Genomic DNA, 54,889 nt, shown 5'->3' on the forward strand with positions numbered 1-54,889 from the left:
TACTCCAGCCGAGCGTTTACGTGATTTACTACTAACCACCTAACCAACAGGTGTTGCAACGACCCCTAGAATCCAAGAGCGACGTCGAGGGTCCCTTTCGTGGTGGCCATTCATAATGGCTGAGGTGACGCGGCCGGCGGCTACCCCTCGGGCGCGACCATGCGTTCGTCGTCGTCAATCTTCAGGGCACGCATCTTGCGGTAAAGCGTGGTGCGGCCAATACCCAGGATCTCTGCGGCGCGCGACTTGTTTCCGTCGGCTTCCGCCAGGGCGGCCACGATGGCACTGCGCTCGGACTGCTCGTAGCGGCTCAGCGAGGACCAGGACGTCTGGCGCATGGGGACCGGCAGGTCCTTGGTCTGGATCAGGCCGTTGCCGGCCGAACGCTGCAGATCAGCGAGGAGCCGCGACAGTTCGGCCACGTTGCCGGGCCAGCGCCATGCCAGCAGACATTGAAGGGCCGCGGGGGAGAACCGTGGAGCCGGAGTTCCCGGGAACAGCTCGGCGGAGACCTCGCGCACGATATCGGGCAGCTCACCCCGCTGTTCCGTGAGCGGTGGCAGGCCTACGGGCGAAGGAAGCCCATCGGTACCGAGGTCGCTCCTGGATGTACTGCTGGCGCGTTCGGTGAGGATGATGCGCGCACCAGGGTGGACGCCAGGGCGGTCAAGCTTTGCGAATTCGGTGAGGCGGCCGAGCACCTCACCGGCGGGATTGCTTCCTCCCACGACGACGATCCCGCTGCCTTCGCGCAACGCGTCCTCCATCCCCGCCCAGGCCGGGCCATCCGCGGTGAGGTCGCCGACAGCGAAGGTCCTGGGCTCATGCCCGGTGCGCTGCCGCAGCCATTTTGAAGCCTGGTACCGCTTGCCGGCGCCGGGGCCGCCTGTCACACGGATCAGTCCATCGGCGGCGGCCGCAGCGGTGAGCTGCTGTTGGACCGTGCTGTACGGGGTGGTCCGGGCATGCCGGGAGGACAGGCCATCCAACACGTCGCGGAGAGCAGGTGTGGCCGCCCGTGCCGTGCCGGGGTGCCGGTTATGGACGACGGCGACTCCACCCTCGGCAACCGGGCTGGCGGGCTCCATGAACTCCAGCGCGAAGATCGCTTCCTGGCCCGCACGGCCGAGGCGCCGCACCATCGCTTCGGTTCCCAGCACGGGGAGTTCTAGTTGCAGTTTGTCCTGATCCCAATGGTGCAGGCGCAGCATTTCCCACAGGTAGGCGTGAGACTCCGCGTCAAAGTGGGCGAGAGCGGGCAAGTCGGTCATAACGGTTTCGGAGTTCATGACCAGGACCGGGTGCTTGGAGGACCGGAACTGCCGGTAGGTTCGGGCGAGCTCCAGGTTCCGGGAATCGGCCATCAGCTCAAGCGCTTCGGCAATCTGATAGCCGGCCTGCCGGGCCATGGACACCATCAGGGGACTGGCGGCATCGACGTGGGACGCAATAGAGAGCGAACCCACGATCCGGCCCGTGATGGGGTGCTTGATGGGAGCACCGGCGCACGCCAGCCGGGACAGGGCGTCGTTGAAGTGTTCGTTGCCACGGACAAAGACGACGCCGCGGCCCTCGATGGGGGTGCCGAGTCCGTTCGTGCCCAAGGCTTGTTCCGAAAAGACGAAACCCTCCGCAGCATTGGCGCCGTCCAAGGTGCGCTCATCCTGGGCATCGATAATTCGCCGGGACACGATCCGGCCGTCCTCGTCGGCGAGGAAAAGGGCCATCCGCGTGTCCGTGAGGTTGTTTTGCCATTGGTCCAGGATCCTGCCGGCGGCGCGAAGGATGGTGCTGTCCGGATCGATCTCACCGAGAATGTGGGGACCGGTGGCGGGATTGACGTGGTGCGAGACCGAGCGCCGCCAGCTCTGCTCGATCTCCTCGGCCACCAGGGACGCGGGAACGGAAGCCCGGACAAGGCCCTCAGTGATCAGCCGCTCGCGGGCTTGCCGGACCGCGTCCTCGCGGTGTGACTTGTCTATCACTTTTCCATTCTCAAGCAGTCAGCACGATGCGTCCAGCGATGCCGCCTGCAGCCAGATCGTCCAGGGCGCGGGACACCCCGGCCGCCGACAGGGTCCGTTCGGCTACGGGGATGTGCGGCAGTTCCCCGGCTCGCGCGATTTTCACCAGATCCCGGAGTTGCGAGAGTGTCCCCACAAAGCTTCCTTCGATCCGGATCATGCGCAGGGCCAGCATCGCGGTGGGGATGGTGACTTCGCCGCCGAAGAGCCCTACCTGAATCATGGTTCCTGCCTTGGCAAGGACATCGAAGGCGGCTGTGGCCGTGACACCGTTGTTAACGAAGTCGACGACGGCGCTCGCAGGCCCGCCAGCGGCGCTGCGGATAGCGTCCGCGCCACTCTCCTTTCCGGAGAGGACTGTGCTCGTGGCGCCCATATCGCGGGCCAGGGCGAGGTTGCGTTCGGCGACGTCCACCGCGCAGATGTTCCGGTGGCCGCGCGCCCTGAGGATCGCGATGGCGGTGAGGCCCAGTCCGCCTGCACCAAAAATGACCACGGGCTCGTCCGGTTCGAGGGGGAGTACCTTGTCCACGGCGCTGTGGGCCGTGAGGCCGGAGCAAGCCAGGGTGGCCGCCCAGCTCGGGTCAATGCCGTCAATGTCCACGAGGTACTTCTCATCGGGGACAGCGATGTACTCGGCGTAGCCGCCATGGCGGGCCACCCCCAGGTTCTGGCCGGCGGCACAGCGGTTGTCCTGGCCTTCCCGGCATTGGCGGCATTCCCCGCAGCCGATCCAGGGGTAGATCAGCCGCAGGTCGCCTTCACGAACGGAGGTCACGTCCGCGCCCACTTCCTCGACGACACCGACCACCTCATGGCCGAGGACCATCGGGTACTGGATGCCCCGGTCCTTCATGCTCATATGCCCGCGGCTGCCGAGGTCGTATCCACCTTCACGCAGGTGCGTATCGGTGTGGCATACGCCGGCCCGCACAACTTTCAGGAGGACCTGGCGGCCCTCGGGGCTTGGCGTCGGAAGGTCCAGGTCATGGATCGTGGTGTCATCGGGGAGGACGGCGAAGGCATGCATGGAAGAGCACCTCGTTCAGTATGGATCATCAGAATATCCCTTCATCATGACCGACGATTTGAGAAGCTTCCAATACCAAATCCAGCGCAGATTGATGCTTCGATTGCATCAATCTGCCGCCTGGCCAGCCAGTGTTTCACATTGGAACACATGTGGGATGGAACACAGACCTACCTTTGGAGTAATCACCGTGGCGGCCATCACATGCGCCGAATACGGAGGAACAAGGACAAGTCAAAGGAGACTCCCATGAGCACCAATGTTGCCGAACAGCCCATCGTCAGTACTGCCGACGTCGAGAACCAGGACGTGCTGCGTGCCCTTTACGCCGACTGGGCGGAAATCATGGCCACCACGCCGGACCTGACCATGCGCCTGTTCCGGTCCATCTTCGACGAGTGGCACCAGCCGACGGTTGAGCCTGAGGGCGTAACGTACCGCGAGGACACCGTCGGAGGAGTCCCGGGCATCTGGTGCCTGCCCGAAGGTGCGGACAAGACCAAGGTCCTGCTCTACACGCACGGCGGCGGATTCGCCGTCGGCTCGGCTTCGAGCCACCGCAAGCTGGCCGGCCACGTCGCCAAGGAGCTTGGCTCCGTCAGCTTTGTCCTCGATTACCGCCGCGCCCCCGAGTTCCAGCACCCGGCCCAGGTCGAAGACGGCGTAGCCGCCTTCGACGCACTGGTGGCCGCCGGCATAGCCGCTCAGGACATCACCACCATCGGCGACTCGGCCGGCGGCAACCTTGCCATCGCCATTGCCCTCTCCCTCAAAGAGCAGGGCAAGCAGGCCCCGGGCCACGTCATCGCGTTCTCCCCGTGGCTCGACATGGAAAACAAGGGTCAAACCCTTGTCACCAACAATGACACTGACGCCCTCATTACCCCCGAACTGCTCGAAGGCATGATCGCCGGCGTCCTCGGCGGCACCGTTGACCCCACAACGCCTCTGGCCAACCCCCTGTACGGCGACTTCGCCGGCTTCCCGCGCCTCTACATAACAGCCGGCAGCGTGGAATCCCTCCTGGACAACGCCACCCGCCTGCAGGAGCGCGCCGCAGCAGCAGGCGTGGACGTCACGCTGTCGATTGGTGCGGGCCAGCAGCACGTCTACCCGTTCTTGGCCGGGCGCTCCGCCCTCGTCGCCGGGGAGTTCGCGAAGCTCGCCACCTGGTACCGGAAGTAGCCCTGGCAACACTGCGCAACGCTTCCATCACGTCCCCACTTACCTCTTAATCCCCTGCATCAGAACGACAAAGGAGTTCGCCATGACTGCACAGAACACTTTTCAGACCGTCGACGCCGTGGTGATCGGCGCCGGCTTCGGCGGCATCTACGCCGTCCACAAACTGCACAATGAGCAGGGCCTCACCGTCGTCGGCTTTGACAAGGCCGGCGGCCCCGGCGGCACCTGGTACTGGAATCGCTACCCGGGAGCCCTCTCGGACACGGAAAGCCACGTCTACCGTTTCTCCTTCGACAAGGACCTCCTCCGGGACGGCACCTGGAAGCACACCTACGTGACCCAGCCCGAGATCCTTGAATACCTCGAGGACGTCGTGGACCGCTTCGACCTGCGCCGCCACTTCCGCTTCGGCACCGAAGTGAAATCAGCGGTCTACCTCGAAGATGAAGCCCTGTGGGAAGTCACCACGGACACAGGTGAGGTGTACCGGGCTACCTACGTAGTGAACGCCGTCGGGCTCCTTTCCGCCATCAACCTCCCGAAACTGCCCGGCATGGACACTTTCGAGGGCGAGATCATCCACACCGCCGCATGGCCGGAGGGCAAGGACCTCGCAGGCCGCCGCGTCGGCGTCATCGGCACCGGATCCACCGGCCAGCAGGTCATTACGGCGCTGGCACCTGAGGTCGAACACCTGACCGTCTTCGTCCGCACCCCGCAGTACTCCGTTCCGGTGGGCAAACGCCCCGTGACCACGCAGCAGATCGACGAGGTCAAGGCCAAGTACGAGCAGATCTGGAAGCAGGTCAAGGGTTCCGGCGTGGCCTTCGGCTTCGAGGAAAGCACCGTTCCCGCGATGAGCGTCTCGGAAGAAGAGCGCCGTCGCGTTTATGAGAAGGCCTGGGAATACGGCGGAGGCTTCCGTTTTATGTTCGAAACCTTCGCCGACATCGCCACGGACGAGGAAGCCAACGAGACTGCAGCGTCCTTCATCCGTAACAAGATCGGCGAGATCATCGAGGACCCGGAGACGGCCCGCAAACTGACGCCGACCGGCCTGTTCGCCCGTCGCCCGCTGTGCGATGACGGCTACTTCCAGGTCTTCAACCGGTCAAACGTGGAAGCAGTGGCCATTAAGGAGAACCCCATCCGCGAAATCGCCCCAAAGGGTGTGGTGACTGAGGACGGCGTCCTGCACGAACTCGACGTGCTGGTCTTCGCCACGGGCTTCGACGCCGTGGACGGCAACTACCGGCGCATGGAAATCCTGGGACGCAATGGCCTGAACATCAATGACCATTGGGACGGCCAGCCCACCAGCTACCTCGGAGTCGCCACGGCGAACTTCCCCAACTGGTTCATGGTCCTCGGACCGAACGGCCCGTTCACGAACCTGCCGCCGAGCATTGAGACCCAGGTTGAGTGGATCAGCGACACGATCAAGTACGCCGAGCACAACGGCGTCCGCGCGATCGAACCCACCCCCGAGGCAGAACTCGAATGGACCGAACTCTGCACCACGATTGCCAACATGACGGTGTTCACCAAGGTGGAATCCTGGATCTTCGGCGCCAACATCCCCGGAAAGAAGCCGAGCGTATTGTTCTACCTCGGCGGCTTGGGCAACTACCGCGGCGTCTTGACCGACGTCACGGACAACGGATACCGCGGCTTCGAACTGAAGACGCCCGCCACAGTCCCTGCCTGACGCACCAATCACGCTGAGGCCCCGGGATGCCCATCGAACTGATGGGCATCCCGGCAACCCGTCTTCACATCAGAGCCTTCACCACAGAGGAGAACCACCCATGGGTGTGTACAAGACCATCGACCCGGCAACCGGCGAAGCGTCCGCACAGTACGCGGAGATTTCCGACGCTGAACTGGATGATCTCATCGCCCGCAGCGCTGCTGCCTACCGCTCCTGGCGCACCACGCCACTGGAGCAGCGCCGCGCCGTCCTTGCTCGGGCGGCCGAACTGCACCGCGAGCAGGCCGAAGAGCTGGCCAAGCTCCTCACCCTGGAAATGGGCAAGCCGATCGCGCAGGCCAGGGGAGAGGTGGAACTTGTCGCGTCGATCTACCAGCACTACGCCGACAACCTGGAGGAGTACCTGGCAGATGAATCCCTCCCATTCAAGGGGTCCGGTACGGCTGTTGTCCGCACCGAATCGATAGGACCACTCGTCGGGGTCATGCCATGGAACTACCCGTACTACCAGGTGGCGCGGTTCGCCGCCCCGAACATCGCCTTGGGCAACACGATCATCCTCAAGCATGCCCGGAACTGCCCGCAGTCCGCCCTCGCGATTGAGCGGATCCTGGACGAGGCCGGATTACCGGCCGGTGTATACCTCAACGCGTTCATCTCCTCCGCCCAGGTGGCAGCCGCTGTTGCTGACCGGCGCGTGCAGGGCGTGTCGCTCACCGGGTCCGAGAAGGCCGGTTCAGCCGTCGGCGAGGTCGCTGGCCGGAATCTGAAAAAGTGCGTCCTGGAACTCGGCGGATCCGACCCGTTCATTGTGCTCGACGATGCCGACATCGACGCCGCGGCAGCCGCCGCAGTCATCGGCCGGCTCTCCAACGGCGGCCAGGCCTGCACGGCATCAAAGCGATTCATCGTGGCGGACAGCGTGTGCGAGGAATTCCTTCAAAAGTTCCTCGACGCGATGGCTCCCTGGCAGGCCGGGGACCCCACCGATTCCGGGACCAAGCTCGGACCACTGGCATCTGCCGCAGGAGTCGAGGAACTGGACGAGCTTGTACAAGACGCAGTCTCCCGCGGCGCAGAACTCCTGCTCGGTGGCGAACGCCCTGACGGCCCCGGCGCCTATTATCCGGCCACAGTCCTCGCAGGCGTCACGCCCGAAATGCGCGCCTTCACCGAGGAACTGTTCGGCCCGGTCGCCGTCGTCTACCGCGTCGGCTCCGTACAGGAAGCAATCGATTTGGCCAACAACTCACCATTCGGCCTCTCCTCCAGCGTGTTCACATCCGACGCGACAAACGCGGACCGATTGGCCGAGGAGCTTGAGGTCGGCATGGTCTGGATCAACAGCACCAGCAAGAGCTCACCGGACCTGCCGTTCGGCGGCGTCAAGGGCTCGGGCTTCGGGCGGGAACTGGCCCGGTATGGCTTCAATGAGTTCGCCAACAAGAAGCTGGTCCGGAACCCGGGAGTTCGATGAGTTACGGATGCGTCATGCTGCCGTCTGCCTGCAGCATGACGCATTTGGTTAAGCAGGGTGAGGTTCCTTTGTGAATGCGGGGAAGAGGGCAGCGACAAGCCGTCCGCCGAACCCTTCGTCCATGGAGGAGCCGCTGAGGAACAAACGGTAGTAGATGGGGCCGAGCAAGAGGTCGGTGACCAATTCCGGGTCCAGTCCGTCCCTCAGCTCTCCTAAGGCAATACCGCGTTCCACGAGGGCAGTGACCTCCTCCACGCGTTGGCTCACCACCCTCTCCCGGTACGTTCGGGCAAGCTCAACGTCGGCGGCAACTTCTGAGACCAAGCCCTGCATGATCCGCCCCAGGAGCGTGTTGGACATGAGGTCCACCGTCCGGTCGACCAGCCGGGTCAGTTCAGTCTGCGTGTCCCGGGCGTACGGCCGGGTGCTCACATCACCCAGCATGTCCAGCAGAACAGCCAGGGCCAGATCATTCCGCGACCGGTACCGGCGGTAGATGGTGGTCTTCGCGACGCCGGACCGTTCTGCAACGCGTTCCATGGTCAGGCTGCCGAACCCCGACTGTGCCAGGAGTTCCCGGGTGGCCTCCAGGACCACCTTCTCCGTCCGGGCACGGCGCTTTTGGTGCCCTGATACCGCGTCCTCTGATAAACCGTGCTCAATACCGCGTGAGGGGCTCATTGGGATACCGCCTTCCATTTCTCTGCCGTTGAATGCTATTATTGCAACGCAACGTAGCGTTTTGCAAACCTCAACTTCGACCAACCAGAAGGGCACCACCATGGCCACAGATCGATACCAGCGCGGGCTTGACCGCATGATGGAACTCGTCTCCACGGAACACTCCAACACGTTCGACCACGCCAAGCTGGTGGAGTCCTACCATGCGCTGGACGCGGAGCTGGCGGACTACATTGTTTCCTTCGCCTTCGGGGACATCTACTCTCGCGACAGCCTGACCCAGCAGGAACAGACCATGGTGACCATTTCCACACTGGCCGCACTGGGCACCGAGGTCCAACTGAAGCTGCATATCAACGTTGGATTCAACGTAGGCCTCACGAAGGATAAGATCGTCGGTTCCCTGATCCAGTGCATCCCCTACATCGGATTCCCCCGCGTACTCAATGGCCTGACCCTCGTCAAAGAGGTTATGGCAGAACGCGGCATGACTCCCGAACCCACTACCGACTGAGGCCTGACCCCCGGTTCTCCTGCGCCTCGACGCCCAACCACCACGACAAAAGGACCTAATCATGAGCAAGAAAATCGGTTTCGTAGGACTCGGAACCATGGGACTTCCCATGGCAGTCAACCTGAATAAGGCCGGCTTCGAAGTGATCGGGTACGACGCCTTCGAGGGATCCCGCCAGAAGGCCATTGCAGCGGGAATCACCATCGCCGAAACCCTGAAGGACGTCGCCCAACAGGCGGACGACGCGATCGTGTCCATGGTCCGTGACTACGCCCAGAACGTCGACGTCATCTTGGGCGAAGACGGGCTCCTGTCCGCCAACTCCAAGAACCTGACTATCATCGTCATGAGCACCCTCGACCCCGACACGATGAACGAACTGGGCCAGCAAGTCGAGGAACACGGCGACGTGAGGCTCATCGCCGCCGCCGTCAGCGGGGGTTCGACCGGCGCCGAGGCCGGCACCCTGTCGATCATGACCTCCGGGGCCGAGGACCGCGTGACGGCCGCCCGCCCGTACTTCGACGCTGTAGGATCCAACGTCTTCTACTACGGCAGCAAGCCCGGGAATAGCCAGGCCGCGAAGCTGGTCAACAACCTCATCTTGGGCATCAACATGAACGCAATCGCCGAAGGACTCAAATTCGGCGCCCAATACAACCTGCCGCAGGACGAGCTGCTGAACCTGTTCCAGGTCAGCACCGGCGACAGCTGGGTCGCCCGGAACTGGGACTCAGTCTCGGAATGGACCGCGGACACCGCCCTGGCGGTGCTGCTTAAGGACCTCAAGGCCGCCCACCTCAAGGGCCTCGAGCACCACGTGGCCATGCCCTTCAATGCCCTGTCCTCCACCCAGCTGTTCGACTCCATGGGAAAGAACAAACCGTAGACCGACGACAGGGGCTACACGGCGCTGGCGAAAGTTGGCTTTGAGGGCATGCGACGGCCGTCTAATTCAGCTCCAGTCGAAGAAGCCCTTGCCGCTTTTGCGGCCCAGTTCGCCGCGGGCCACTTTGTCGCGCAGGATCTGCGGGGGAGCAAACCGCTCACCGAGAGTTTCATGGAGATATTCGGCAATGCTCAGGCGGACGTCCAGGCCCACGATGTCTGTGGTGCGCAGCGGGCCCGTGGGGTGCTTGTAACCGAGGACCATGGCATTGTCGATGTCCTCAGCCGAGGCGACGCCTTCCTCGACCATGCGCATTGCTTCCAACGCGATTGCTACGCCCAGCCGCGAGGACGCGAAGCCCGGGGCGTCATTGACCACCACGGCGGTCTTTCCGAGTCCCTGGACGCAGTTCCGCGCCTGCTCGATGAGTTCAGGGCGCGTCTGCTTGCCGATCACCACCTCGATCAAGGTCGAAGCAGGAACCGGGTTGAAGAAGTGCAGACCGATGAAGTCCTGGGGCCGCGCCAGTTCCTCGGCCAACCCGGAGACGGAGAGCGAGGAGGTGTTCGAGGCCAGCACGGTCCCCGGTGGGAGCTGCTCCTCGACCCGGCGGAGCGCAGCGACCTTCAGGGCCCAGTCCTCCGGTACGGCTTCCACCACGAGTTGGCGGTCGCCGAAGTCTGCGTAGTCTACGGAAACGGTCAGGCGGGAGAGCATCTCGTCGAGGTTGCCGCTTTGGGTGTCGCGCTCGATGGACTTCTCTGCGGAGGCCTCGACCCGCTCCCGTCCTGCCTGTGCGGAGGTTTCGTCGCGTTCGACCACCACCACGTCTGCTCCCTTGACGAGGAAGGCGTGGGCGATGCCCGCACCCATCCGGCCGCCGCCGAGGACGCCAACGCGCGCCGGGACTCCGGCTGGCATTACTGTGTTGCTCATTTACTTCTTCTTCCTGTCGAGGAACGCCTGCATGCGGTCGAACTTGGCCTGGGATTCGAAGAGCATCCCCTGGGCCAGGGTGTCGATGACGGGATGGACTTCCCGCGGGGCGTGAAACACGGATTTGGAGATGCGGACCGCCAGCGGATCCTGTGCCGCGATGGAGTCGGCCAAGGCGTGCGCCGCGTCCAACAGCGTTTGCGGATCCACGAGTTCGGTGATCAGCCCTACCGCGAGGCACTCTTCGCCCGTGAGGACTTTGCCGGCGAGCAGGATCTGCTTGGCAACCGGTTCCCCGACGAGTTCCTTCAGCCGCCAGGTGGCGCCGGCCGCGGCCAGGATGCCCAGGTTGGTTTCGGGATTGCCCATCCGCAGTGCGGGGGTGCCGATGCGTAAGTCAGCCGCATATGCCAGCTCTGCCCCGCCGCCGAGCGTAAAGCCGTCCAGCGCCGCGATGACGGGCATGGGCAGTTTCGCGATCCGGTCGAAGACCCTGGAGTTGATCCCGGCCAGGGCATCGTCGCGGCGCCGTTCGCGCAGCTGCGCGATGTCCGCTCCGGAGGCGAAGACGGCTTTGGTTCCGGCCTCCGGATCGTCGGGGGTGCCGGAGAGGATCAGGATCTTCGGTGTGCGCTCCAGGTGTGCGCAGACGGCGTGCAGCTCGTCCACCATTGCCTGGTCGATCGCGTTCCTGACCTCGGGTCGGTGCAGCCGGACCGCCAGCCGGTCCTCCCGCTCCTGAACCAGCAGCGTGACGAAACTTGAGGCGTCAAGGCGCGTGCCGGCGTCGTACATTACCGCTGTCATCAGATGCCTTCCAGCAGCAGTGCGGTGCCTTGTCCGACCCCGACGCACATGGTGGCGAGGCCGAGCTTGCGGCCTTGCGCGGCTTCGCGCTCGAGGCGGCCGAGCAGCGTGATGACGAGGCGGGACCCGGAGGAACCGAGCGGGTGGCCGAGGGCTATCGCTCCGCCGTCGTTGTTCACGATTTCGGGATCGAGCTTCAGCTCGCGCATGCACGCCAGGGCCTGCGACGCGAATGCCTCGTTAAGTTCGACGGCGGCGAGGTCGCCTACCCCGATGCCCGCGCGGGCGAGGACTTTGCGGGTGGCCGGGACAGGACCGATGCCCATGATCTCCTGGGCGACGCCGGCGGACGCGCCGTCGAGGATACGGGCGCGGGGAGCGAGGCCATACTTTTGAACGGCGGCCTCGGACGCGACAATGATCGCCGAGGCGCCGTCGTTGAGAGTGGAGGAGTTGCCGGCGGTGACCACGCCGCCGCCCTTGACCACCGGGCGCAGGCCGGCAAGCACGTCCACGGATGTTCCGGGGCGCGGGCCTTCGTCGGTGTCGACGACGGTTTCGACGCCCTTGCGGCCCCTGACGGTGACGGGGACGATCTCGCCGGCAAATCGACGGGCCCCGATCGCGGCGAGGGCGCGCTCGTGGGACCGGACAGCAAACTCGTCGCAGTCCTCACGGGAGATGTTGAAGAAGCGGGCCACTTCCTCCGCGGTTTCAGGCATGGAATAGGTGGCTTTGCCATCGCGCGAGAGTTCCCCGGACAGGAAGGCAGGGTTGGGGAAGCGCCAGCCGATCGAGGTGTCAAAGACGGCACCGGGCTTGGCGAAGGGCTTGTCCGGCTTTTCCATCATCCATGGGGCGCGGGACATGGACTCGACGCCGCCTGCGACCACGATGTCCGCGGCCCCGGCCTTGACCATGTGCGAGGCCATGATGATGGCGCTCAGTCCGGAGGCGCAGAGTCGGTTGACGGTGATGCCGGGAACGGTGTCCGGGAAACCGGCGAGCAACCACGCCATGCGGGCGACGTTGCGGTTCTCCTCGCCGGCGCCGTTGGCGTTGCCGAGGATCACCTCGTCCACGAGGGCAGGGTCGATTCCGGCGCGTTCGACGGCGGCCCGCACCGTGAGTGCGGCCAGATCGTCAGGCCGGACGGAGCTCAGGGCGCCGCCGTAGCGCCCGACGGGCGTACGTGCGCCGCCGATGAGGAATGCTTCGGGCATGGAAACTCCTTGGTGGTTTGGTGTGGGGGAGGCTGTGGAGACAGGTCAGCGGAAGGCCGAAATACCTGTGATGTCGCGGCCTACCAGCAATGCCTGGATGGAGTCCGTGCCTTCGTAGGTGGACACAACCTCCATGTCCGTCATATGGCGGGCCACGTGGTTTTCGAGCAGCAGGCCGTTACCGGCGAGGAGTTCACGTGCCTCGTTGCAGATCCATTTGCCCTTCTGCGACGTGGACATTTTGACCATGGATGCCATGGCGTTCGTCAACAGGCCCTGATCGGCCAGTTCCGCCATGCGGCTGCACATCAGCTGCATCGCCGTCAGCTCGCTGAGCATGTTGGCCAGGCGGTGTTGGACCAGTTGGTAGCCGGCAATAGGGTTGCCGAACTGCTCCCGTTTCGCGGCGTAGTCCACGGCGATCTCAAAGCAGGCCATCGCGTGGCCCACGGCTTCCCAGGCGGCGCCGCCTCGGGTTGCCTGGAGAACGCGGGAGACGTCGGCGAAGGACCTGCAGTTCTCCAGCCGGTTGCTCTCCGCGATCCGCATGTTCTCAATGACAATGTCGGCCTGCAAGATGGCGCGCTTGCCGATCTTGCCGGTGATAACGGTGGGGTTGTAGCCGTCCGGGTGGTTGCCTTCCGCGTCTTTTTCGACGACGAAGGCGTTGACTTTGCCGTCCTGAGTGTTGCGGGCAAACAGCACGATGACGTCGGCCGCGTGACCGTTGCCGATCCAGCGTTTGTGGCCGTTGATCAACCACGTGTCGCCGTCGCGGGTAGCGCTGGTTTCCAGGGCCACCGAGTCGGACCCGTGGTCTGGCTCGGTCAAGGCGAAAGCGCCGGTTTTCGTGAGCTTGGCCATATCGGGGAGCCAGCGCTGCCGCTGTTCGTCGTTCCCAAGCATGTTCAGCGCACCCATGCACAGGTTGGAGTGCACTCCGAGGAACGTGTTGATGCTTCCGTCGGCCCGAGCCATCTCCCGCGCAACCATGCCCGCGGCCTTCCGGCTCATTCCCGGACAGCCGTAGCCCTTGATGAACGTCCCGATGATGCCGAGTTCAGCCAGTGGAGGGAGCAGTTCTTCGGGGAACTCCGCCCTTTCCCAGTATTCGTTGATGATGGGCAGGACCCGCTGTTCGGCGAATTCGCGGACCTTGTCGCGGATTGCCGTCTCCTCGGCGGTGAGCTGATCGTCAAGGCGGAAGTAGTCAGAGGTCGCGGCGGCGCGGGGGGCTGCTGTGATGGTCATGATGAGTCCTTTGATGGTCCGTGGACGGATGTTGGTTGCTTGCGGGGTGGCTCCTGCGGGGAGGGCTAGCGCTATGGCGCCGGGTGCAGCCACTCGAGGATGTCACCGCGGTCGGCGTCGATGCCGGGCGGCACAAGGTCATAGCTGGCGGGCGTCGCCGAGAAGCTGATCGGGTTGCGGACTCCGGGGATGGATTCTTCCCCGGTTCCCACTTTCACTACCGGTTCGAGGCCGAGGCGCCGCGCGAAGTCGATTCCGCCGCGGACGTCGTTGATCGGCGCACATGGCAGCCGTGCCTCGGTGAAGATGTCGAACCATTCGGTAGCGGTCCGGGTGGCCAGCAGGTCCTGCAGGATGGGGCGCAGCACAGCACGGTTGACGCTTCGGTCCGGGGGAGTGGCGAATCTGGGGTCGTTGGCCAGTTCCGGTGCACTAACCACTTCGCAGAGGGTCCGGAACTGCCGGTCGTTGCCGATGGCCAGCACGATCTCGCCATCTGCGGTGGGGAGCGGCTCGTAGGGATAGATGCTGGGGTGTTCATTGCCCATGCGGGTGGGAACGTTCCCGCTGAGCAGGAAGCCGGCCGTCTGATTAACCATGCCGGACAGGGCCGAGGACATAAGGTTCACCTCAACGCGCTGCCCCCGGCCACTCTGGCTGCGTTCGTGCAGCGCGGAGAGCACGCCGACTGCGGCATGGAGTCCGGTTATGACATCGAACACCGCGACACCGGAGCGGTATCCGGGGAACTCCGGGTCACCGGTGAGGCTCATCAGGCCGGACATCGCCTGGACGAGCAGATCGTAGCCGGGCAGCGCAGCGCCTCCGGCGGAGCCGAATCCCGTAATGGACGCGTAGACCACGCCGGGATTGTGTTCCACGATGGACGTGTAGTCCAAGCCGAAGCGGTCAAGCCCACCGGGTTTGAAGTTCTCGATGACGACATCGGCGCTCGCGGCAATGGTGCGAGCGGTTTCAATATCGCCGGCGTCGCCGAAGTCCAACGCGATGGACCGCTTGTTGCGGTTGATCGAGAGGTAGTACGTGGATTGGCCTTCGAAGACCGGTGGTTTCCATGCGCGGGTTTCATCCCCTGACGGGCTCTCGACCTTGATGACGGTGGCGCCCATGTCCGCCAAAAGCATGGTGCAGTAGGGTCCGGCCAGCACGCGGCTGAAGTCGGCAATGACGATCCCCGCCAGAGGCCCGCTGGCATCGCGACCGAAGGCGTCCCGGCGCGCGCCTGCCGGTTGGCGGTCTTGGGCAGCCCCCGGCGCGAGGGGAGCTACGTTGCTCTGCAGTTTCATGGGTCCTTTTCCATAGGGGGATCTTTTTCACTATCCCACCGGCCATTACACGGAGTCCAATACTTATTGGGTGTCGCATTATTGCGATTTCTGAAATAATGTCGTTCATGGAGATTCAACAATTGCGGGTGTTCCTCGCCGTGGCGGAGGAACTGCACTTTGGGCGGGCGGCCGAGCGGCTGCACCTGGCGCAGCCGCCGGTGAGCCGGATCGTGCGACAGCTGGAGCGCGACCTCGGTACCGATCTCTTCATCCGGAGCACACGGAGTGTCCAGTTGACCGCGGCCGGAGCGGCACTGGTGGCGCCGGCCCAGGAGATCCTCGCTGCAACGGACCGTGCCAAGGCCAGTGCGCTGGCCGCCGGTCGCGGGGAAGTGGGGACAGTCAAGCTCGCCTATGCCGGTGCATCAACCCACGTATTGGTGGGAGTGCTCGCCAGGGAGGTCCGGAGGGCGTACCCGGGGATTGAAGTCCGCCTTTACAGCCAGGACTTCGCGCTCCCCGCGCTTGCCCGGGTTCTGCGTGGCGAAGTGGACGTCAGCCTCGGCCGATGGGACTTTGTTCCTGCGGGTATCCAGTCCCGCATCATCGTGGAGGAGCACCTCGTCATGGCGGTGCCGGCATCCCACCGGCTCGCCTCGCAAGAGGAGGTGCACGTGGCGGATCTTGCGGGAGAGCCGTTCGTGGCATTGCCCCCACACGAAGGTTCGGTACTAGGTGATCGGCTGCGCAGGCTCAGCCTGGGCGCCGGGTTCGATCCCGACATTGTGCAGCGGGCACCGGATTCGTGGACCGCGATGGCGTTGGTCGGGGCCGAAGTGGGATGCTCGCTGACGGTCTCCTCCGTCGCGGCGAATGTGACGGATCCGCATGTGCATTTCCTAAGGGTGCTCGACGAGACCCTGCCGGTGTATCTCCGGATGGCATGGCGCGGGGACTCGGACAACCCGGCCCTCCCGCCGGTTCTCTCGCTCGCCGAACGCGTCTGGCCTGACCATGCCCAGGAAGCAGTCTCGCTGGCATGAAACAGCAGCTGGAACGGATGCACACGGAAGGTCGCCGGCGCCGCGCTGCCCAGCCCGGACCTTGATGGAGCGGAACAACTTGAATATCCACAGAACTCGTTGAATCCGGAGTGGGCCTGCGGAGAGTGGTGCGTCAGTGTTGGACACCTGTGTGCCGGAGCTCGCGTACCCGGGGTTTGATTTCGACATAGTAGATCGAACCCGCACCTGGGGCGAGGTACCGGTGGGTCTGGTGGCGGACTGGCCGATATTCACGGCCGAAAGGGTCCCGCACCGTGGCCTGTTCAAGGTGGTCCAGCCCCGCGAGGAGCCCATTGACGTCCCTCAGCGGTCGCCGGGTGCGTTTCTTCTCAGGGCCTCGCGGGTTGCCTGGCGGAGCCAGCTGAATTCCATCGGCCCGAACGGTGGGCCAAGGCAAAGGTTCCTGTCCTTATCCAGGGTGAGGCGGGGTGCCCGAGCGGCCCTTACAGCTGCGTCGTGCCGGGGCCAAACAAGACTGGCCAATCCAGTCGGCGGCGAGGGCCCTGTTGCGTTGACTCCGCTTCATCAGCGCCGACGGTGAACGGATGCAAGGGTGTCTTTCTAGGGGACCTCCCGGGCGCGTCTGGGGAGCTACTGTCCATGCAGGCTCAGCTGCTTCGCGTGGAAGTCGAAATGTTGTGTGGCGTAGACGTAGACCTCCGCCAGCGTCATCTCTTCTGTGAAGAAGGGATCCCATCGGGTGGGGAAGGGCATGGATCGGGCCAAGGACTTTGGGGTTTCGCGTTCGAGTCGGCGGGCCAGGGCTGTGACCGTCTTTTGGAGTTTCCGGCTCATCCGGTGCCGGTTGTAGACCGTGGCGGCCGCCCGCGATCCCCAGTAGTTCACGACGTCGAACGGGCCCGTCGCGGCGTTCAGCACGGCGGCGAAGCCCTTGCCCCAGGATCTGGGCAGGCGGCTGATGAGCCGGACCAATGGCAGGAGTGCGCGGACGATCATGTATCCGAAGACCATGTGGAAAAGCAGTTCCTCGTTGGTCCAGCGGGTTCCGTCGCTCTTGCGCCGCAGTTCCGAGGTGGTCGCGTTCTCCAGCCAACCCTTCAGTTCCCGCAGCGCACGGGCGTAGTCGGCAACGGTCTGCTCCCGGAACGGGTCGACGATCTCTCCTGCGCTCATTGATACCGGTCGCCCGGCGATCCCTTCACTGCCTGTGGCTCAAGTGTCCCGCAATCGATGCCCGAAGAAACGCCGGCGGTCTTCTTCTCGAGCGCGACGGCTGCGATCTGCAGCGCCAGCCCAACCCGGCAGGGCCGGAAGTCCTGCCGGCGACCCGCGCCTGCGGGGGTGGTCCGAAGCGGGGCTTTGTGCCCTGTTCTGACAGGCCGGACTGCGTCTAGCATGCCAGTGTCGAATAGTCTGCATGGAAGGGCTTGAATGATGTCCAGCTATCCGCCTCAGAATCTTCCCCCGGGTGGAGTCCCGCTCGAGCTGCCTTACTATGGAGCTCCGCCGGTCGAAGCCGTCAAACGATTCTGGAAGAAGTACGCCGTCTTCCACGGGCGGGCTAGCCGCAGTGAGTATTGGTGGTGGGTCCTCGCCTCAGCCATCGTCTCCGGGGTCATCAACGCGGCCGGTGCGACAGGGAACGGCAGCACCGGCACCTCGACGGCCCTTGGCGGCCTGTGGTTCCTGGCGACGGTTGTACCTTCGCTCGCCTTGGCTGCGCGCCGCCTGCACGACGCGAATCTCAGTGCGGTCTTCTTGCTGCTCGCCTTGATCCCGGTACTCGGATGGATAGCGCTGCTCGTGTTTGTGCTCCTGCCGGCCAATACCAGGGGCCAGCGCTTCGACCGACTGGTGCAGGCATATCCGCCTTACCCGCCGCAGCCGTATCCGCCTCAGGCCTGAGGCTCGGGCTATGTCAAAGGATCGATCATGAAAAGGATCTTCATCACCTACGGCACGTCCGAAGGCCAGTCTGCGAAGATCGCAAACTTCATTGCCGACGTGCTGCGCGAACGCGGCCACGATGTCACTGTGCTTGACGTGAAGGAAGCGGGGAACAGGATTCCCGGTGGGTGCGACGGCGTCATCGTCGGTTCGTCCGTCCACGTGGGCAAGCACGACAGTCATGTCGTGGACTTCGTGCGCAAGAACAAGGATGTTCTCTCACGGATGCCGTCTGCGTTTTTCTCGGTCAGCCTCGCCGCCCATGGCGATCTGGCGGAGGCGGGCCAGTACATCCAACAGTTCGAAGACGAGTCGGCGTGGCAGCCGGGCAAGGTCGCACTGTTCGGGGGAGCGCTTGCCTACACGCAGTACGGCTTCATCAAACGGCACCTGATGAAGAGGATCGCGGGCAGCAAGCCCGGCAACCTCGGCACGGACATGTCTCGTGACTATGTCTATACCGAGTGGGACGGTGTAAAGCGATTCGCGGAAGACTTCGCAGCCGTATTTCCTGAAGCGGGGCAGTTGCCCTGAATCGGGGTCTCATTCATCACGGCCACGCGTGTGCTCCCACTCATCCAGGAGCCCCGGCAGCCGGGTCATGAGGAACCGATAGAAGGCGCCCATCTCCTTGACCCTGGCCCTTGGCGCTGATCCTTCCGGGAGGCTTGAAGCGGTGGAGTCGGCGAGGTCTGCGAGGCGCTTGTACACGGGGTTCTGCCGCAGGGAGGCGACGTACCACGCGTTGTCGGGGAGCGCGTAGCGGTCGCGCCGGCTGCTGGCTTGCGAGACCCGGTGCACGAAGCCGACGGTCTGCAGGTACCGCACGGCGCCGGAGACGGCGGCCGCGCTCGCGCCCAGTATCTCGGAGAGCTCGGCGGCGGTCAGCGAGCCGTCGTCGGAGACCACAAGGGCCATGAGGGCTCGGGCCGGCATCTTGGGAAAGCCCGCAGCCGTGAGGACGGCCGCGGATGTCTCGGCGGAGTCGGGCATACGATTGCGCCCGGGATCTGTCACGCCGTGCCCACCTCCCGGCGGCGCACGGCCACGAGTGAGAATGCCGTGATGACCGCGGCAATGCCGAGCATCCAGAAGCCGCCGCTCCAGTCGGTCCCGATACTGGTGGTGACGGGGCTGTGGGTAAACGGCGAGAGGTCCCTGAGCTTCTGGTCAAGGCCGAGCATGCCGCCGTAGATTCCGAGGACGACGCCGACGCCCAGGAGCGCCCACCCGGCAGGGATCGTGGCACGGGGCCAGACGACGAACACTGCGGCGGGCAGTGCAAGGTAGATGAGTGCTGCGGGAAGCTGGTCGACGGCGGTTTGCCAGACGTCGCCGACTGCGCTTGAGGTGTCTCCGGAGGCGGTCAGGGAGACCCAAGCCCCGAGGGCGGTGAATGCCATGACGAGCACCACCGAGACGGCACCGAGTCCGAGGAAGCTGCCCAGCCAGCGCATGCGGCCCACCGACTCGGACACCACGGGCTCGGCGGTTCCGGCCACCTCCTCCTGTCGGAGGCGAAGGACGGCCTGGAGACCGCACGCTGCGGCAAGTATTCCGGCTACTTCGAAAAGTGCCGCGACGAGGAGCTGGGTCATTGATGTGCCCTGTGCCTCGATCATGCCGCGGAGCACGGCCGTGATTTGGGGGTTGGAGGTGATCGAGGACTGGATCGCAGACCCGAGTGAGCCCGTGAGGAGGCCCGTCGCGAAACCTCCGATGCACCAGCCGATGATCGCTCCCTGCTGCAGGCGCAGCGCGAGCGAGAAGCTCCCGCGCAGCCAAGGCCTGGCGTCGGCGCGTCCGGATCGCCCGGCGAGCACGCTCGCGCCGACGTCCCGGCGCGCCATGATGGCTACGACGACGGCGGCGCACACCGCCCAGAGTGCAAGGGGAAGGAGCAACGGCCACCACCGGTTGCCCGTGTAGGCGAAAGTCTGCTGGCCCCAGCCGATGGGGGAGATCCAGCTCGGCCATGCGGCCGTCATGGTCGTCCCATCGGAACTCACCTGTCCGGTCGCGTCCCCGAAGCCGCGCAACAGGTACGCGATCATCACGAGCGCCGACGAGATACCGTTGGCACCTCGCGACGTGCTCAAGAACTCGGAGGCCAACAGGCCCACGCCGAGGAAGGCGAAACCCACGGCACCCGTCGCGAATCCGGCCACGAGCGAACCGGCCGGATCAAGCCCTCCGGCCATGAAGCCGAGCGCCGTCGCGACGGACACGAGCACGTTGGCCACGGCGCCGTGAAGGACGGTTGCGCCGAGCGGGGCCCATCGCCCGGCGGCCGTCGCGGAGATGATCTCGGCCCGTCCTGACTCCTCTTCGGCCCGGGTGTGCCGGACGGCCATGAACGTATTCATGAGTCCGGCAAGGACGCCCAGGAATGCGAAGATCTCGAAGAACGTGAACGAATCGAGTGCCGGACCGCGTGGGAGGCCGCGCAGGACGAGGATCGCGGGCGCCGCGGTGGCGAGCTGAAGCACCTGCGCGCGCGTTGCGTCGTCGCCGAAGGTCTTCGCTATGGCAGCGACGGCGAACAGAGCGAGCATTCCGATCGAGAGGACCCAGACAATCACCTGCCAGCGGTCTCGGCGCAACCGCTGCCGGTACAGGGTCCACAGCGCGTCCATCTTAGGCTCCCGCTGCCGCGGCGCGATGGCGCCGGTGATGGGTGCCGCCGTCGTCCGCTGCCTGCGGGGCAGGCGGGGCGACTGTGTCACCATAGTGGCGCAGGAACAGCTCTTCGAGCGACGGCGGCGCGACGAGCAGGCCTTTGACCCCGAGGGTGCCCAGAAGTGGCAGGACCTCGTGGACGCGATCGGATTCGGCGCCAAACTTGACGCGCCCGTCGGCCACGGTGAGGTCGTGGACCAGCGGCAGCGTGTCCAGCGCGTGGGTGTCCACACTGTCCTGCGCGAACGAGATCTCCGTGCGGGTGAGGTGGCGCAGTGCGTCGAGCGTGCCGCCGTCAACGATCCGGCCGGCGCGGATGATGCTCACGCGGTCGGCGAGTTGTTCTACTTCGGAGAGGATGTGGCTCGAGAGCAGGACTGTGGCGCCGTTCTCGTGCACGATCCGCCGGATCTCGCGAGTGAAGACGGCCTCCATGAGCGGGTCAAGGCCGCTCGTGGGCTCGTCCAGGAGATACAGCTCGGCGTCCATGACGAGGGCGGCGATGAGCGCGACCTTCTGGCGGTTTCCTTTCGAATAGGCACGGCCCTTCTTGCTCGGGTCGAAGTCGAATAGCTCGCAGAGGTGATGCTTGCGCTTCTTGTAGGTGGCTTGGTCTACGGAGCCGTCGCGGAGGCGGGAGAGGAGGTCGATGGCCTCGCCGCCAGAGAGGTTGGGCCAGAGGCTCACGTCTCCCGGGATGCTCGCGACGCGCCGGTGGAGTTCGACGGCGTCCGCCCACGGATGCCTGCCCAGGACCGTCGCGCTGCCCGACGACGCCCGGGCCAGCCCGAGAAGGATGCGCAGCGTGGTGGTCTTCCCCGCGCCGTTCGGCCCGAGGAAACCGTGGATCTCGCCCGCGTTGACCTCGAGATCGAGGCCGTCGAGCGCTTTGACGCGCCCGAAGTTCTTGTGCAAATCGATAGTCTGGATGACGGCGTCCATGATCACAAACATACGTAGTTTTCACAAATTTTTGAATGATCGAAAGACTCTTGTTTTCCAGTGCGGTTTGTGCGATGCGCAAATGACGCTGTTGGCCCCAGCTCTGACGCCTATACTCCGACTATGAATGAGATGAAGCCGCGCATTCTTTTGGTCGAGGATGACGTGCAGCTTCGGGCGATGCTGGAAGAGTTGCTAGTTGGCGAGGGCTACGAGGTATCCGGCGCTTCAGATGGACAGAAAGGCCTCCACCTCGCCCTGACCGGGGAATTCGACGTCCTGGTCTTGGACCGGGGCCTTCCGGTAATGGACGGGTTGAGTCTGTTGACGAAGCTGCGCAGGGAGGGCGTCGAGACAGCCGCGCTCATACTCTCCGCATTGGGCAATCCTGCAGACAGGGTTGAGGGACTCGACGCGGGGGCGGAGGACTACCTGTCGAAGCCTTTCGACGTGAACGAACTTCTGGCCCGGCTGCGTGCCTTACGACGGCGGCATATCGCCACCGCGACGACCCTGCGGATCACCGGTGGTCATTTTGACCTCGAATCGCGCAGCGTGACCCGTTCCGATGGTTCCGTCGTCGTATTGTCCGAACGGGAGAGCGCCTTGCTGGAGGAGCTGGCACGCTGGCCGAACCGGGTGTTCGGACGTGGCGAGATTCTTGAGTATGTCTTTCCGAACGCCGAAGAGGCAGGGGTGGTGGATACGTATGTCCATTACCTCCGGCGGAAGCTGGGACGGGGGAGCGTGCGGACGGTTCATGGCGTCGGCTACAGGATCGGCACGCTCGCATGAAGGGTCAAGCCGAGCACGAGCTGCAACGGTCCTCCTGGCGGCTGGCCCTGCAGACCGGCGCTTTGCTGGTGCTGCTCTTGGTGGCGATTGCCGGATCGGTGCTGTTGATTGTCAGCACGAGCCAGGCCACCGCAGCCCAACGCCTCCTGGCCACCGCCACCGAGCACGTCGATTCGATCGTGGACGCCCCCGCCGGAACCTGGCTGGCGATCTCCAACCAGGGCTTGTTGACCGCGTCCCCCGGGATGCCGTCCGGGCTGCCGGATCTGAAGGCTATCGAGGCTGTCGCCGCCAGCGGAGTCGCCGCCCAGAAGGACGTTTCGATAGGGGGCCGCTCGTACACGGTCCGTACCGCCGATTCCGGAGGCCGGGTAGTTCAAGCGGTGTTCGATCGTCACGAGAATCTGGAGGAGCTGAACCGGCTGGGCCTTGCCCTGCTGCTGACCTGCGGGGGAGCCGTGGTGTTGACGAGCCTTCTGGCGGTGTGGTTGGCCCGGCGTACCATGCGGCCCATGGCCGAGGCTCTCGACCGGCAACGGCGATTCGTCGCGGATGCAAGCCATGAACTGCGCACGCCGCTGACCCTGCTGAGTATGCGTGCGCAAATGCTTCGGCGCCGCTTGGCTACTTCTTCGCCGCAAGAGTCACCAGCAAAGATCGAGGCGGACGTGGACGCCATGATCGAGGACTCGCGCTCGCTGACTCGCCTACTTGAAGATTTACTCGTCTCGGCGGATTCGCGGCGCGTCGAGCACATGGACGTCGACGTCGTGAGGTTGGCGGACGACGTCGTCGAGTCGTTTTCGGCCTCCGCCGCGCGCCGCAGCGTCGTGGTTGAACGAAGCGGAATGGCGGACCCGATGGTGATCACTGGCGTGCCGACGGCGCTGCGCCGGCTTTTCGTGGCGTTGCTGGACAACGCCGTCCGTTTCGCACGGACACAGGTGGACGTGGGCGTATCCATAGCCTCGAGGACGCTGGTCATCACGGTGTGCGATGACGGCCCCGGATTTGCGGATAATGTCAAGCCGCGGGCCTTCGAACGATTCGCAACCGCGCCGCCTTCCGACGCCGCACCGGAGGACGGCGCCGCGCCGCGCCACTACGGGCTCGGACTCGCCCTCGTCGCTGAAGTGGCCGCGCAACACCGCGGCCGGGTGGAAATCGGCACGCAACCATCCGGAGCGGTCATCGTGGTGCATCTACCGATCCGACGAAACCCCGGGAACACTCCTGCGACCGGTTCCTGGGTCCGCACCGTGGTTTCCAGGCTTCGAAGAATGTTCTAAGAACCCGAACCTAGCATTGCGGCATGAGCAGACCATGGGCCACCGCGGGAGGAACTGGATGACGGCCCGGGCTGGAGCAACGGGCCGGACGGCCAGTCAGCGGCGGGCGCCACAACGGGCGCGTTACCTGCGGCGGGCTCGTTTGGCCGACTCGTTGGAAACGATCGTCTGGTTGTCGGTGGCGCTCGTACTGGCACTGTTTCTGGCAGACAGCGGACTGGTGGAATTCAAAACCCTCGCAGGCGCCCTTACCGCCGTCGGCATCATCGCAGGACTCGTGGGGACCGACCTGATGCTGATCCAGCTCCTCCTGGCAGCGCGGCTCCCGGTCATTGACCGGGCATTTGGCCACGACCGGGCCCTGTTGGTCCACCAGCGGTTGGGCAAGCCCGTCTTTTACCTCATTTCCTTACATGTGCTGCTGCTTTGGATCGGCTACGCGCTGACGGCGCGATTGAACGTGTTTGCAGAAATATGGGACATGTTCAGCTCGCTGCCGGACATGAAAGTCGCATACCTGGGATATGGATTGCTGGCGGTGGTGGTGGTGACCTCGCTGGTTCTTGTCCGGCGGAAGCTTTCCTACGAGGCGTGGCATGTTGTCCACTTCCTGGCATACGCTGCCGTGCTCGCTGCCCTGCCACACCAGTTCAGCACCGGGCAACTGTTCGCTGATGGAACTTGGGCGCGCTACTACTGGTTGACGCTCTATTCCGGGGTCGCCGCCGCACTGCTCATCTATCGGTTCATCTTTCCTGTGTTGCGGACTCTGCGCCATGATCTTCGGGTCAGCAGTATCGTCACGGAAGCGTCCGGCGTGTACTCAATCGAGATGACCGGACGTTCCCTGGCGGATCTGAAAGTCCGTGGCGGCCAATTCTTCATCTGGCGGTTCTGGTCGCGCGGACTATGGTGGCACGCACACCCCTTCTCGCTCTCGGCGGCTCCGGGGATCCTTCGCCTGAAAGTGACTGTTCGTGAGCTGGGAGGCGGAACTGCCGAATTGAACGCACTCCCGATCGGCACCAGGGTAAGCATCGAGGGACCCTACGGACTCTTTACGGACCGGGCCCGCACCACCCGGCGTGCGGTCGCCGTCGCAGCCGGCATCGGAATTACGCCCATCATCTCTTTGCTTGAGCAGGGCGACTTTGGGCCCGGCGAGATGACGGTGATCGTTCGAGCCCCGGACGAGAAGGGTCTCTACCTTTACCGCGAGCTCCAGAAACTGTGTACCAGGAAATCGGCAACGCTCTACGTCCTGCTGGGGCGCCGTCCGAAGAGGGGCCATGACAGCTGGCTGCCGGCACGGGAGGCCAGCCACCGCATGAGCCTGTCCACGATCGTTCCCCATGTCCGGGACGCCGACGTGTTCGTGTGCGGGCCGCGCGACTGGACAGACCTGGTAGTCGAGGACGCAAGACGGGCGGGCGTACCCCGGTTCCGGATCCACTACGAAAGGTTCAGCTGGTGAGAGCGCGCAGCGCCATACTGGCCGGCCTCGCTTCCGCCGCCGTCCTCGTCATCGGATGGCAGGCCGGAAATCAAGCAGATTCCACACCCGGCGGCACTGCCGCCAAGGCGGCTAACCCGCCGTCGGGCGCTGGATCACCGGGCGGCACCAGCGCCGGTCCTGCGGGCCCGTCCGCTGCCCGTGCGAAAGACGGAACCTTCGACGGCAGCCAGATCCGGACCCGGTACGGCACGGTGCAGGTCCAGGCCGTGATATCCGGCGGCAAGATCACCGACGTCGTACCGCTGCAGCTGACCGACGTCGGGTCCCTGTCAGGCGAAATCGACCAGCAGGCCGTGCCGATGCTCAAATCCGAGGTGCTATCGAGCCAATCAGCCAACGTGGACACGGTGGGAGGGGCAACCTACACGAGCGAGGGGTACCTTAGCTCGTTGCAGGCCGCACTCGACGCTGCAAACTTCAAGGGATAGCAGGAGAGGCTAGCGGCGCTTGTAGTAGTCCCGCCAGATCAGCCGGTGCACGGGTATGCGGCGGGGCAGTGACCTGAGTCCGGGGATGAACGGCACCAAGGTCAGGAGGAGCGTCAGGATCACCATGGACAACACGACGAGGACATCCGCGTTTGGTGATGACTTGAACGGTTCCACTTGGTACAGGGCGGAGAAGAGCCACAGCCAGGACTGGCCGGGGTAGTTCCCGGTTTCGTTCATCATTCCCCACTGGTCTCCCGTCAGATGCTGGGCGTCGGCGAGGCCGTGGAAGTAGCCGCCGTCGCCGAGGAACAGGATGCTGGCTTTGTAGTCGGTGTTGTAAAACGAACCTCTTGCGCTCAGCACCGGATCAAGGGTGCCTTGCTGCGCCATCGCCAGAAGGGCTCCGGCGAGGGCCGGTACCGGACCGTAGTCGCCGGGCGGAACCTTCGCAGGGTCATTGTCCGGGGCTTTGCTGAGTGCGTCGCCGTACGCCATGGTCCAGGAAGCACGTTGAGTGTCGCTTGCCTTCGTCCATTCGTCGATTGCCCCCGGGGGTGTCGGAAGGGTTTGGAGCGGGCCGATGACGAAGTCGTTGGCCGTGTCGATCGGAAGCCTTACGCCGGAAAGACTCTGCAGGTCGATCGGGCCGAGCTTTTGGGTAGCGTCGGGCGTCGAATTGTAGGGTGGCCCATACCCTGCCGTGCCGCTGGTGCCACCGAGTTCCGTGGTGGCCGTTGCGACGAAGTCCGCGGGGTCCGTCAGTGCCCAGGACTTCAGGGTCACCGTCGGCTCGTCCGGGGAGCTGAAAACCGCTGAGAGTCCCAGGACAAGCAGAGCAACGACCACCAGCCCAACAGCGAGTTCCTTGAACAGGTCGTATTCGCGCGTCGTGCCGGGCCATGGCCTGCTGGCGATGTCGTTTCTTGCGCGCCACGAGACTGATACTGGGGCCTTTGTCATTTCATGTCCTCGCCGTCGACGGCCGGAATTGGTGCCGCTGAGCGTAGCTGGGCGTCAGATGTCGCAGCCTCCAACGGGGGTACCACCCCGTGCATCCGCACGAGAACAACGTGGAGGGCGACGACGACGGCGACGGCCAAGGGGAGGAGTGTGATGTGCCACATGAGTATCTGCCCCAGGTCCGCTACGTTGAACCATGCCCCCACACCGACGGCGTTGAGGGCGTCTTTGGCTTGGAAGGCGATCCACTGCGAGTCGAAATTTGTTTGAAGCAGGTATCCGGTAAAGGCGGTGACGATTGAGACGACGAACGCGAGCATCCCGGTGATCCAGGTCAGCGCGCGCCCGCCCCGCCACGCAGCCATCCAAAATTTGCCCCAGAGGTGGATCACCATGAACATGAAGAACAGTTCAACGCTCCACAAATGGGTGCTGTTGATGAAACGGCCGAGTCCGGAGACGTGGAACCAAGTGGGTCCGTTCAATGCCAGTACGGCGCCGGAACCAAGGATGTAGACGAACGCGGCAACGGCGCCCATGCCAAAGACGTAAATCCAGGACGACACGTAACTCGGCTGGCCTTCGGGAAGCAGCTTGTCCGGCGGCAGCCGGCGCAAGGCCCAGCCCCGGGTCTTTCCTGTCCAAGTGGAGAATCTTGCTTCACCGTCCTCGGCAGCCGAAACCGGACCGCGGTCGGCGGTCATTTCCGTGTCTTTCCGTGTGGAAACGGAATCACCAAGGCGAGAATGAATAGCACGACCATCGTGGCAATAACTACTAGATTGCCGAACTGGATCAGGAAATCACCCCACTGGAAATAGATTCCGGTATCCGGCATTCCGGCATCCGCCTGTTTTATTCCGAGCATCACGGCCTCTTTCGGTGAAAGGCGAACCTTGGGTGGGAAGCCTTCCTATGAATGACGCTACAAGCTTGCTGGCCAACAGACACGGGTCAAAGGGCCCTATTGGATGATGCCGGCCGCGTGCATGCTGGAATGGCTTGGAATTCCGACCATCGAAAGGACCGACCATGTCACCGGATACCGCAGACCCCGTGGAAGTCCTGAACGAGGAAGAATGCTGGAATATCCTTTTGGGTGCGACGTTGGGGCGGTTGGCATTGAGCATCGCCAACGAACCCGAGATCTATCCGATCAACTTCGTCGCCCACGACGGAAAAATCCTCCTCCGCACGAATCCCGGGGAGAAGCTGTTCGCGCTCACGATCAATGACAAAGTTGCGTTGGAGACCGACGGGGTCGGTAACCAATCCGTCTGGAGCGTCGTGGTCAAAGGCACGGCACGGCAACTGGAGTCCGGTGCCGAGATCGAAGCGGCCGAAAGGATTCCGCGCCAACAATTGACGTCGACCAAGAAGCGGGTTTTCGTGGAGATCGTCCCGACATCCATCACCGGGAGGCGCATTCACCGCGGACCGGAAAACGATGAGCTGGCCCCTGGCGACTTGTACTGAACAACATCTGCTTCACCGGAGTTCCGGGTTGGGCCGACGCACCACCAGGACGGGGCAGCTGGCGTGATGAAGCACGGCGTGGGCGGCCGAACCGATGGTGCCCCGAACGAGTCCGCGTCCTTTGGTCCCGACGACGATGATGGAGGCATCTTGGGCCTCCGCCAAAATTGAGCCAGGGATAGACGTGCCGATCGGCGATCTTATTTGGAGGTCGAGGTCCGGAATTGTTTCGTGGGCGCTCCGAGCCGCGGTGTCGAGAAGCGCCTGGACCCGGGGTTCTGCTTGGTCTTGAGTCGAAACGGCTGCGTCAGGGTTGGGGCGTGGAATCCAGTGTTTCTTCCGGACGTGCACCACGCGAAGGGCTGCCCCGGCCAACGCGGCCAGGTTGCAGGCATGCCGAAGCGGTAGCTCCCAATCGTCGACGTCGACGCCGACGACAACAGGACCGCCCAGGTTTTCTCCGCCGCGGATGACAGCGACCGGGCAATCGGCTGTTGCCGCGAGTTCCAAGCTGACGGAGCCGATCAGCAGTCCCATGAAACCCCCTGCGCCCCTGGTTCCGAGGACCAGCAATGCGGCGCCCGAAGAGAGTGTCCTGAGGTGTTCGGCCGGCCACCCATAGGACAGCGTCGTTTTGACAGCCAATCCAGGAACCGCATCGTGGACCCGTGCAACGCCCTCGGTCAGAATGTCCTCGGCCGCGCGTCGCAACCCGCTGCCTTCGACGCCCGGCACGGGACCGAGATCGTGGGTGATTGCCGGCCACAGGGTGCTGTGAACCAGGTGCAGTCGGCAGTTGCGTTGAGCCGCCTGGCGGGCAGCCCAACGGACAGCTGGGACAGCTGCTGCGGATCCGTCGTATCCAACGATGATTTCTTCCGCGGTGTCCATGATCTCCTTACTCGTGAGGATGTTTGAAGGTGGAATGGCTTCAGGGCTCACTCCAGATGGGGCTCACTCCAGATGCACGTGGCGTCCGGTGACCCTGTTTGCCTGGATCCGGATAAAGAGATTCCGTGCTCCGCCGGCCCACGGCTCTGCCATGCTCTTTCCCCATAGCCTGGTCAGCAGATCCTGGTCATCAACACGGGACGAGGCCCCGCTGACCAGCACCGACCAACCCTCGCTCCGATCGGCACGCGAATCGTCGATTTCAAAAGACGACTCAAGCGACGGGACTGCCCCGGCGATGGATCCATCCCCGGCCGTGCGGAAGTAGATGGACTGGCCGTCGACCAGATAATTCACGGGCAGAATCATGACTCTGCCTTGTTCAACGAAGCCGAAGCGGCCCGTGGCGTTTGAGCGCAGGAGATCCCAGCACTGTTCCTGACTGAGTTCTTCCGCGACGTGCAGTCCGCCGTCAACGCGGCCTGCGTCCATGCTGGGGAGTGACATGTCTGCTCCTATGGTTGTCTAGCTCTGTTCCGTCGTTCGGGCACACGATCGCGGGTACGAAAGATGTGCAACTCCCTGCAGCCTATTGAGCGCCCTTCTCCTGCTGTAGGGCCGAAAGGCCCGACGATGTGACTAAATGCCCTGTGGGAAGGACCGGAAACGAGCGACACTGGACGCAGGCACGCAATCCAAACCAAAAGGAAAATTGGCCATGATGTACGGATGGGCTGGAAACATCGGCATCGGCGGCTGGATCGCCATGGGGCTGATGATGTTGCTGTTCTGGGGAGGAATTGCCACCCTGGTGATCCTCCTGCTGCGTGGGAACCACGCGGGCGGACGGGGTCCCTATGGGCCACCGAATGATGATTCCGAGCGTATCCTCAATGAGCGCTTTGCCCGAGGCGAGATCGACGAAACGGAGCTCACCGCGCGCCGCGCCGCCCTAAGGCGCCGGCCGTGATCAGGCCTCCCGCGGAGTCCATTGCTACTTCCGCGTGTTACGCCGTCTCTGGAACCGGTGAAGGGCTTCGATAGCGGGGATTCCTCCGAGCGCGCTGCCAAGCGCCGCCAGGAAAAGATCGTTCGGGGGCCATTCCAAGCCGAAGAAGTCTTGGAGCAGAGGCACGCTCAGCACAAGGACCAGGCCGAGGTACATCGCCCCGATGATGCCCGCGCGTCGCAGGTTGAGCGGGCGCGAAATGGCTACCAGTATCCATAGGCCCGTGAGTGAGAGCGTGAGAACCGAGGCTGTGCGGGTGGCATTGCTTGTGTGACCGCCGGCAGCCGTGGCGTAAGCGTTGAGGGAAAAGACGGCGGCAGCAACGACGAACCCCGCAGGCACGGCGAAGGAGAGGGAGCGTTTGAGGAACCCCGGGACGTAGCGGCGGCTATTGGGCATGAGGGCAAGGAAAAATGCCGGGATTCCTATGGTGAGGCCGTCTGTGGCGGACAGCTGGCGCGGCAGGAACGGGAATTCCCACAGAAGCGACCCGAAGATGACGGAGAGGGCGATGGCGTATGCGGTCTTGCTGAGGAACAGGACCGAAACCCGTTCAATATTCGCGATGACGCGCCTGCCCTCCGCGACCACGCCGGGGAGCCTGTCGAAGCGCCCGTCCAGGAGAACGAGGCGGGACACTGCCTTGGTGGCGGCCGCGGCCGAGTCCATGGCGATACCGATGTCAGCTTCCTTGAGCGCCAGTGCGTCGTTGACCCCGTCCCCGGTCATCGCGACAGTATGGCCGCCCCGCTGCAGCGCAAGGACCATGTCCCTCTTCTGTTCCGGGGTGACCCGTCCGAACACCACGTTGTTCTCCAGCGCTTCCAGCATCAGCTCCGGATCCTTCGGTAGTTCCCGTGCGTCGTACCCGTTTTCGGCGTCCAGTCCGAGCTCGCGGGCCACAGCGGCGACGGTGCGGGGATCGTCGCCGGAGATGATCCGCACGTCCACGCCCTGCTCCCGGAAATAGCCGAGGATTCTTGAAGCGTCCGGGCGCACCTTCTCCCGGAAGGTCAGCAGGCAGATCGGGGCGCAGCCGGCCGGCGGTTGATCCTCCGCGGCATCCTGTGCGGGCAACGGCCCGGGAGCGTTGGCAAGGACCAAGGTGCGCAGCCCGGAGGAGGCCAGACGGGCGGAGGCTTCAAGGACGCGCGCTGTGCCTGAGGTGTCCTCGCGCAGCACAATCTCCGGAGCGCCCAGCACCCACGTGCCGGAGACGAATTGGTCCGCGCCGAAGCTGACGGCGCTCCATTTCCGCGCAGAAGAGAATGGCGCCGTCGCGACTGGGCGCAGGCCGTCGCCGGATGGAAAGCCCTCGGCGAGGCATCGGGCAGTGGCATTGGCCTGAGGGTCGGCTCCGAACCAGCCCAGAACCTGCTTCCAGCCAGGGTTCAGTGACGGCACTGCTTCGTGTACGGCGTCGAACACGAGCTGGCCTTCGGTGAGGGTGCCGGTCTTGTCCAGACAGAGCATGTCCACCCGCGCGAGGCCTTCCACAGCTGCCAACTCCTGGATCAGGACTTTCTCACGGGCCAGCCGGATCCCGCCCACAGCGAAAGCGACGCTGCTCAGGAGCACCAGGCCCAGCGGGATCATGGCGATGACGCTGGCGACCGCGCCCACGGCGCCGGTTCTCCAACTGCCCGTTGCGATGGCCTGCTCCCAACCGCCGCTGGCCTGCATCTGTCCGTTGATGACGAGGACCATCACGGGGAGCAATAGCCACGTGATCCAACGCAGGATCCTCTTGAGACTGTTGCGAATCTCGGAGTTGACCATGGAGAACCGTTTGGCCTCGGCGGTCAGCTTGCTGGCGAAGGAACCGGCGCCGACGCGGACCACCCGGGCCCTGCCGTGGCCGCCCAAGACGCTGGAGCCGGAGAGCACCTCGGATCCCGGTCCCTTGCTCACGGGATTCGATTCGCCAGTGAGCAGCGATTCGTCAATTTCCAGGCCGTCGCCGTCGATCATGACCGCGTCTGCGGGCACTTGGTCGCCGATGCCCAGCAGGAGGACGTCGTCGCGGACGACGTCCCGAACGTCAATGTCCTGCGGAACGCCATCGCGGACAACCCGGGCGAGCGGAGCGTCGAGGATCGCGAGCCGGTCCAACGATCTTTTGGCCCGGTACTCCTGAACGACGCCGATGAGGATATTGCCGACTGCAGCCAGCCCGAAGAGTGCATCCTTCCACTGGCCCAGCAGAAGCAGCAGACCAAAGCTGCAACCCACGATCGCGTTGAAAAGCGTCAGAAGGTTTGCCCGGAGGATCTGCCACAGGGTTCTGCTTGGGCTACCGGATACTCTGTTGGTCAGTCCTGCTTCTGTGCGGGCCGTGACCTCGGCGCTGGACAACCCGAATTCGACGGGGGAGCTGGTCCCGTCAACGCACGGATGGTTCAGGGCTGGTTGTTGCGTCACAGTTTCTGCGCTTCTTGGGGGTAACTTCCTCTCAGCCGGCCGCTAGGGACGGTGCGGTGACCAGACCCAGTCCTGGATTTCCGGGAGGTCTTCGAAGTGCTCCCGGATATATCGCACATGTGCATCCAGTTGCCTGCGGCAGAAGTGGACGAGTTCATCCGCGCCCGCGACTTGCCGATGGACGCGACGCAGCGCTTCGAGGACCAGGTGATAGCGGCTCATCTTGTTCAGGACCACCATGTCAAAGGGGGTGGTGGTGGTTCCTTGTTCGTTGTAGCCGCGGACGTGGAACCGTTCCGGGCGGGGCCTTCCATGCAGGAGCTGGTGTAGGGCCCGGGCGTAGCCGTGCCAGGCCACGATGACTTCTCCGTCGGCTGTGAACAGTTCTTCGAATTTCTCGTCGGACAGGCCGTGGGGGTGGGCGTCGCGGGGCGGGAGGACCATGGCGTCCATGACGTTGACAACGCGGACCGCCAGTTCGGGCAGATGCTCTTGCAGCAACCAGGCTGCGGCCAGCGTCTCCTGGGTGGGGATGTCCCCCGCACACGCCATGACGACGTCGGGCACGGCCCGGGCGGCGCCCGGTTCCTCTTTGCCGGTCGGTTCCTCGTTCCCGGCCCACGACCAGATGGACGCTCCTGCCGCGGCGTGACGCCTTGCCTCCTCCAGGGTCAGGTACTGCGGGTGCGGTTGTTTGTCTACGACTACCAGATTTACGTAGTCCTTGCTGCGAAGGATGTGTTCGGCGGTGACGAGCAGGGTGTTCGCGTCCGGTGGCAGGTAGACGCGGGTGACCGTCCCCGACAGGGACAACACCGTGTCGATCAGTCCAGGCCCCTGGTGGCTGAATCCGTTGTGGTCGTTGCGCCAGCAGGTGGAGGTCAACAGGATGTTCAGGCTCGGCACGGGTGCGCGCCATTCAAGCTCGCGGGCGTGCTGGAGCCATTTGGCATGTTGGATGGTCATCGACGCGCTGACCATCGCGAAGGCCTCATAACTGGCGAAGAGGCCATGGCGGCCCGTGAGCAGGTATCCCTCCAGCCAGCCTTGACACAAGTGTTCGGAGAGGACTTCCATGACCCTGCCTCCTGCCGAGACCTGGTCTTCGGGGAGGGCATGATCGCCGTCCATGGCGGGTTCCAGAAGGCAGCGGTCGGTTGCCTGGAAGACAGCGCCGAGCCGGTTGCTGTTGGTTTCGTCGGGGCAGAAGAGCCGGAACCGAGGATTGTTGGCCGTAGCGATGTAGATGTCCCGGAGCAGTTCACCCAAGGGCCTGGTGGTCTCATGGATGACCGATCCTCGGGGCGCCGGCGGCACCGCGTACCGTTCCAAGTCGGGGATTTCCAGGGCAGTGCCGGCTCCGCCCCTGCTCGCGGGGGTTGCGCCCATGCGGAGGTTTCCTTCCGGGGCAAGCCCGGCCAGTTCGGGGACGAGCCGGCCCGCGCTGTCGAAGAGGGTTTCCGGCCGGTACGAGCGCATCCAGGCCTCAAGCTGCACCCGGTGTTCGGGATTCTCGCGAACGTTTGCCAGAGGCACCTGGTGGGAGCGAAAGGTTCCTTCGACGGGGAGCCCGTCAACCATGGCTGGCCCGGTCCACCCTTTAGGTGTTCGCAAGATGATGGCGGGCCACCGTGCCGGGCCGTGCACACCATGCCTGACCGCCTGGGATTGCAGTTCGCGGATGTTCGCATACGCCGCGTCCATCGCTGCGGCGAGCGAGCGGTGGACAAGCTGGGGATCGTCGCCGGAGACTGTCACCGGATCCCAGCCATGGGCCCTGAGCAGCGCCTCCACGTCCTCGTCGGATCTGCGGCCTAGAACGGTTGGGCCGGAGATCTTGTGCCCGTTCAGATGCAATATCGGCAGCACGGCACCGTCCCGCGCCGGGTTGAGAAAAGATGGCGCCTTCCATGATCCTTCCAACGGGCCCGTCTCGGCTTCGCCGTCGCCGATGACGCAGGCGACAATCAGCCCGGGGTTGTCCATGGCCGCACCAGTGGCGTGCATCAAGGAGTAGCCAAGCTCGCCTCCTTCGTGAATTGACCCAGGAGTGGCAGGGCCGACGTGGCTCGATACCCCGCCCGGTGTGGAAAACTGCCGGACAAGCCGCCGGAGCCCGGGGACATCCATCCCCACCTTCGGATAGACCTCCGAGTAGGTGCCCTCAAGGTAGACATTGGCGACGACGGCGGGACCACCATGGCCCGGACCCGCAACGAACAGGACCTCCGCTGAGGTCCGTCTGATCAGCCGGTTCAAGTGGGCATAGACCAGCGACAAGCCCGGGCTGGTTCCCCAATGCCCCAGAAGCCGGGGCTTAATGTGGCTTGGCAGCAACGGCTCCCGCAACAGGGGATTTTCCTGGAGGTAGATCTGGGCCACGGTGAGGTAGTTGGCCGCGGACCAATACCGGTCCAGAAGCTCAAAGTCCTCGGCCCCAGCCTCCGGGACGGCGGTTGTTGTTTCCATGTGTTGCCTCTTCCGGGGTCGACGGCGTGCCGAATGCGCGCGTTTCTGGCGCCTGGACTGTCTGGTCTTCACAGTGCTGGTCTTCACGGTGTCAGATGCATGGCCGGGCGGTTAGGGCCATAGGGCCCTAGGCTGCGCCGCAGCGGCACTTCAATCTCAACTCCACCTAGCGTCGTTGTTCTCGCCGAGCAGTGGTTCGTCAACCACCCCTCCCCAAGCCGTACCCTTATCCCTGGGGCAATTCCCCAAGGCGACGCATTCGAACGGATACGGCATGTCAGATCTCAACGTCCAGGAGCGGCACTCCACGCAGCTGCCGATCACCGAGGCCGCGTGCCTCCCGCCGGATCAAGTACTGGATCACCTGGGCTCCAGCCCGGCAGGACTGACAAACAAAGAAGCCTCCGAACGCCTGGAAGAACTCGGCCCGAACGCCGTCCGGACCCACCGGGCCAACGGATGGGCGGTGTTGGGCCGGCAGTTCGCCAGTCCCATCCTCATCCTGCTGATCATCACGGCCGGGCTGTCCCTCTTCCTGGGCGATGCCACGAATTCGATCGTGATCGGCGTGATCCTCTTGGTCAGCGTGGGCCTGGGCTTCACCAACGAATTCCGCGCCGAACGCGCCTCCGAAGCCTTGCATTCCAGGGTCACCCACCGCGCCGTCGTGCTGCGCGACGGGACCACACAGGATGTGAACGTCACCGCCTTGGTGCCGGGCGACGTCGTACACCTGAGCCTGGGCGCCATCATCCCCGCCGACATCCGCCTCCTGAGCACCAAGAACCTCCTCTGCGACGAAAGCATCCTGACGGGAGAGTCCCTTCCCGCCGGCAAGGATCCGGCCCCGGTGGCGTCCGGATCGGCCCTGGGCGACCTCGCATCCTGCGTCTTCATGGGAACCGTGATCCAGTCGGGCGGCTGCACCGGCGTGGTGGTGGCCACCGGCGGCCGCGCCGAATTCGGCCGGATCGCGCTGGGCCTGGGGGAACGGCAACCCCAAACCGAATTCCAGCTTGGGCTGAAGCGGTTCTCGTTCCTGCTTTTGCAGGTGGCCATCGGGCTCACCACGCTGATCTTTATTGCGAACCTGCTGCTGCAGCGCCCGCTGATCGAGTCGCTGCTGTTCTCCCTGGCAATCGCCGTCGGCATCACGCCGCAGCTGCTGCCCGCCGTCGTGAGCACCAGCCTCGCGACCGGCACCCGCCAGCTGGCCCGGCGGAAAGTCCTGGTCAAGCGACTGGTCTGCATCGAGGACCTGGGCGACATGGACATCCTGGTTACCGACAAGACCGGCACCCTCACCGAGGGGCGGATCAGTTTCACCCGCGCACTGCCCGCCTCCCCGGAAGTGTCCGACGTCGAACTCCTCACCTTGGGTTTGCTGGCCACCGAAACCGATTACGCCGAGGCCAAACTATCCACGGCGGGGCAGAACCCGCTGGACGCTGCGCTGTGGGAAAGCCCGGGGGCGTCCGCCTTCGATCCCGACCGCTTTGAGCGCCTCGACCTGATCGACTTCGACCACCAACGTCGCCGCACCAGCGTCCTCGTGCGGGAAGCCGGCGGCCCGGCACGCCTGGTCACCAAGGGTGCCCCAGAGGACGTGCTCGCCCTCTGCGGCCCGACCTCGCCCAGCGTGCAGGGCATGCTGGACGAACAGTTCGACGCCGGATCGCGCGTCGTGGCGGTGGCCACCCGCCCAGCCACGGGGCTGGGCAAGATCAGCCCTGACGACGAAGAGGACTTGGTCCTGGCTGGCTTCCTTGTTTTCCTCGACCGGCCCAAGGCAAACGCGAAAGCGTCCCTGGACCAGCTGGCCGCGCTGGGCATCGCCGTGAAAATCGCCACCGGGGACAACGCCAAAGTCGCCGAAAAAGTATGCTCCGAGCTCGGAGTGATTTCCGGCGGGACCCTCACCGGCGCGGACGTGGACGCACTGTCCGATGCCGAGTTGGCCGCTACCGCCCGGGAAGCCACGATCTTTGCCCGCGTCTCGCCCGAACAGAAGGCACGCATCATCACGTTGCTCCGCCAAAGCGGCGGGGCGGTGGGCTTCATGGGCGACGGCGTCAACGACGCACTGGCCCTTCACAAAGCGGACATCGGGATCTCCGTGGACAGCGCCACCGACGTCGCCAAGGACGCGGCCGACATAGTGCTTTTGGAAAAGGATCTTGGCGTCCTGGCCGAGGGCGTGATGGAGGGCCGGAGGATCTTCGCGAACACCATCAAGTACGTGCTGATGGGAACGTCCAGCAACTTCGGCAACATGTTCAGCGCCGCCACGGCGTCGGTGGTGCTGAGCTTCCTGCCCATGCTGCCGGGGCAGATCCTGCTCAACAACCTGCTCTACGACAGCGGCCAGCTGGCCATCCCGGGCGACCGCGTGGACAAGGAACAGCTGCTGGCACCGTCGCATTGGAACATCGCTTTCATCCGGCGCTTCATGTTCCTCTTCGGGCCGATCAGCTCAATCTTCGATTTTGCGACCTTCGCGCTCATGCTGTTCGTCTTCGACGCCGTGCCGGGGGAGTTCCGGGCGGGTTGGTTCATCGAGTCCATCGCGACGCAGACCCTCATCATTTTCGCTATCAGGACCCGGCGTGTTCCGTTCATGCGTAGCCGTCCTTCTGTTGGCCTGTTGAGCGCATCCTTGGGCGTGGTGGCGGCGGGGATCTTCCTGCCGCTGTCACCAATGGCGGGCGTACTGGGTTTCGATCCGTTGCCGGTGCCGTTCTTCTTGGCGGTATTGGGAATGATCGTTGTCTACATGGTGCTGGTGGAATTCGCCAAGCAGTGGTTCTTCGCCCGGGCCGCGCAGCAGCTGCCGGGCGTGGCGACCCCCGTCCGCCGTCGGCCGGATACCCACCACATCTCCCGCCGCGCCTCCCGCTTCAGTGCGCCGGTTGTCGGGATTGTGCCAGGGCGTCCATTGCGTCGGCGGCTTAAAGGTCAGTAGCCGCGGGCCGTTGGTACTAGCGGGCGAAGAACGACGGCGGCTGTCTCCTCCGCGATAGCCCGTTCCTCGTCGCTGGGGACGACCAGGACAGGAAACCTTGATCCGTCGGTACTGATGGTGCGGATGCCTGTGTCCCGGGACTGGTTCCTGTCCTCGTCGACGTAGAGGCCGAGAGGCCCGAGCAGCGACATCACTCGCGACCTGAACTGGACGGAATGCTCACCGATACCACCTGTAAAGACCAAGGCCCCGGCCCCGCCGACAACCATGTTGTAGGCGGCGATATATTTGGCCAGCCGGTAAGCGGCCATGTCGGATGCGAGGATGGCCCGGGGATCCCCGCGCAGCGCCGCGTCCTGGATCGCGCGCATGTCGGCTGATCCGGCCAGGCCCAGCAGGCCTGACCGATGGTTGAGGAGCTCATCGATCTCGTCCGGTCCGAGGCCGCGGCGCTGCAGCAGCGTGACAACGGACGGATCAAGATCACCGGAACGAGTGCCCATGACCAACCCCTCCAGAGGGGTCATGCCCATGGACGTGTCGACGCTGCAGCCCTCCCGTACAGCGGTAACCGAGGCGCCATTGCCAAGGTGCGCAACCACTGCGTTCAAGGAGCCCGGCGGGACTCCGAGGAACGCCCCCGTGTCGCGGCAAACGATTTCGACGGAGATCCCGTGGAAGCCGTAGCGCCTGATCCCGTATTTCGTGTCAAGTTCCTCCGGAACGGCGTAACGGGAGGCATGGTCGGGGATCGTGCGGTGGAAGGCCGTGTCGAAAACGGCTACCTGGGGCGTACGCGGCCAGCGGACGGCTGCGGCACGCATGTACGCCACGCTGGCCGCGTTGTGGAGCGGAGCAAACTCGCCGAGTGCCTCAATGGCCCCCATGACATCCGAAGTGACCCGATTCGGCGAACTGAAGCGGTCTCCGCCGTGGACCACCCGGTGCCCGATTGCGTCAGGGCTTGTTCCGCCGGTAGTGTCCCGGATGGCCTCGTCGATCACGTCGAAAACGGTGCCAAGGAAGCCAGGATCCAGCGTGCCCTCTTGCGGGCTGTCGATGGCCTGATCCAGCAGGATCCCGGGACTGGCTTCAGATGGTCCGATCCGCCGCAGCTGGTACTTCAAGGATGAGGAACCTGGATTCAATACAAGGATCAGCACACTGACGTCCTTTCACGAAGACCGCTCGGCACCGGCCATCGGACGCGACACCCCTCAAGGACCATAACCCGGCAATTGCATTCGCGGGGAGGGTCTTACGGCCCTTGCAGGCCATCGAGGCAGCCGACGAAACTGGGGAGAGATTGCTGCTGGTTCCAGGAAGGCACGGCCGCTCGTGAAGAAGAAGATTCTTGTTGGTGTCGATGGGTCCGTGGTCGGCAGTGCTGCCGCGGACTGGGCCGCTGAACGGGCCAGCGATCTTGGTCTTCAGCTCAACCTGGTCCACGCGGTCCCTGAGCCATGGGCGTTTCCGGAGAAGGCCCTCCACAAGGATGCGACCGCACAAGCCAAGGACCTGCTACAAGGCGAGACAGCGCGGGTCACCGCACGGTTTCCCTCCCTGGAGGTGTTGACGACTCTGAGTTCCGGAGAGCCCGCCGAGACCATGCGCAAGCTTTCCGCAGACGCGGAAATGGTGGTCGTGGGAACCGACAGGCGCCCCGGCAACCACGGCGAAGGATTTGGCTCGGTCAGTTTTCAGATCGCAGTCATCAGCCATTGCGCCGTCGCGATTGTGCCAGGTCTTTTAGCGCATGAGTCATCCGGCGTGGTGGTTGGTGTCGATGGCTCCCGGGACTCCGAACTCGCCGTCGAACGTGCGGCTGACGAGGCACAGCGAATGGGACAGGAACTCTTGGTTGTCCACGCCGGAAGCGGCCCAGGAGCCACTGGTCACATGATCCTGTCCGCGTCGGTCGATGGCCTCGCCGAACGTCACCCGGGTTTGGTCATACGCGAGATCCTGGACCGTGAGCGCGCCCCGGCCGCAGCCCTCCTTGGCGCCAGTGCCCAAGCGCGGCTGCTGGTCTTAGGCTGCAAGGGTAGGGGCGGGGCCCGTGTGCTCGTCGGCTCCGTGGCTCAGCACGTGCTGCTCAACGTCCTGTGCCCGACGCTGATTACCCGTCCCGCCTTACCCGGCTAGGCTCCGGATCCGCGTCAATGCGCTAGAATTATGTACATGACAACGCTTCCAGTGGCAGAGGCTCGATCGCACTTTTCGCGCATCGTGGAGCAGGCATCGTCCACCCACGAACGATTCGAAATCACCCGAAACGGTTCTCGTGCCGCCGTCCTGCTGGGCGCAGATGATTACGACGCCATGGTCGAAACGGTGGCGGTATTGTCCGACGCGAAGCTGGTCAAGGATATTGCTAAAGGACTGAGGGAACTGGCTGGCGGAGAGACCTTCACCATCGAAGAGGTCAGGGCGGACATGCGCACGACCAAGCATGAGGCATGAGCCCTCGTTACGACGTCAGATTCTCCAGGTCGGCGAAACGGGCACTAACCCATGACCTGCCAGAGAAGGTCGCAGCTGCGGCATTTGAGTTCATCACCGGCGCCCTGAGTGAGAACCCTCAGCGTGTGGGCAAGCAACTGCAGGCGCCGCTGTTCCCGTTGTATTCGGCCAGACGGGGAGAGTACCGCGTCATCTACCGGATCGTGGAGGGTGTCGTACTGATCGAGATCGTCTCTATCACGCATCGCCGTGACGCATAGCGCTAGGGCGGACCCGCCGCCCTGCGGGAGGATGCTGGTCGACCTTGTCCCAAAGCCCGAAGCGCATTCAGGATCGTCGCGAGATCCACGAGTTCCTGGAGCAGGGCGCCGGCCACAGCCGGGACGAAGCCGTAGGCCGCCATGGCCATCAGCCCGACGCTGAGGAGAATGCCTGTCCAGATGCTGGTGCGGGCGATATGGATGGTGTGCCGGCCGATGTCCACGGCAGTGGCCACCTTGGATAGGTCATCGAGCATGATCACGACGTCGGCCGACTCGCTGGCCGCGGTAGCTCCCTTGGCACCCATGGCTATCCCGATGTCGGCCGCGGCGAGGACAGGCGCATCGTTGACTCCGTCACCGACCATCATGACCGGGCGATCGTTCAACTCAGCGACGGCGGCCACCTTGTCGGCAGGCAGGCAATCGGCCAGGATCCGGGTTATCCCGGCTTCGGCCGCGATATGCGAAGCGGTGGAACGCGTGTCGCCGGTCAGGAGCATGGTCTCCCGCACGCCGAGTCGTCGCAACTGGGCCAAAGTGGCCACCGCGTTTCCCCGCAAAGGGTCGCTCATGATCAGTGTTCCCGCGAAACGCCTGTCCACGCCGACGTAGATACCAAGTTGTCCGCTGGACACGTCTGCCTTTTCGAAGCCGCTTGTGGCTGGGCCAACAAAGGCAGCTTTGCCCACCATCACGGTTTGGTTCCCGCAGACAGCCGTGACACCCTGGGTCGCGTGCTCGTTGGCACTACTAACGGGAAGCAGACGCAGTCCGCGGGATCGTGCGGCATCAATCACGGAGGCTGCCAGCACATGCGAGGAAGACTGTTCTGCGGACGCTGCGAGTTGGAGTATCCGATCGGCGGAAATGCCTTGCGCGGCGGTGCGGGAAACCCGTATCCCGTGCAGGGCGGGGCGGCCGTGCGTGAGTGTCCCGGTCTTGTCGAACACCACCGTCCTGACGCGGGCGAGTTGTTCGAGGGTGCCGGCATTCTTAATGATAATTCCCGAATGGGCTGCCCGGCTGGTGCCGGCAAGGAATGCAACAGGTGCGGCGATCAACAGGGGACACGGTGTCGCAACGACCAGCACCTGCGCGAATCGTTCAGCATCCCGGCTGAGGTACCAAGCGACTCCGGCCAGGAGGAACGCAAACACCGTGAAGGGCACGGCGTATCGGTCCGCGAGCCTGACGGTGGGGGCGCGGCTTGCCGCAGCCTCTTGGACCAGGGCTACGATCCGGCTGTACTGGGAGTCCGCGGCGGTTGCGCTCGCAACCATGCGAACGGCTTCTTCGCCGTTGACCGATCCACTCATGACGGTGTCGCCCTTGTCGTGCTCGACCGGCAGGCTTTCGCCAGTCAGGGAGGATTCGTCGAAAGTCCCGGCGGGGGAGAGCAAGAGACCGTCTACGGGGACGATTTCGGAGGGTTTGACCAATAGTATGTCTCCCGAACGGATCTTCCCCACGGGTACTTCTTCCACAGGGTTGCCCCCGGTCTCGCGGTGTGCGGTCCGGGGAGCCCGCTCAAGGAGGGCTTTCAGCTCGTGCGTAGCCCGGCCGTGGGCAAATTCCTCGAGGGCGTCTCCTCCAGTGAGCATGAGCACGATGATGAGGGAAGCAATGTATTCGCCGACCAGGAGCGTGCTGACAATCGCCGTTACGGCCAGCAAGTCGATGCCCCAGCGTCCTTGAAAGAGATCCCGGAGCATGGACACGGTACGGTACCCGGCCGCGGCCAGGGCATAGATAGTCGCTGTTGCCTGGGCCGCGGCCGGCTGTCCGAGGCTCAGCAGTACCCCAACGCACGCTCCTGCGAGCAGCGTGGCGGCTACAAGCGGAAAACGCCGGATTGTGGCCATCGGAACCGCCGCTCTTGGTTGCCTCTTCAGGGAAGGAGCTTCAGCCGGTGTTGGCCTAATTGTGGGACTCCCGGCTGAGGATGACCTTCAGGGCGTGTGTTTCAGCTGCCCTGGAGAAGGTGTCGTAGGCATCGATGATCTGCGCCAGGGTGAAGTGGTGGGTCGCGAATTTCTCGGCGGGGATCTTGTGCTGGGCCACGAGTCGGAGCAGCATCGGGGTCGTGTTGGTGTTGACCAGGCCCATGCTGATGTTGATGTTGCGGATCCAAAGATCCTGGAGGCGCAGTTCAACGGATTTTCCGTGGACGCCGATGTTGGCCACATTCCCGCCGGGGCGGACGAGCCGCAAGGCCATGTCGAAGGTGTCCGGGATTCCGACTGCCTCGATGGCGACATCCACCCCTGCGCCGTCGGTGTAGGACATGACGTCGCTGATCCAAGCCGGGTTGGAGGGGTTCACGACCCCTGTTGCGCCGAACTCCCGGGCCCGGGTAAGGCGGCCTTCGTCCGGGTCGATGGCGATGATTGTGGCGGCGCCATGGAGGCCTGATGTGGCTATCGCGGCCAGGCCGATGGGGCCGGCACCAACGACGGCGACGACGTCACCTGGCTTGATGCGACCGGCCTGGACTCCGATTTCGAACGCCGTGGGCAGAATGTCGGAGAGCATGACGGCCTGGTCGTCGGTGACCCCGTGGGGCAATTTGTAGAGCGAGTTATCCGCGTAAGGGACGCGCACGTACTCGGCTTGCGTGCCGTCAATGAGATGGCCGAATATCCAGCCGGTTCCGGCTTGGCCCTCCTCCCCTGAGCAGTGCGAGTAAAGCCCCTTCTTGCAGTTGCCGCAGTGCCCGCAGGACTTGATGCAGGAGATGAGGACGCGGTCTCCGGTCCTGAGCCCTGTGACGGAGGAACCCACTTCGGTCACGGTTCCCACGCCCTCATGCCCGAGAACCCGTCCCTCCTGGACGGCCGGAACGTCGCCTTTGAGGATGTGGAGGTCCGTTCCGCAGATCGTGGTGGTATCGATGCGGACGATGGCGTCGGTGGGGTTGATGATGTGGGGGTCCGGAACGTCGGTCCAGGACTTTTGTCCGGGTCCACCATAGACGAGTGCTTTCATAATGCTCCATCCAAGAAGGGCAAGCAGTACCGTCGGCGACTCCGACAGCAAAGTCAGTGGAACAGCTCGGAGCGGGCATCCCACACCGGAGTGTTCCAAATATCGGGCCGGGTGGCCTTGAAACGTCGACCCGTGACAGCATCCAAGGTCAGACGCAGATAGTGGCTCTTGCTGCCCGGCTGCCAAGGATCCAAGTGCAGGGCGTCGGCGGCTGCCTTTTCCTGCGGGTCGACGATGAGGTGCGCCTGGCCGCGGACGACCACGCTCCAGGCCTTCCCGGAGCCAGCATCGAAGCCATCGATTTCCAGCGCGCAAGCGTCACGCGTTGAGCTCCAGAATTTCGTGCCGATACCTGTCCGGAAGATGATGGATCCGTGGTCTACGACGTAGTTCACGGGGAAAATGTCCGGATGGTTCTCGACGATCACGGCCAGCCTGCCAACGGTGGTTTGGCCAAGCAGGTCAAAGCATTCGTCAGGGGTGAGTCTTTCAACCGGGTCCGCTGATTGAGGGTTCATGCCCCTGACGCTACCGGCGGGTGTCCGCCGTCGTTAGGGGCTTTAGACCCGCCGGGAAGCCCCATCATTCGAGGCCGGCGCGGGTGGCGTCGTCCAGGGGACTCCACCACGTCAGGGGAGGGGTGACGGTGAAGCGGCGCCCGCTGACCGACGTTGGGACAATACGGATGAAGTGGTCTTTGCGGCCCGCTTGCCACGGGAAGAGAAGGAGCCCGACTGTGTCGAGGACCTCCTGGGTGAGCTTAATGGCAACAGCCTGCCCTTTCACGACCACACTCCACGCCACCCCGGTGTCCGGGTTGACGCCGTCGGCCTCCAGCGCAACGGGTGTTTCGCCCAGGGCCGAGTGGAGCTTGGTTCCTTCCCCGGTCCGGAAGACGAGGGTTCCGTGGTCGACCTTGTAGTTGATCGGGAAGATGTCGGGGTGGTCTTCCACCCAGACGGCGAGTCGTCCCACCGATACGCCGCGCAACAGTTCCCAGCATTGTTGAGGTTGCAGGACCTCTGGCTCCGGGGTTGATGGTTTGTTCGTCATGTCGCAGAGGCTACGCCGGAGCGTGATGGGGGAACAGGGCACAAAGACCTCCGCCTGGCAGGCGTCTGGAGGAACACAGGACTCGGGGGTAGTCTGGCATCGGATACGCCACCTGCCACAACACGGGTTACTTGGCCTGTGTGGGCGGTACCGCTCGAAAGGCAGTAGATGAACGGCTCCATTCCAGAACCTGTGCAGGTTGATCGCCTTCACGTCACGGGGACCCGAATCGAGGACCTGCTCAGGGACTTTCTGGCCAGGGCCGGAGAACTCCTGGACGCCCAGGAACAAATGCGGGGACTTCTGGAAGCCGTTGTCGCGGTCGCCGAAGACTTGAGCCTTGAAGCCGTTTTGGACCGGGTCGTCAATTCCGCCTGCCGGCTGCTGCACGCCCGCTACGGCGCGCTGGGTGTCATCGGGGAAAACAGGTCGCTGAGCCACTTCGTCACGGTCGGCATTGACGAAGACCTTGCACGCCGCATCGGCCCGCTGCCGACCGGACACGGTGTCCTCGGTCTGCTGATCAGCGAACCCGCTCCGCTTCGCCTTCATGATTTGCGCCAACATCCGAAGTCTTACGGATTCCCCGAAAACCATCCACCGATGAGGTCTTTTCTTGGTGTCCCGGTGCGGGTCCGTGACGTCGTCTTCGGCAATCTGTACCTCACCGAAAAAGAGGGCGGCGGCGATTTCACTCCCGAAGATGAGGACCTCGCCGTCGCGTTGGCCGCAGCTGCCGGGGTGGCCATTGAGAACGCCCGCCTCTATGAGGACGCCCGCCGCCGCGGCTCCTGGCTTGAAGCATGCATGGATGTGACGGGCCGGATGCTGGGTGATGATCGGTCGGCGGAGCCTGACAAGGCCGCCCTGGACCTGATTGCGGAGAGGGCGCTTCAGGAATCGGGATCCCAGCTGGCCCTGATCCTGGTTCCGGACGCGGGCGCGGGTTCGTACCGCATCGCAGGTGCCGCGGGAGCGGACAGCGCAAAATTCACGGGGAGCATCCTGCCGATGGATTCCGCCGCGATCAGGACAGTCGCCGCCACCGGGGCGCCCGCCTGCCTGGACGAGGCCGGTGACGTCCTCGGACCGGCTGACGGCTTGTCCCTGGGAAAGCTTCTGGCGATCGATCTCAGCGCTCAGGGCGCCCACCATGGACTCCTGCTTCTGGTTCGGACCCCTGGAACAGGACCTTTCGCGAAGACGGATGTGGAGATGGGTGCCGTCTTCGGTTCCCATGTTGCCTTGGGCCTGGAGCTGGACCGAATTCACCGGCTCCGTGAACAATTGGTGGTCTTCTCGGACCGGGATCGCATCGCCCGGGACCTGCACGACGTCGTGATCCAGCGCCTTTTCGCTGCGGGGCTCAGCATCCAGAGCCTGCGGCGGTTTACAACAGGCGAACCTGCTCTGGCCCGGATCGATGCGGTCACGGCGGAACTGGATGAGACCATCAGGGACCTTCGAAACACGATCTATTCCCTGCGTGCCAGCTCCGGCGAGCAGGAGCTGCTGAGCAGCCGCATACTGCAGACAGTCCGCAATGCCACCAGGTCCCTGCCGTTTGCCCCGCACCTGACACTCAACGGGGCGGTCGATTCAGTGCCCGACGACGGGACCGTTACCAACGCCTTGGCAGTCACCTCCGAGGGCCTCAGCAACGCGGTCCGCCATGCCGAGGCACAGGCAATCAGCGTTTCAGTGTCCGTGGAAGATGGCCTGCTGACCTTGATCATCGAAGACGACGGCAAGGGCTTCAGGGATCCCGTCCACGGGAATGGCCTGGTGAACATGGAACAACGGGCTTTGGAATTGGGCGGTTCATTCGAGATCACCGGAACGCCCGGGAAAGGGACCACCCTGGTGTGGAAGGCCCCCATCCACTGAACGGTCGATGGACGGTTCAGGTTTCCGCTTCTGGTCCGTGGGCGATATACACGGCAGCCTGCGTGCGCCGTTCGAATCCCAATTTCGCCAACATCGAGGAGACGTAGTTCTTCACGGTCTTTTCGGCGAGCACCATCTGTTCCCCGATCTGCCGATTCGTCAGACCCTGGCCCACCAAATCCAGGACCCGCCGCTCCTGGGGCGTCAATGAGGCGACCCTGGGATCCACGCGCTGAGGTTCCGTGAGGCCCTGGATGATCTTCGCCTTCACGGCCGCATCAAACAATGACTCGCCTCGCGCAGCCCGGCGGAGCGCCCCGAGCAGGTCAGTGCCTCCGATTTCCTTCAAGACGTACCCTGCCGCACCCGCAAGAACGGCTCCACGAAGGGCCTGTTCGTCGTCGTAACTGGTCAGAATCAAGCAATTCAGGGTGGGGTCAACGGAGCGCACCTCCCGGCACACTTCGATGCCGGTGCCGTCGGGCAACCTGGCATCCAGCACCGAGACGTCCGGGCGCAACGCCGGAATGCGCCGGGCGGCCTCCTCGGCCGAACCGGACATGCCCACCACCACAAAGCCTTCGCTTTCCAGCAGTTCCTGCAGTCCCCGGCGGACAAGCTCATGGTCGTCAAGGACATAGACACGGATTGGTTCTTCACCGGAGGAACCGGTGCCGTGTAGCGGTGGTGTGGGGCGTTCCATGATCCTCCTGTCCGGCAGCCTGTGGCCTGGGTCGCACGGGCCCGTCGTGGTTGCCCGGCTATGTCATTGTTCACTGCCATCCAACGGCAAACAAGGGCCAAAGTACCCAGGCTGATGCCATGACTTTCGGCCCTGTTTGACGGCGCCACTTTCTGCCCATTCTTAGAGAAACAGCAGGAACCGGAAAGGAAGGGCCATGGCCAAGGGTACCCGGCAGGAAAAGATCATCGTTGGTGTTGACGGCTCCGATGCCTCCATCGAGGCCCTGCGCCAAGCCCAGCGCCTGGCATCGGCGCTGGGAGCAAAGGTCGAGGCCTGGGCCTGCTGGGACTTCCCGGCGGGACACGAGGCCTACGAAATGATGGGGAAGGACGGATTCAGTCACCAGACATCCGAAATCCTTCATGAAGCCGTGACAAAGGCGTTCGGCCCGGAACCGCCGAAGAACGTCCGGACCAGGCTCGTCCTCGGCGCCGCCCGGCAGTCGCTCATTGACGCCAGCAGATTCGCCTCATTGTTGGTCGTCGGACGGCGCGGACACGGCGGCTTCAGCGGCCTGCTGCTTGGTTCGGTCAGCGCGGCCTGCGTAGCCCACGCGCATTGCCCCGTTCTCGTTGTCCACGAGCCTGACGCAAACGAGCATTCCGAGCCCCGTCCCGGTACTGCCAGGGCGGTCATCCAGAAAGAATCAACCCATTAAGGAGCACGATCTAGATGAAGAAGTGGACCCGATGGCAGGACTGGACGGTTATCGCCGCAGGTGCCTATGCCGCTCTCTCCGTGCTGTGGACAAGTCAAGGCGGATCGTCCACAGCCTTCATGGTCACCCTTGGCGTCTTGCTGGTCGCCGCCGGAGTAGTCAATCTGGCAATGCCCGGGATGCCGGCTGCCGAATGGTCGCAAGCCGGGCTCGCGGTCGTCCTTCTCGTGGCGCCGTGGATCGGAGGCTTCGCGTCCATGACGGGCGCTGCCTGGAGCGCCTGGATTCCAGGTGCAGTCGCCCTGGTGGTCACGGCTTTGGCCATCAAGCCCAGCGCTGAGGAATACCGGCACCACCACGCTATGCCGGCGCCGTAGCCGTGCAACCCCCGGACCGGGCATCCAGCAACCGCCGGATGCCCGGAATCCGTCCAACTTCCAGGAGACCAGCATGAATGGCAAGCAGCTTGACCGCCTACGGTTTTTGGGAGCGACGGACACTGTCACGGGATCCCGCTATCTCCTTGAATCGCGGGACACGCGGATCCTGGTAGATTGCGGTCTCTTCCAAGGCTACAAACGTATCCGGGACCGCAACAGGATCCCGTTTCCCGTTTCGCCGGGTTCGATCGACGCGGTGCTCCTCACGCACGCGCATCTGGACCATACGGGGTACGTTCCCGCTCTTGTCCGGGACGGCTTCACCGGGCCGGTCTACGCGACCCACGGGACAACCGAACTCTGCAAGCTGCTGCTACCGGACAGCGGCCACCTCCAGGAAGAGGAAGCCCGTTACGCCGACCACCGGGGCTCCTCGGTGCATGTTCCGGCTCTTCCTGTCTACACCGCGGCCGATGCGGTCAGGTCCCTGAATGCCTTCGAGCCCCGGGATTTTGATGCCCCGTTTGATCTTGGAGATGGCATCGAGGCCACCTTCCTTCCGGCCGGTCACATCCTTGGTGCAGCCCAGATCCACGTGGGCGTCGCGGGGCATTCCATACACTTCACGGGAGACCTGGGCCGTGCCGACGATCCTCTCATGTTCACGCCCCTGGACCTGGAAGCCGCTGACATTCTTGTCACGGAATCCACGTACGGTAACCGGAGCCACCCGGATCAGGACCCGGCGGCTGAGCTTGGCGCGGTCGTTTCCCGTGTTGCCAAGCGCGGGGGGGTCATCATGATCGCCGCGTTCGCCGTCGGCCGTGCAGAAACCCTGATGCTCCATCTCTCGCGGCTCCGCCGCAAAGGCCTTATCCCGGACATCCCGGTCTATCTCAACAGCCCTATGGCCATCGACGCTTCCTACATGTATCGGCAGCACCCGGACGAACACCGCCTCCTCGTGGACGAGTTCGAAGACATGTACAAGCTGGCCACCATGACGCGCACGGCCGACGATTCCAAGCTTCTCAACCTGAGGGGAGGACCCATGATCATTATTTCCGCCAGCGGCATGATCACCGGAGGAAGGATCCTTCACCACCTCGAGGCTTATGGTCCGGATCCGAAAAACGCCCTGATCCTCACCGGCTACCAAGCCGGAGGAACACGCGGCGCCGACCTGGCCGCAGGAGCGAAGGAGGTCAGAATCTACGGCCAGGATGTCCCGATACGGGCCGAGGTCATACAAATTGAAGGATTCTCCGCACACGCCGACGGCGACGAAATCATCCGTTGGATGCGCACAGCAGCCGAGGCACCACAAATGACTTACATCACCCACGGCGAACCCGACGCCTCCGATGCCCTGCGTCGCCGTATCAAGCGCGAACTGGGCTGGAATGCGAGGGTCCCTGAATACCTCGAAACAGTCCGGCTCGACAACCCGCACTAGGCATCAATAGTTTCCACCCACGCCGGCATAGGAGGCCGATGATGGCTCTCTCCGAACACGAGAAGAAAACACTGGAACACATCGCCCAGGAACTGGAGCGCGATGACCCGAAGTTCGCGTCAAAGATGAGATCGACCCCCGGGCAGGTCCCGGGGAGGCACATGGCTTTCGGGATCTTCGCAACCGTCGTCGGATGCCTTGTGCTGCTGACCGGGATCGCAGCCGGTGCCCCGGCTTTGGGAATCATCGGGTTCACCATCATGGGCGCCGGGGCATACCTGGCAACGGTGCGTGTCGCTTCCCTGCGGATCCGACGGCGCCCGAGCTCTTCCCCATCCATCGGGACCGCGGAGCTCGGGTAGCCGGAGTGGAAGCCATCATTGAAACCGGGGGGTGCCTCAGACAAAGCAGCCAAGACGCGGCCGCTGGAAGCCTTCGACTTGGACCCACGCACGAAGGGCCGTTCCTACTCAAAGGGGAACAGGCGGAAGTCGCTCTGCGACCGCGTCACCATTATCCGTGCCGATCGCGCCACCGTCCCTTGAAGAGCTCTTCCTCCGCCACTATGGGGACCAGAGCGCACGGCGGGACTTCCGGCCCTAACAGTCAACAGCGGCGGCACGGAGACTGAACCTGCACAGGCCGCCAAAGGCCGAAGACATTTCTTGAGGAAGCGCGGACATGCCATGAAAGAACCAATAGTCGTCGGCATCAACGACTCCGGTGCCAATGAAGCCGCAGTGACCTGGGCAATGCACCGGGCCGCGGCTTTGAAGCTGCCCGTGGACCTCGTGCACGCGGTGGATGACCGCTGGATGGCCGAATCCTTTGCCTACAACGAGATGGCCAACAAGGCCGCGACAGAGCTTTTGATCAAGGCCAAAGCCCACGCAGCCGGGGTGGAACCGACGATTGATGTTCGAACCGTATTGATCTCGGGCACCGCAGGGTACGCCCTCCGCAAGAGGTCCAAGAAGGCATCCCTGGTGGTCATCGGCTCCGGGACCCATGTCAGGCCGGGAGGCCGGCTGACCGACCGCGCACTGCAGATCGCTTCCGTAGCGCTCTGCCCCGTGGCCGTCGTCGGGGAAGACCAGTTGAACAACCGCCACGGAGTCATCGTCGGAGTAGACGGTTCCGAGGAATCAACACAAGCGGTATCCTTCGCCGCCGCCGAGGCAGACCGCGAAGGACAGGAACTGACAATACTGCACGCCTACCCGATGCCCGGCGCCTGGTTGCAAAAGGGGTTGGCCGAGGGCAGCTTCGTCGAGCAATTCATGGAAGAAGAACGGATGGTTCTCGCCGAGACAGCTGCCGGCCTGGCGGACAGGTATCCCGACCTTGTCGTCCACAAAGTCCTGGCCACCGATCCACCGGCCCAAGCACTCGTTGAAGCCGCATCGAAGGCGCAGCTGCTGGTCCTCGGCAGCCGCGGCGGAGGCGGAATCAAGCGGCTTCTGCTGGGCTCAACCGCCCACGCAGTCCTTGCCCAGCTGGCCTGCCCCACCATCATCACCCGCATACACAGGGTCAAGAACAGCAAATAGAGGGAGAGGTTTCTTCCCGGGGAGGGTCGGTGCGCTATGACGGGTGGCGCAAAAGAGCCCCGATTCATCCCCGGACACCGTCACTTCGATCGCAGGTCCCTGCTCGCAGACCTGGGTGCCGGCGCCTCGCTGAGTGTGCTGTTGGTCCCTGCCGGGATGGCGTACTCGCTTGCTGCCGGACTGCCCGCGGTGGCCGGCCTTTACGCTTCCATCTCCGCGCTTCTCCTCTATGGTGCGCTGGGCCCGTCCAAGGTCCTTATCCTGGGCCCGGACTCCTCCCTGGCGCCCCTGATTGCCGCCGCCGTACTACCGCTGGCCGCGGGGGATCCACGGCGCGCTGTTTCCCTCGCGGGACTGTTGTCTTTGCTGGTCGGGGCAATACTGATCACCGGATTCGTGCTGCGGATGGGGTTTCTGAGCAACCTTCTCTCGAAGCCCATCCGCACCGGATACCTCGCCGGCATTGCGCTGGTCATCGCCGTGAACCAGCTCCCAGGCCTGCTGGGACTTGAGCACTCAAGCGCGGCAAACGGCGTCTTGTGGCAGCTGACGACCATCCTGGTTCACCTGGGACACGGGGACGCGAACCTCGCCGCGGCACTGATCGGTGCGTTCGTTCTGGCCCTTCTTGTAGTGACATCCCGGTCTTCGCCCTGGCGCATGCTCGGGGTCCTCGGTGCCGTCGCCGGGTCCATGCTGGCAGGGTTCCTGTTTCGCATCGAGGGAAGTGTACCGATGGTCGGTGCCCTACCGGGCGGTTGGCCGGGTCCCGCCCTCGACAGGCTAGGTGCAGAAGACATCGCCGCTCTGGCAGGGCCCGCCGCGGGCATAGCCCTCCTGGCCTTTGCTGACACAACCGTGCTGTCACGAACCCTTGCCCTCCGGCACGGAAACGCCGTTGACGGGGGCCGCGAGATGCTGGCCCTGGGAGCAGCCAATGCCGCTGCCGGGCTGTTCGGAGGGTTTCCGGTCTCGGCCAGTACATCGCGGACCCCGGTAGCGATCCATGCCGGCGCCCGGACCCGCCTGGCGGGAATCTTCTCTGCCTTGCTCTTGCTTGCGTTCATGCAAATCGCCCCGGAAGCAACACGATACTTGCCATCGAGCGTCTTGTCGGCCGTCGTCATGGTAGCGGCCGCGTCGATGATTGACTTCAAGGGCATCTCAGCGCTGTTCAGAAGCAGCCTCACAGAGGCTGCATTGATGACAGCAACATTCGCAGGGGTGGTGTTCCTAGGCGTCCTGATCGGAGTCCTCGTCGCCGTGGGCCTTTCGCTGGCCGTATTCGTCGCGAGGGCGATCGCGCCCTACCGGACCGAGTTGGTGCTGGTGGAAGGCGTCCCGGGATTTTACGATGTAACCCGCCACCCCGAGGGCACGAGAATTCCGGGCCTGACGATTGTGCGTTTCGACGCCCCGCTCTTCTTCGCCAACGGCCAAGTCTTCGTTGATCACGTCCGCTCACTCGTGGACCGGTCTCCGGTCCCGGGCCGGTGTGTCATTGTCGCGGCGGAAGCCATCACCGGAATCGACAGCACCGCCGTCGAACAGCTCGTCCAGCTCGATGAATACCTTCACGCCCAGGGAACCGTACTGGTATTTGCCGAAATCAAAGGGCCCATCAAAGACAAACTGGCGAGATTCGGGCCGGAGACCCGGCTCGGGCAAGCCCGGCACTATCCGACACTGGAGAGTGCCGTCGACGCCTGGCGCCAGGACCCGAACTCAGGCTAGGTGCACGCGGCGGCCAGTCACCACAGCCGCGTGGATCCGGATGAAGTCATTCCTTGGTCCTCCGGCCCAAGGCTCTTCCATGACCTGTCCCCAAAGATAGGTCAACAGTTCCGGTTCCTCCACATGCGAGGAAGGACCGCTGACAAGAACCGACCACCCTTCGCTTCGGTCGGGCCGTGCCTCATCAATCTCGAAGGATGAGCTGAGGCGAGGTACTGCGTCTCCGATAGTCCCGGTAGCGGAGGTCCGGAAATAGATCGCCCTGTCGTGGACGAGGTAGCTGACGGGGAGGATCATCACTCTGTTCTTGTAGTTGAAGCCGAAGCGGCCTGTGTCCTGTGAGCGCAACAACTCCCAGCACCGCTCCTCGCTAAGCTCCTCCGTAACATGCCGGGCACCGTCAATGCGGCCGGGTTCCATGTTGGGAAAGGACACTTGTTTCTCCTCGGGACTCATTCTGCGTGTCATGGTATTGAGCGTCTGGACAGCCAAAGGCGCTGCAGGGCTCGAAGGTCGCCTAGGTCCCAGCGCTCAGATGGCCGGCGCGATCTTCGCTGCCAGGGACTCCCCCCAGAGTCTGGCCCGTTCGATCTCATCCGGACCCAGCTCCGGAGCCGAAGTGACTTTGAAGCTCTCCGGTTCGGAGACGAGTTCGAATCCGGCCTCACGAAGCTGCACGGCGATGCCTTTGGAGGCACGCCCTGTCAGGAGCGCCGGGCCCTGCGCACGGGTGTCGAATGCTGCTGCCTTCTGGCCCGGCACGTCCGGCCGGAGCTGTGCCAGCCAGTCGCGGATCCCCGCATCCGCGTGCGGTTCGATCGACCGCGAGCCCGTGGCCTCGGCGACGGTGGCAGCCGAATGCCTTGTACTCGCCCGGCTCATGCCGTGGACATGGGTTGGACCCCCGACCACGAGCAACCCGCACCCGGCCACGTCGGCGGCGGCCACCTCGGCCACCGAAACCGCCCGCGCCAACACCGATCTACCAAGCCCATGGGCGACAGCCTCGGCCACTTGGCGCGTGTTCCCGTACATCGACTCATAGACCACAAGGGCACGCATCATGCATCTCCCCTCTCCTGCCGTCGTTGTCGTTCAACTCTTTTCCGGTGCATGGACAACAAGGACCGGGCAGTGGGCGTGGGCAACGCAGGCTGAACTCACCGATCCGAGTAGCAGGCCGCCAAATCCTCCGTGGCCCCGCCTACCGAGGACGATCATGTCCGCTTCCCGGCTAGCCTCAATTAGGGACTCCCGGGCGTGACCGCGGACAACGCGTGAGACGACGTTGTCCGGCAATTCCGGACCGAACACCTTTTCCACGGATTCCTTGAGGACTTGTCCGGCGCCTTCCTCGAAGTCTTCGATGCCCATGGCCACGTAGCCGCCATAAACCTGTGGGAACTCCCAGTAAGCAACAGCCTCGATTTGCGCTCCCAATGGCATCGCAAGGTTCTGGGCCTGCCTCAGTGCCTCGATCGAGGCTTCCGATCCGTCAACACCAACAATGATCCTTGCTCTGAATGCTTCCCCGCCCATTACTTTCCTCTCCGCGATAAAGGTGTTGCGTACTCCGCTAGCGTGCCTCGTTGCTTTTCCGGAATGTAGGGCCGAAAGTCACAACTCACCCCGTGGCCGGTTTCGCCATGGTCTGCGGGTCTCGTCCGATGTCGTCGGCGCGAGTTTTGGGGGTACACCAGGTTTAAGTTGCGCTGCGACTTGATCGGTCCAGGCGTCTAGAGCCGCCCAATTCCGCAAGTCCCCGAAACGGCAGCCCGCAAGCCGGAAACAGACCCGGAGCCGGGTGTTTCCGCGGGTCAATGGTCTAAAAACGGTCCAGAAGCTGAAGGGAAGATCTCTTCTAAAATCGCGCTATCGGGATCTTT

Annotated in this window: 54 protein-coding genes and 1 pseudogene (1 of these 55 cut by a window edge); 25 read left to right on the forward strand and 30 right to left on the reverse strand. The window is 64.0% G+C overall.

Annotated features, from left to right (window positions below):
- Window positions 1-140: 140 nt before the first annotated feature.
- A complete protein-coding gene (locus OOZ51_RS17360; RefSeq protein WP_265981023.1) occupies window positions 141-1,985 on the reverse strand; it encodes a sigma-54-dependent Fis family transcriptional regulator in 1,845 nt (614 codons plus the stop codon).
- Window positions 1,986-1,995: 10 nt separating this feature from the next.
- On the reverse strand, window positions 1,996-3,054 hold the full coding sequence (locus OOZ51_RS17365) for an alcohol dehydrogenase (protein ID WP_265981024.1): 1,059 nt from the start codon (window positions 3,052-3,054) through the stop codon (window positions 1,996-1,998).
- A gap of 249 nt (window positions 3,055-3,303) precedes the next feature.
- On the opposite strand from OOZ51_RS17365, the gene OOZ51_RS17370 reads away from it, so the two are divergent.
- The 3 genes from OOZ51_RS17370 to OOZ51_RS17380 all read left to right on the forward strand — a co-directional run bounded on the left by OOZ51_RS17370 (window position 3,304) and on the right by OOZ51_RS17380 (window position 7,427).
- Window positions 3,304-4,239 carry an alpha/beta hydrolase gene (locus OOZ51_RS17370; protein ID WP_265981025.1) on the forward strand — a complete coding sequence of 312 codons (936 nt, stop codon included), beginning with the start codon at window positions 3,304-3,306 and terminating at the stop codon, window positions 4,237-4,239.
- A gap of 82 nt (window positions 4,240-4,321) precedes the next feature.
- The gene (locus OOZ51_RS17375; RefSeq protein WP_265981026.1) at window positions 4,322-5,947 is read left to right on the forward strand and encodes a flavin-containing monooxygenase; all 1,626 of its coding nucleotides are present in this window, start codon (window positions 4,322-4,324) and stop codon (window positions 5,945-5,947) included.
- A gap of 100 nt (window positions 5,948-6,047) precedes the next feature.
- Entirely contained in the window at window positions 6,048-7,427 is a 1,380-nt protein-coding gene (locus OOZ51_RS17380) for an NAD-dependent succinate-semialdehyde dehydrogenase (RefSeq protein WP_265981027.1), read from the forward strand.
- A 48-nt stretch (window positions 7,428-7,475) separates the two neighbouring features.
- Here the strand turns inward: OOZ51_RS17380 and OOZ51_RS17385 are convergent, their stop codons facing one another.
- A complete protein-coding gene (locus OOZ51_RS17385) occupies window positions 7,476-8,108 on the reverse strand; it encodes a TetR/AcrR family transcriptional regulator (RefSeq protein WP_265981028.1) in 633 nt (210 codons plus the stop codon).
- Between the two features lie 100 nt (window positions 8,109-8,208).
- Here OOZ51_RS17385 and OOZ51_RS17390 point away from each other — a divergent pair, with 100 nt between their 5' ends.
- On the forward strand, window positions 8,209-8,622 hold the full coding sequence (locus tag OOZ51_RS17390) for a carboxymuconolactone decarboxylase family protein (RefSeq protein WP_265981029.1): 414 nt from the start codon (window positions 8,209-8,211) through the stop codon (window positions 8,620-8,622).
- A gap of 61 nt (window positions 8,623-8,683) precedes the next feature.
- The gene (locus OOZ51_RS17395; RefSeq protein WP_265981030.1) at window positions 8,684-9,511 is read left to right on the forward strand and encodes an NAD(P)-dependent oxidoreductase; all 828 of its coding nucleotides are present in this window, start codon (window positions 8,684-8,686) and stop codon (window positions 9,509-9,511) included.
- Between the two features lie 66 nt (window positions 9,512-9,577).
- On the opposite strand, the gene OOZ51_RS17400 is transcribed toward OOZ51_RS17395, so the two are convergent.
- The 5 genes from OOZ51_RS17400 to OOZ51_RS17420 form a co-directional block, all read right to left on the reverse strand.
- Window positions 9,578-10,447, reverse strand: a complete 870-nt coding sequence (locus OOZ51_RS17400; protein WP_265981031.1) for a 3-hydroxyacyl-CoA dehydrogenase family protein — start codon at window positions 10,445-10,447, stop codon at window positions 9,578-9,580.
- Window positions 10,448-11,254: an enoyl-CoA hydratase/isomerase family protein gene (locus tag OOZ51_RS17405; protein WP_265981032.1), complete on the reverse strand. Its 807-nt coding sequence runs from the start codon at window positions 11,252-11,254 to the stop codon at window positions 10,448-10,450. It lies immediately after the preceding gene.
- The gene (locus OOZ51_RS17410) at window positions 11,254-12,477 is read right to left on the reverse strand and encodes a thiolase family protein (protein WP_265981033.1); all 1,224 of its coding nucleotides are present in this window, start codon (window positions 12,475-12,477) and stop codon (window positions 11,254-11,256) included. The genes OOZ51_RS17405 and OOZ51_RS17410 overlap by 1 nt, the downstream gene beginning before the upstream one ends.
- Window positions 12,478-12,522: 45 nt before the next feature.
- Window positions 12,523-13,728: an acyl-CoA dehydrogenase family protein gene (locus tag OOZ51_RS17415; RefSeq protein WP_265981034.1), complete on the reverse strand. Its 1,206-nt coding sequence runs from the start codon at window positions 13,726-13,728 to the stop codon at window positions 12,523-12,525.
- 71 nt (window positions 13,729-13,799) lie between these two features.
- A complete protein-coding gene (locus OOZ51_RS17420) occupies window positions 13,800-15,035 on the reverse strand; it encodes a CaiB/BaiF CoA transferase family protein (RefSeq protein WP_265981035.1) in 1,236 nt (411 codons plus the stop codon).
- Between the two features lie 107 nt (window positions 15,036-15,142).
- On the opposite strand from OOZ51_RS17420, the gene OOZ51_RS17425 reads away from it, so the two are divergent.
- Entirely contained in the window at window positions 15,143-16,060 is a 918-nt protein-coding gene (locus OOZ51_RS17425; protein ID WP_265981036.1) for a LysR substrate-binding domain-containing protein, read from the forward strand.
- A gap of 133 nt (window positions 16,061-16,193) precedes the next feature.
- Here the strand turns inward: OOZ51_RS17425 and OOZ51_RS17430 are convergent, their stop codons facing one another.
- Both OOZ51_RS17430 and OOZ51_RS17435 read right to left on the reverse strand, forming a co-directional pair.
- Window positions 16,194-16,478, reverse strand: a complete 285-nt coding sequence (locus OOZ51_RS17430) for a hypothetical protein (protein ID WP_265981037.1) — start codon at window positions 16,476-16,478, stop codon at window positions 16,194-16,196.
- A 194-nt stretch (window positions 16,479-16,672) separates the two neighbouring features.
- Window positions 16,673-17,215, reverse strand: a complete 543-nt coding sequence (locus OOZ51_RS17435; protein WP_265981038.1) for a DinB family protein — start codon at window positions 17,213-17,215, stop codon at window positions 16,673-16,675.
- A gap of 261 nt (window positions 17,216-17,476) precedes the next feature.
- Here OOZ51_RS17435 and OOZ51_RS17440 point away from each other — a divergent pair, with 261 nt between their 5' ends.
- Window positions 17,477-17,947: a DUF805 domain-containing protein gene (locus tag OOZ51_RS17440; RefSeq protein ID WP_265981083.1), complete on the forward strand. Its 471-nt coding sequence runs from the start codon at window positions 17,477-17,479 to the stop codon at window positions 17,945-17,947.
- Between the two features lie 27 nt (window positions 17,948-17,974).
- Window positions 17,975-18,523 (forward strand): flavodoxin domain-containing protein, encoded by a 549-nt coding sequence (locus OOZ51_RS17445; RefSeq protein WP_265981039.1) that lies wholly within the window; start codon window positions 17,975-17,977, stop codon window positions 18,521-18,523.
- Between the two features lie 9 nt (window positions 18,524-18,532).
- Here the strand turns inward: OOZ51_RS17445 and OOZ51_RS17450 are convergent, their stop codons facing one another.
- The 3 genes from OOZ51_RS17450 to OOZ51_RS17460 are packed head-to-tail and all read right to left on the reverse strand — an operon-like array spanning window position 18,533 to window position 21,610.
- A complete protein-coding gene (locus OOZ51_RS17450; RefSeq protein ID WP_265981040.1) occupies window positions 18,533-19,006 on the reverse strand; it encodes a GbsR/MarR family transcriptional regulator in 474 nt (157 codons plus the stop codon).
- Window positions 19,003-20,625, reverse strand: coding sequence for an ABC transporter permease (locus OOZ51_RS17455; protein WP_265981041.1), 1,623 nt, complete (start codon window positions 20,623-20,625; stop codon window positions 19,003-19,005). The genes OOZ51_RS17450 and OOZ51_RS17455 overlap by 4 nt, the downstream gene beginning before the upstream one ends.
- A 1-nt stretch (window position 20,626) precedes the next feature.
- The gene (locus OOZ51_RS17460; RefSeq protein ID WP_265981084.1) at window positions 20,627-21,610 is read right to left on the reverse strand and encodes an ABC transporter ATP-binding protein; all 984 of its coding nucleotides are present in this window, start codon (window positions 21,608-21,610) and stop codon (window positions 20,627-20,629) included.
- 123 nt (window positions 21,611-21,733) lie between these two features.
- Here OOZ51_RS17460 and OOZ51_RS17465 point away from each other — a divergent pair, with 123 nt between their 5' ends.
- The 4 genes from OOZ51_RS17465 to OOZ51_RS17480 all read left to right on the forward strand — a co-directional run bounded on the left by OOZ51_RS17465 (window position 21,734) and on the right by OOZ51_RS17480 (window position 25,638).
- Window positions 21,734-22,405, forward strand: a complete 672-nt coding sequence (locus OOZ51_RS17465) for a response regulator transcription factor (RefSeq protein ID WP_265981042.1) — start codon at window positions 21,734-21,736, stop codon at window positions 22,403-22,405.
- On the forward strand, window positions 22,402-23,694 hold the full coding sequence (locus tag OOZ51_RS17470; RefSeq protein ID WP_265981043.1) for a sensor histidine kinase: 1,293 nt from the start codon (window positions 22,402-22,404) through the stop codon (window positions 23,692-23,694). Before OOZ51_RS17465 ends, OOZ51_RS17470 begins: the two co-directional genes overlap by 4 nt.
- 154 nt (window positions 23,695-23,848) lie before the next feature.
- Window positions 23,849-25,168, forward strand: a complete 1,320-nt coding sequence (locus OOZ51_RS17475; RefSeq protein WP_265981044.1) for a ferredoxin reductase family protein — start codon at window positions 23,849-23,851, stop codon at window positions 25,166-25,168.
- On the forward strand, window positions 25,165-25,638 hold the full coding sequence (locus tag OOZ51_RS17480) for an FMN-binding protein (RefSeq protein ID WP_265981045.1): 474 nt from the start codon (window positions 25,165-25,167) through the stop codon (window positions 25,636-25,638). The genes OOZ51_RS17475 and OOZ51_RS17480 overlap by 4 nt, the downstream gene beginning before the upstream one ends.
- Before the next feature lie 9 nt (window positions 25,639-25,647).
- On the opposite strand, the gene OOZ51_RS17485 is transcribed toward OOZ51_RS17480, so the two are convergent.
- Genes OOZ51_RS17485 through OOZ51_RS17495 form a run of 3 tightly spaced genes read right to left on the reverse strand, consistent with a single transcriptional unit; the run spans window position 25,648 to window position 27,469 of the window.
- Complete coding sequence (locus tag OOZ51_RS17485) at window positions 25,648-26,601, reverse strand: hypothetical protein (protein ID WP_265981046.1); 954 nt, start codon at window positions 26,599-26,601, stop codon at window positions 25,648-25,650.
- Window positions 26,598-27,305: a cytochrome b N-terminal domain-containing protein gene (locus OOZ51_RS17490; protein ID WP_265981047.1), complete on the reverse strand. Its 708-nt coding sequence runs from the start codon at window positions 27,303-27,305 to the stop codon at window positions 26,598-26,600. The genes OOZ51_RS17485 and OOZ51_RS17490 overlap by 4 nt, the downstream gene beginning before the upstream one ends.
- Window positions 27,302-27,469: a hypothetical protein gene (locus OOZ51_RS17495; protein WP_265981048.1), complete on the reverse strand. Its 168-nt coding sequence runs from the start codon at window positions 27,467-27,469 to the stop codon at window positions 27,302-27,304. The genes OOZ51_RS17490 and OOZ51_RS17495 overlap by 4 nt, the downstream gene beginning before the upstream one ends.
- Before the next feature lie 164 nt (window positions 27,470-27,633).
- Here OOZ51_RS17495 and OOZ51_RS17500 point away from each other — a divergent pair, with 164 nt between their 5' ends.
- Complete coding sequence (locus OOZ51_RS17500) at window positions 27,634-28,077, forward strand: pyridoxamine 5'-phosphate oxidase family protein (protein ID WP_265981049.1); 444 nt, start codon at window positions 27,634-27,636, stop codon at window positions 28,075-28,077.
- Between the two features lie 12 nt (window positions 28,078-28,089).
- Here the strand turns inward: OOZ51_RS17500 and OOZ51_RS17505 are convergent, their stop codons facing one another.
- Window positions 28,090-28,968, reverse strand: a complete 879-nt coding sequence (locus OOZ51_RS17505) for a universal stress protein (RefSeq protein ID WP_265981050.1) — start codon at window positions 28,966-28,968, stop codon at window positions 28,090-28,092.
- A 63-nt stretch (window positions 28,969-29,031) separates the two neighbouring features.
- Window positions 29,032-29,475, reverse strand: a complete 444-nt coding sequence (locus OOZ51_RS17510) for a pyridoxamine 5'-phosphate oxidase family protein (RefSeq protein ID WP_265981051.1) — start codon at window positions 29,473-29,475, stop codon at window positions 29,032-29,034.
- Window positions 29,476-29,686: 211 nt separating this feature from the next.
- On the opposite strand from OOZ51_RS17510, the gene OOZ51_RS17515 reads away from it, so the two are divergent.
- Window positions 29,687-29,938 (forward strand): SHOCT domain-containing protein, encoded by a 252-nt coding sequence (locus OOZ51_RS17515; protein WP_265981052.1) that lies wholly within the window; start codon window positions 29,687-29,689, stop codon window positions 29,936-29,938.
- A 24-nt stretch (window positions 29,939-29,962) separates the two neighbouring features.
- Here the strand turns inward: OOZ51_RS17515 and OOZ51_RS17520 are convergent, their stop codons facing one another.
- Window positions 29,963-32,398, reverse strand: coding sequence for an HAD-IC family P-type ATPase (locus tag OOZ51_RS17520; RefSeq protein WP_265981053.1), 2,436 nt, complete (start codon window positions 32,396-32,398; stop codon window positions 29,963-29,965).
- Window positions 32,399-32,440: 42 nt separating this feature from the next.
- Window positions 32,441-34,867, reverse strand: coding sequence for a phosphoketolase family protein (locus OOZ51_RS17525; RefSeq protein ID WP_265981054.1), 2,427 nt, complete (start codon window positions 34,865-34,867; stop codon window positions 32,441-32,443).
- 274 nt (window positions 34,868-35,141) lie between these two features.
- On the opposite strand from OOZ51_RS17525, the gene mgtA reads away from it, so the two are divergent.
- Window positions 35,142-37,829, forward strand: coding sequence for a magnesium-translocating P-type ATPase (gene mgtA, locus OOZ51_RS17530; RefSeq protein WP_265981055.1), 2,688 nt, complete (start codon window positions 35,142-35,144; stop codon window positions 37,827-37,829).
- Here the strand turns inward: mgtA and OOZ51_RS17535 are convergent.
- Window positions 37,823-38,992: an acetate/propionate family kinase gene (locus OOZ51_RS17535; RefSeq protein WP_265981056.1), complete on the reverse strand. Its 1,170-nt coding sequence runs from the start codon at window positions 38,990-38,992 to the stop codon at window positions 37,823-37,825. The two genes, mgtA and OOZ51_RS17535, sit on opposite strands and share 7 nt — an antisense overlap.
- A 175-nt stretch (window positions 38,993-39,167) precedes the next feature.
- Here OOZ51_RS17535 and OOZ51_RS17540 point away from each other — a divergent pair, with 175 nt between their 5' ends.
- From OOZ51_RS17540 to OOZ51_RS17550, 3 genes are read left to right on the forward strand one after another with little or no spacing between them, the layout of a single operon-like run.
- Window positions 39,168-39,974 carry a universal stress protein gene (locus OOZ51_RS17540; protein WP_265981057.1) on the forward strand — a complete coding sequence of 269 codons (807 nt, stop codon included), beginning with the start codon at window positions 39,168-39,170 and terminating at the stop codon, window positions 39,972-39,974.
- Between the two features lie 36 nt (window positions 39,975-40,010).
- Window positions 40,011-40,292, forward strand: a complete 282-nt coding sequence (locus tag OOZ51_RS17545) for a type II toxin-antitoxin system Phd/YefM family antitoxin (RefSeq protein ID WP_265981058.1) — start codon at window positions 40,011-40,013, stop codon at window positions 40,290-40,292.
- Window positions 40,289-40,552: a type II toxin-antitoxin system RelE family toxin gene (locus OOZ51_RS17550; protein WP_265981059.1), complete on the forward strand. Its 264-nt coding sequence runs from the start codon at window positions 40,289-40,291 to the stop codon at window positions 40,550-40,552. Before OOZ51_RS17545 ends, OOZ51_RS17550 begins: the two co-directional genes overlap by 4 nt.
- A 2-nt stretch (window positions 40,553-40,554) precedes the next feature.
- Here the strand turns inward: OOZ51_RS17550 and OOZ51_RS17555 are convergent, their stop codons facing one another.
- The 4 genes from OOZ51_RS17555 to OOZ51_RS17570 form a co-directional block, all read right to left on the reverse strand.
- On the reverse strand, window positions 40,555-42,417 hold the full coding sequence (locus OOZ51_RS17555) for a heavy metal translocating P-type ATPase (protein WP_265981060.1): 1,863 nt from the start codon (window positions 42,415-42,417) through the stop codon (window positions 40,555-40,557).
- A 55-nt stretch (window positions 42,418-42,472) separates the two neighbouring features.
- Window positions 42,473-43,540: a zinc-dependent alcohol dehydrogenase family protein gene (locus tag OOZ51_RS17560; protein ID WP_265981061.1), complete on the reverse strand. Its 1,068-nt coding sequence runs from the start codon at window positions 43,538-43,540 to the stop codon at window positions 42,473-42,475.
- A gap of 53 nt (window positions 43,541-43,593) precedes the next feature.
- A complete protein-coding gene (locus OOZ51_RS17565; protein WP_265981062.1) occupies window positions 43,594-44,058 on the reverse strand; it encodes a pyridoxamine 5'-phosphate oxidase family protein in 465 nt (154 codons plus the stop codon).
- Between the two features lie 64 nt (window positions 44,059-44,122).
- The gene (locus OOZ51_RS17570) at window positions 44,123-44,593 is read right to left on the reverse strand and encodes a pyridoxamine 5'-phosphate oxidase family protein (protein ID WP_265981063.1); all 471 of its coding nucleotides are present in this window, start codon (window positions 44,591-44,593) and stop codon (window positions 44,123-44,125) included.
- Between the two features lie 168 nt (window positions 44,594-44,761).
- Here OOZ51_RS17570 and OOZ51_RS17575 point away from each other — a divergent pair, with 168 nt between their 5' ends.
- Complete coding sequence (locus OOZ51_RS17575) at window positions 44,762-46,480, forward strand: GAF domain-containing sensor histidine kinase (RefSeq protein ID WP_265981064.1); 1,719 nt, start codon at window positions 44,762-44,764, stop codon at window positions 46,478-46,480.
- A gap of 16 nt (window positions 46,481-46,496) precedes the next feature.
- Here the strand turns inward: OOZ51_RS17575 and OOZ51_RS17580 are convergent, their stop codons facing one another.
- Complete coding sequence (locus OOZ51_RS17580; RefSeq protein ID WP_265981065.1) at window positions 46,497-47,183, reverse strand: response regulator; 687 nt, start codon at window positions 47,181-47,183, stop codon at window positions 46,497-46,499.
- A 196-nt stretch (window positions 47,184-47,379) separates the two neighbouring features.
- On the opposite strand from OOZ51_RS17580, the gene OOZ51_RS17585 reads away from it, so the two are divergent.
- From OOZ51_RS17585 to OOZ51_RS17610, 6 genes are all read left to right on the forward strand, one after another.
- Entirely contained in the window at window positions 47,380-47,883 is a 504-nt protein-coding gene (locus OOZ51_RS17585) for a universal stress protein (RefSeq protein ID WP_265981066.1), read from the forward strand.
- A 14-nt stretch (window positions 47,884-47,897) separates the two neighbouring features.
- A complete protein-coding gene (locus OOZ51_RS17590) occupies window positions 47,898-48,260 on the forward strand; it encodes an SPW repeat domain-containing protein (protein ID WP_265981067.1) in 363 nt (120 codons plus the stop codon).
- A gap of 73 nt (window positions 48,261-48,333) precedes the next feature.
- A complete protein-coding gene (locus tag OOZ51_RS17595; protein WP_265981068.1) occupies window positions 48,334-49,719 on the forward strand; it encodes an MBL fold metallo-hydrolase RNA specificity domain-containing protein in 1,386 nt (461 codons plus the stop codon).
- Window positions 49,720-49,757: 38 nt separating this feature from the next.
- Window positions 49,758-50,081, forward strand: coding sequence for a DUF3040 domain-containing protein (locus tag OOZ51_RS17600; RefSeq protein ID WP_265981069.1), 324 nt, complete (start codon window positions 49,758-49,760; stop codon window positions 50,079-50,081).
- 324 nt (window positions 50,082-50,405) lie between these two features.
- Entirely contained in the window at window positions 50,406-51,269 is an 864-nt protein-coding gene (locus OOZ51_RS17605; protein WP_265981070.1) for a universal stress protein, read from the forward strand.
- A gap of 36 nt (window positions 51,270-51,305) precedes the next feature.
- Window positions 51,306-53,003, forward strand: coding sequence for a SulP family inorganic anion transporter (locus OOZ51_RS17610; protein ID WP_265981071.1), 1,698 nt, complete (start codon window positions 51,306-51,308; stop codon window positions 53,001-53,003).
- Here the strand turns inward: OOZ51_RS17610 and OOZ51_RS17615 are convergent.
- From OOZ51_RS17615 to OOZ51_RS17630, 4 genes and pseudogenes are all read right to left on the reverse strand, one after another.
- Entirely contained in the window at window positions 52,995-53,438 is a 444-nt protein-coding gene (locus OOZ51_RS17615; protein WP_265981072.1) for a pyridoxamine 5'-phosphate oxidase family protein, read from the reverse strand. The genes OOZ51_RS17610 and OOZ51_RS17615 overlap by 9 nt on opposite strands.
- Window positions 53,439-53,534: 96 nt before the next feature.
- Window positions 53,535-54,068, reverse strand: coding sequence for a flavodoxin family protein (locus OOZ51_RS17620; RefSeq protein WP_265981073.1), 534 nt, complete (start codon window positions 54,066-54,068; stop codon window positions 53,535-53,537).
- 30 nt (window positions 54,069-54,098) lie between these two features.
- Window positions 54,099-54,542, reverse strand: a complete 444-nt coding sequence (locus tag OOZ51_RS17625) for a universal stress protein (RefSeq protein WP_265981074.1) — start codon at window positions 54,540-54,542, stop codon at window positions 54,099-54,101.
- A gap of 322 nt (window positions 54,543-54,864) precedes the next feature.
- Window positions 54,865-54,889 (reverse strand): annotated as a pseudogene (locus OOZ51_RS17630) (Hsp20/alpha crystallin family protein); its annotated part runs 137 nt beyond the window's last position; the annotation flags it as partial.

Origin of the sequence: Arthrobacter rhizophilus, assembly GCF_026241105.1 — a bacterium.
In the GTDB taxonomy this organism is placed as follows: Bacteria; Actinomycetota; Actinomycetes; order Actinomycetales; family Micrococcaceae; genus Arthrobacter.

Excerpts from the sequence above, each read along its gene's own strand:
- OOZ51_RS17365 (WP_265981024.1), bottom strand. The coding sequence starts at position 3,054 with ATGCATGCCTTCGCCGTCCTCCCCGATGACACCACGATCCATGACCTG.
- OOZ51_RS17370 (WP_265981025.1), top strand. The coding sequence starts at position 3,304 with ATGAGCACCAATGTTGCCGAACAGCCCATCGTCAGTACTGCCGACGTC.
- OOZ51_RS17375 (WP_265981026.1), top strand. The coding sequence starts at position 4,322 with ATGACTGCACAGAACACTTTTCAGACCGTCGACGCCGTGGTGATCGGC.
- OOZ51_RS17380 (WP_265981027.1), top strand. The coding sequence starts at position 6,048 with ATGGGTGTGTACAAGACCATCGACCCGGCAACCGGCGAAGCGTCCGCA.
- OOZ51_RS17385 (WP_265981028.1), bottom strand. The coding sequence starts at position 8,108 with ATGAGCCCCTCACGCGGTATTGAGCACGGTTTATCAGAGGACGCGGTA.
- OOZ51_RS17390 (WP_265981029.1), top strand. The coding sequence starts at position 8,209 with ATGGCCACAGATCGATACCAGCGCGGGCTTGACCGCATGATGGAACTC.
- OOZ51_RS17395 (WP_265981030.1), top strand. The coding sequence starts at position 8,684 with ATGAGCAAGAAAATCGGTTTCGTAGGACTCGGAACCATGGGACTTCCC.
- OOZ51_RS17400 (WP_265981031.1), bottom strand. The coding sequence starts at position 10,447 with ATGAGCAACACAGTAATGCCAGCCGGAGTCCCGGCGCGCGTTGGCGTC.
- OOZ51_RS17405 (WP_265981032.1), bottom strand. The coding sequence starts at position 11,254 with ATGACAGCGGTAATGTACGACGCCGGCACGCGCCTTGACGCCTCAAGT.
- OOZ51_RS17410 (WP_265981033.1), bottom strand. The coding sequence starts at position 12,477 with ATGCCCGAAGCATTCCTCATCGGCGGCGCACGTACGCCCGTCGGGCGC.
- OOZ51_RS17415 (WP_265981034.1), bottom strand. The coding sequence starts at position 13,728 with ATGACCATCACAGCAGCCCCCCGCGCCGCCGCGACCTCTGACTACTTC.
- OOZ51_RS17420 (WP_265981035.1), bottom strand. The coding sequence starts at position 15,035 with ATGAAACTGCAGAGCAACGTAGCTCCCCTCGCGCCGGGGGCTGCCCAA.
- OOZ51_RS17425 (WP_265981036.1), top strand. The coding sequence starts at position 15,143 with ATGGAGATTCAACAATTGCGGGTGTTCCTCGCCGTGGCGGAGGAACTG.
- OOZ51_RS17435 (WP_265981038.1), bottom strand. The coding sequence starts at position 17,215 with ATGAGCGCAGGAGAGATCGTCGACCCGTTCCGGGAGCAGACCGTTGCC.
- OOZ51_RS17440 (WP_265981083.1), top strand. The coding sequence starts at position 17,477 with ATGTCCAGCTATCCGCCTCAGAATCTTCCCCCGGGTGGAGTCCCGCTC.
- OOZ51_RS17445 (WP_265981039.1), top strand. The coding sequence starts at position 17,975 with ATGAAAAGGATCTTCATCACCTACGGCACGTCCGAAGGCCAGTCTGCG.
- OOZ51_RS17455 (WP_265981041.1), bottom strand. The coding sequence starts at position 20,625 with ATGGACGCGCTGTGGACCCTGTACCGGCAGCGGTTGCGCCGAGACCGC.
- OOZ51_RS17460 (WP_265981084.1), bottom strand. The coding sequence starts at position 21,610 with ATGGACGCCGTCATCCAGACTATCGATTTGCACAAGAACTTCGGGCGC.
- OOZ51_RS17465 (WP_265981042.1), top strand. The coding sequence starts at position 21,734 with ATGAATGAGATGAAGCCGCGCATTCTTTTGGTCGAGGATGACGTGCAG.
- OOZ51_RS17470 (WP_265981043.1), top strand. The coding sequence starts at position 22,402 with ATGAAGGGTCAAGCCGAGCACGAGCTGCAACGGTCCTCCTGGCGGCTG.
- OOZ51_RS17485 (WP_265981046.1), bottom strand. The coding sequence starts at position 26,601 with ATGACAAAGGCCCCAGTATCAGTCTCGTGGCGCGCAAGAAACGACATC.
- OOZ51_RS17490 (WP_265981047.1), bottom strand. The coding sequence starts at position 27,305 with ATGACCGCCGACCGCGGTCCGGTTTCGGCTGCCGAGGACGGTGAAGCA.
- OOZ51_RS17495 (WP_265981048.1), bottom strand. The coding sequence starts at position 27,469 with ATGCTCGGAATAAAACAGGCGGATGCCGGAATGCCGGATACCGGAATC.
- OOZ51_RS17500 (WP_265981049.1), top strand. The coding sequence starts at position 27,634 with ATGTCACCGGATACCGCAGACCCCGTGGAAGTCCTGAACGAGGAAGAA.
- OOZ51_RS17505 (WP_265981050.1), bottom strand. The coding sequence starts at position 28,968 with ATGGACACCGCGGAAGAAATCATCGTTGGATACGACGGATCCGCAGCA.
- OOZ51_RS17510 (WP_265981051.1), bottom strand. The coding sequence starts at position 29,475 with ATGTCACTCCCCAGCATGGACGCAGGCCGCGTTGACGGCGGACTGCAC.
- OOZ51_RS17515 (WP_265981052.1), top strand. The coding sequence starts at position 29,687 with ATGATGTACGGATGGGCTGGAAACATCGGCATCGGCGGCTGGATCGCC.
- OOZ51_RS17525 (WP_265981054.1), bottom strand. The coding sequence starts at position 34,867 with ATGGAAACAACAACCGCCGTCCCGGAGGCTGGGGCCGAGGACTTTGAG.
- mgtA (WP_265981055.1), top strand. The coding sequence starts at position 35,142 with ATGTCAGATCTCAACGTCCAGGAGCGGCACTCCACGCAGCTGCCGATC.
- OOZ51_RS17545 (WP_265981058.1), top strand. The coding sequence starts at position 40,011 with ATGACAACGCTTCCAGTGGCAGAGGCTCGATCGCACTTTTCGCGCATC.
- OOZ51_RS17550 (WP_265981059.1), top strand. The coding sequence starts at position 40,289 with ATGAGCCCTCGTTACGACGTCAGATTCTCCAGGTCGGCGAAACGGGCA.
- OOZ51_RS17555 (WP_265981060.1), bottom strand. The coding sequence starts at position 42,417 with ATGGCCACAATCCGGCGTTTTCCGCTTGTAGCCGCCACGCTGCTCGCA.
- OOZ51_RS17560 (WP_265981061.1), bottom strand. The coding sequence starts at position 43,540 with ATGAAAGCACTCGTCTATGGTGGACCCGGACAAAAGTCCTGGACCGAC.
- OOZ51_RS17565 (WP_265981062.1), bottom strand. The coding sequence starts at position 44,058 with ATGAACCCTCAATCAGCGGACCCGGTTGAAAGACTCACCCCTGACGAA.
- OOZ51_RS17570 (WP_265981063.1), bottom strand. The coding sequence starts at position 44,593 with ATGACGAACAAACCATCAACCCCGGAGCCAGAGGTCCTGCAACCTCAA.
- OOZ51_RS17575 (WP_265981064.1), top strand. The coding sequence starts at position 44,762 with ATGAACGGCTCCATTCCAGAACCTGTGCAGGTTGATCGCCTTCACGTC.
- OOZ51_RS17580 (WP_265981065.1), bottom strand. The coding sequence starts at position 47,183 with ATGGAACGCCCCACACCACCGCTACACGGCACCGGTTCCTCCGGTGAA.
- OOZ51_RS17585 (WP_265981066.1), top strand. The coding sequence starts at position 47,380 with ATGGCCAAGGGTACCCGGCAGGAAAAGATCATCGTTGGTGTTGACGGC.
- OOZ51_RS17590 (WP_265981067.1), top strand. The coding sequence starts at position 47,898 with ATGAAGAAGTGGACCCGATGGCAGGACTGGACGGTTATCGCCGCAGGT.
- OOZ51_RS17595 (WP_265981068.1), top strand. The coding sequence starts at position 48,334 with ATGAATGGCAAGCAGCTTGACCGCCTACGGTTTTTGGGAGCGACGGAC.
- OOZ51_RS17600 (WP_265981069.1), top strand. The coding sequence starts at position 49,758 with ATGATGGCTCTCTCCGAACACGAGAAGAAAACACTGGAACACATCGCC.
- OOZ51_RS17605 (WP_265981070.1), top strand. The coding sequence starts at position 50,406 with ATGAAAGAACCAATAGTCGTCGGCATCAACGACTCCGGTGCCAATGAA.
- OOZ51_RS17610 (WP_265981071.1), top strand. The coding sequence starts at position 51,306 with ATGACGGGTGGCGCAAAAGAGCCCCGATTCATCCCCGGACACCGTCAC.
- OOZ51_RS17620 (WP_265981073.1), bottom strand. The coding sequence starts at position 54,068 with ATGATGCGTGCCCTTGTGGTCTATGAGTCGATGTACGGGAACACGCGC.
- OOZ51_RS17625 (WP_265981074.1), bottom strand. The coding sequence starts at position 54,542 with ATGGGCGGGGAAGCATTCAGAGCAAGGATCATTGTTGGTGTTGACGGA.